The 55063-nt window shown below is 54.5% G+C and carries 63 protein-coding genes, 1 tRNA gene and 2 pseudogenes (2 of these 66 cut by a window edge); 30 read left to right on the top strand and 36 right to left on the bottom strand.

Going from position 1 to position 55063, the window contains the following annotated elements:
- Positions 1-61, bottom strand: the 5' end (the start) of a protein-coding gene (locus tag PT964_RS03070; RefSeq protein ID WP_274361842.1) for an AAC(3) family N-acetyltransferase. Its footprint begins 752 nt before the window's first position; the window shows 61 of its 813 coding nt (coding positions 1-61); its start codon is at positions 59-61; its stop codon lies off the left edge, out of view.
- Between the two features lie 171 nt (positions 62-232).
- Between PT964_RS03070 and PT964_RS03065 the strand changes: the two genes are divergently transcribed.
- From PT964_RS03065 to PT964_RS03055, 3 genes are all read left to right on the top strand, one after another.
- Positions 233-811, top strand: a complete 579-nt coding sequence (locus PT964_RS03065) for a thymidine kinase (RefSeq protein WP_274361841.1) — start codon at positions 233-235, stop codon at positions 809-811.
- 63 nt (positions 812-874) lie between these two features.
- On the top strand, positions 875-1333 hold the full coding sequence (locus PT964_RS03060) for a bactofilin family protein (protein ID WP_274361840.1): 459 nt from the start codon (positions 875-877) through the stop codon (positions 1331-1333).
- 246 nt (positions 1334-1579) lie between these two features.
- Positions 1580-2092: a GerAB/ArcD/ProY family transporter gene (locus tag PT964_RS03055; protein WP_274361839.1), complete on the top strand. Its 513-nt coding sequence runs from the start codon at positions 1580-1582 to the stop codon at positions 2090-2092.
- Positions 2093-2846: 754 nt separating this feature from the next.
- Here PT964_RS03055 and PT964_RS03050 read toward each other — a convergent pair.
- From PT964_RS03050 to PT964_RS03040, 3 genes are read right to left on the bottom strand one after another with little or no spacing between them, the layout of a single operon-like run.
- Positions 2847-3620, bottom strand: a complete 774-nt coding sequence (locus tag PT964_RS03050; RefSeq protein ID WP_274361838.1) for an SDR family NAD(P)-dependent oxidoreductase — start codon at positions 3618-3620, stop codon at positions 2847-2849.
- Positions 3617-4591, bottom strand: coding sequence for an alpha/beta hydrolase family protein (locus PT964_RS03045; RefSeq protein ID WP_274361837.1), 975 nt, complete (start codon positions 4589-4591; stop codon positions 3617-3619). The genes PT964_RS03050 and PT964_RS03045 overlap by 4 nt, the downstream gene beginning before the upstream one ends.
- A gap of 17 nt (positions 4592-4608) precedes the next feature.
- Positions 4609-5154, bottom strand: coding sequence for a helix-turn-helix domain-containing protein (locus tag PT964_RS03040; RefSeq protein WP_274361836.1), 546 nt, complete (start codon positions 5152-5154; stop codon positions 4609-4611).
- Positions 5155-5314: 160 nt separating this feature from the next.
- On the opposite strand from PT964_RS03040, the gene PT964_RS03035 reads away from it, so the two are divergent.
- Complete coding sequence (locus PT964_RS03035; protein ID WP_274361835.1) at positions 5315-6265, top strand: DMT family transporter; 951 nt, start codon at positions 5315-5317, stop codon at positions 6263-6265.
- Positions 6266-6316: 51 nt separating this feature from the next.
- On the opposite strand, the gene PT964_RS03030 is transcribed toward PT964_RS03035, so the two are convergent.
- On the bottom strand, positions 6317-6505 hold the full coding sequence (locus PT964_RS03030; protein WP_274361834.1) for a dimerization/docking domain-containing protein: 189 nt from the start codon (positions 6503-6505) through the stop codon (positions 6317-6319).
- Positions 6506-6833: 328 nt separating this feature from the next.
- Here PT964_RS03030 and PT964_RS03025 point away from each other — a divergent pair, with 328 nt between their 5' ends.
- The 4 genes from PT964_RS03025 (at position 6834) to PT964_RS03010 (ending at position 10548) form a co-directional block, all read left to right on the top strand.
- Complete coding sequence (locus PT964_RS03025; protein ID WP_274361950.1) at positions 6834-8003, top strand: MGDG synthase family glycosyltransferase; 1170 nt, start codon at positions 6834-6836, stop codon at positions 8001-8003.
- Positions 7987-9153 carry an MFS transporter gene (locus tag PT964_RS03020; RefSeq protein ID WP_274361833.1) on the top strand — a complete coding sequence of 389 codons (1167 nt, stop codon included), beginning with the start codon at positions 7987-7989 and terminating at the stop codon, positions 9151-9153. The genes PT964_RS03025 and PT964_RS03020 overlap by 17 nt, the downstream gene beginning before the upstream one ends.
- A 166-nt stretch (positions 9154-9319) precedes the next feature.
- Entirely contained in the window at positions 9320-10165 is an 846-nt protein-coding gene (locus tag PT964_RS03015) for a MerR family transcriptional regulator (RefSeq protein WP_274361832.1), read from the top strand.
- Between the two features lie 77 nt (positions 10166-10242).
- A complete protein-coding gene (locus PT964_RS03010; protein WP_274361831.1) occupies positions 10243-10548 on the top strand; it encodes a hypothetical protein in 306 nt (101 codons plus the stop codon).
- A gap of 62 nt (positions 10549-10610) precedes the next feature.
- On the opposite strand, the gene PT964_RS03005 is transcribed toward PT964_RS03010, so the two are convergent.
- Complete coding sequence (locus PT964_RS03005; RefSeq protein ID WP_274361830.1) at positions 10611-11639, bottom strand: FUSC family protein; 1029 nt, start codon at positions 11637-11639, stop codon at positions 10611-10613.
- A gap of 444 nt (positions 11640-12083) precedes the next feature.
- On the opposite strand from PT964_RS03005, the gene PT964_RS03000 reads away from it, so the two are divergent.
- The 3 genes and pseudogenes from PT964_RS03000 (at position 12084) to PT964_RS02995 (ending at position 15324) form a co-directional block, all read left to right on the top strand.
- Positions 12084-13829, top strand: coding sequence for an ABC transporter ATP-binding protein (locus PT964_RS03000; protein ID WP_274361829.1), 1746 nt, complete (start codon positions 12084-12086; stop codon positions 13827-13829).
- A 649-nt stretch (positions 13830-14478) separates the two neighbouring features.
- Positions 14479-14643 (top strand): annotated as a pseudogene (locus PT964_RS26485) (transposase); the annotation flags it as partial.
- A gap of 36 nt (positions 14644-14679) precedes the next feature.
- Positions 14680-15324, top strand: coding sequence for a hypothetical protein (locus PT964_RS02995; RefSeq protein WP_274361828.1), 645 nt, complete (start codon positions 14680-14682; stop codon positions 15322-15324).
- A 633-nt stretch (positions 15325-15957) separates the two neighbouring features.
- On the opposite strand, the gene PT964_RS02990 is transcribed toward PT964_RS02995, so the two are convergent.
- From PT964_RS02990 to PT964_RS02975, 4 genes are all read right to left on the bottom strand, one after another.
- A complete protein-coding gene (locus PT964_RS02990; RefSeq protein WP_274361827.1) occupies positions 15958-16737 on the bottom strand; it encodes a sporulation protein in 780 nt (259 codons plus the stop codon).
- Between the two features lie 74 nt (positions 16738-16811).
- The gene (locus PT964_RS02985) at positions 16812-17489 is read right to left on the bottom strand and encodes a GNAT family N-acetyltransferase (protein WP_274361826.1); all 678 of its coding nucleotides are present in this window, start codon (positions 17487-17489) and stop codon (positions 16812-16814) included.
- Between the two features lie 3 nt (positions 17490-17492).
- Positions 17493-18182, bottom strand: a complete 690-nt coding sequence (locus tag PT964_RS02980; protein ID WP_274361825.1) for a GNAT family N-acetyltransferase — start codon at positions 18180-18182, stop codon at positions 17493-17495.
- 12 nt (positions 18183-18194) lie between these two features.
- Positions 18195-19052 (bottom strand): carbon-nitrogen hydrolase family protein, encoded by an 858-nt coding sequence (locus PT964_RS02975; protein WP_274361824.1) that lies wholly within the window; start codon positions 19050-19052, stop codon positions 18195-18197.
- 123 nt (positions 19053-19175) lie between these two features.
- On the opposite strand from PT964_RS02975, the gene PT964_RS02970 reads away from it, so the two are divergent.
- Positions 19176-19610, top strand: coding sequence for a hypothetical protein (locus tag PT964_RS02970; protein ID WP_274361823.1), 435 nt, complete (start codon positions 19176-19178; stop codon positions 19608-19610).
- A 50-nt stretch (positions 19611-19660) separates the two neighbouring features.
- Positions 19661-20572: an SPL family radical SAM protein gene (locus PT964_RS02965; RefSeq protein WP_274361822.1), complete on the top strand. Its 912-nt coding sequence runs from the start codon at positions 19661-19663 to the stop codon at positions 20570-20572.
- On the opposite strand, the gene PT964_RS02960 is transcribed toward PT964_RS02965, so the two are convergent.
- Both PT964_RS02960 and PT964_RS02955 read right to left on the bottom strand, forming a co-directional pair.
- A complete protein-coding gene (locus PT964_RS02960; RefSeq protein WP_274361821.1) occupies positions 20569-21246 on the bottom strand; it encodes a uracil-DNA glycosylase in 678 nt (225 codons plus the stop codon). The genes PT964_RS02965 and PT964_RS02960 overlap by 4 nt on opposite strands.
- Positions 21247-21250: 4 nt before the next feature.
- The gene (locus PT964_RS02955) at positions 21251-21391 is read right to left on the bottom strand and encodes a hypothetical protein (RefSeq protein ID WP_274361820.1); all 141 of its coding nucleotides are present in this window, start codon (positions 21389-21391) and stop codon (positions 21251-21253) included.
- 115 nt (positions 21392-21506) lie between these two features.
- Between PT964_RS02955 and PT964_RS02950 the strand changes: the two genes are divergently transcribed.
- The 3 genes from PT964_RS02950 (at position 21507) to PT964_RS02940 (ending at position 22811) form a co-directional block, all read left to right on the top strand.
- Positions 21507-22154: an HAD family hydrolase gene (locus PT964_RS02950; RefSeq protein WP_274361949.1), complete on the top strand. Its 648-nt coding sequence runs from the start codon at positions 21507-21509 to the stop codon at positions 22152-22154.
- An 81-nt stretch (positions 22155-22235) separates the two neighbouring features.
- On the top strand, positions 22236-22436 hold the full coding sequence (locus PT964_RS02945) for a hypothetical protein (protein WP_274361819.1): 201 nt from the start codon (positions 22236-22238) through the stop codon (positions 22434-22436).
- 111 nt (positions 22437-22547) lie between these two features.
- Positions 22548-22811, top strand: coding sequence for a glycine zipper 2TM domain-containing protein (locus PT964_RS02940; protein ID WP_274361818.1), 264 nt, complete (start codon positions 22548-22550; stop codon positions 22809-22811).
- Positions 22812-22873: 62 nt separating this feature from the next.
- Here the strand turns inward: PT964_RS02940 and PT964_RS02935 are convergent.
- From PT964_RS02935 to PT964_RS02920, 4 genes are all read right to left on the bottom strand, one after another.
- Positions 22874-22946, bottom strand: a tRNA-Thr gene (locus tag PT964_RS02935).
- A 146-nt stretch (positions 22947-23092) separates the two neighbouring features.
- Entirely contained in the window at positions 23093-23887 is a 795-nt protein-coding gene (locus tag PT964_RS02930) for an ABC transporter ATP-binding protein (RefSeq protein WP_274361817.1), read from the bottom strand.
- A 15-nt stretch (positions 23888-23902) separates the two neighbouring features.
- Entirely contained in the window at positions 23903-24667 is a 765-nt protein-coding gene (locus tag PT964_RS02925; protein WP_274361816.1) for an ABC transporter permease, read from the bottom strand.
- 28 nt (positions 24668-24695) lie between these two features.
- Positions 24696-25691, bottom strand: coding sequence for an ABC transporter substrate-binding protein (locus PT964_RS02920; protein WP_274361948.1), 996 nt, complete (start codon positions 25689-25691; stop codon positions 24696-24698).
- A gap of 432 nt (positions 25692-26123) precedes the next feature.
- Here PT964_RS02920 and PT964_RS02915 point away from each other — a divergent pair, with 432 nt between their 5' ends.
- Positions 26124-26735: a DUF975 family protein gene (locus PT964_RS02915; protein ID WP_274361815.1), complete on the top strand. Its 612-nt coding sequence runs from the start codon at positions 26124-26126 to the stop codon at positions 26733-26735.
- 122 nt (positions 26736-26857) lie between these two features.
- Here PT964_RS02915 and PT964_RS02910 read toward each other — a convergent pair whose 3' ends face one another.
- Entirely contained in the window at positions 26858-29917 is a 3060-nt protein-coding gene (locus tag PT964_RS02910; RefSeq protein ID WP_274361814.1) for an efflux RND transporter permease subunit, read from the bottom strand.
- Between the two features lie 216 nt (positions 29918-30133).
- Here PT964_RS02910 and PT964_RS02905 point away from each other — a divergent pair, with 216 nt between their 5' ends.
- Positions 30134-30493, top strand: a complete 360-nt coding sequence (locus PT964_RS02905) for a hypothetical protein (RefSeq protein WP_274361813.1) — start codon at positions 30134-30136, stop codon at positions 30491-30493.
- A gap of 130 nt (positions 30494-30623) precedes the next feature.
- Positions 30624-31250: a hypothetical protein gene (locus tag PT964_RS02900; protein WP_274361812.1), complete on the top strand. Its 627-nt coding sequence runs from the start codon at positions 30624-30626 to the stop codon at positions 31248-31250.
- Here the strand turns inward: PT964_RS02900 and PT964_RS02895 are convergent.
- A complete protein-coding gene (locus PT964_RS02895) occupies positions 31244-31828 on the bottom strand; it encodes a uracil-DNA glycosylase (RefSeq protein WP_274361811.1) in 585 nt (194 codons plus the stop codon). The genes PT964_RS02900 and PT964_RS02895 overlap by 7 nt on opposite strands.
- A gap of 98 nt (positions 31829-31926) precedes the next feature.
- Here PT964_RS02895 and PT964_RS02890 point away from each other — a divergent pair, with 98 nt between their 5' ends.
- Positions 31927-32313, top strand: a complete 387-nt coding sequence (locus PT964_RS02890; RefSeq protein ID WP_274361810.1) for a hypothetical protein — start codon at positions 31927-31929, stop codon at positions 32311-32313.
- Positions 32314-32373: 60 nt separating this feature from the next.
- Here the strand turns inward: PT964_RS02890 and PT964_RS02885 are convergent, their stop codons facing one another.
- From PT964_RS02885 to PT964_RS02875, 3 genes are all read right to left on the bottom strand, one after another.
- Positions 32374-33648 (bottom strand): DNA recombination protein RmuC, encoded by a 1275-nt coding sequence (locus PT964_RS02885; RefSeq protein ID WP_274361809.1) that lies wholly within the window; start codon positions 33646-33648, stop codon positions 32374-32376.
- A gap of 127 nt (positions 33649-33775) precedes the next feature.
- A complete protein-coding gene (locus PT964_RS02880; RefSeq protein WP_274361808.1) occupies positions 33776-34699 on the bottom strand; it encodes an alpha/beta hydrolase in 924 nt (307 codons plus the stop codon).
- A gap of 80 nt (positions 34700-34779) precedes the next feature.
- A complete protein-coding gene (locus PT964_RS02875) occupies positions 34780-35559 on the bottom strand; it encodes a metallophosphoesterase (RefSeq protein WP_274361807.1) in 780 nt (259 codons plus the stop codon).
- A 130-nt stretch (positions 35560-35689) separates the two neighbouring features.
- Between PT964_RS02875 and PT964_RS02870 the strand changes: the two genes are divergently transcribed.
- Together PT964_RS02870 and PT964_RS02865 are read left to right on the top strand one after the other, a co-directional pair.
- Entirely contained in the window at positions 35690-36550 is an 861-nt protein-coding gene (locus PT964_RS02870) for a DegV family protein (protein WP_274361806.1), read from the top strand.
- Positions 36551-36666: 116 nt separating this feature from the next.
- Positions 36667-37167, top strand: coding sequence for a superoxide dismutase family protein (locus tag PT964_RS02865; protein WP_425262666.1), 501 nt, complete (start codon positions 36667-36669; stop codon positions 37165-37167).
- Positions 37168-37215: 48 nt separating this feature from the next.
- Here the strand turns inward: PT964_RS02865 and PT964_RS02860 are convergent, their stop codons facing one another.
- The 3 genes from PT964_RS02860 to PT964_RS02850 all read right to left on the bottom strand — a co-directional run bounded on the left by PT964_RS02860 (position 37216) and on the right by PT964_RS02850 (position 38386).
- Complete coding sequence (locus PT964_RS02860) at positions 37216-37899, bottom strand: TerC family protein (RefSeq protein WP_274361947.1); 684 nt, start codon at positions 37897-37899, stop codon at positions 37216-37218.
- Positions 37900-37918: 19 nt separating this feature from the next.
- Positions 37919-38119, bottom strand: coding sequence for a cold-shock protein (locus PT964_RS02855; RefSeq protein ID WP_274361804.1), 201 nt, complete (start codon positions 38117-38119; stop codon positions 37919-37921).
- A 69-nt stretch (positions 38120-38188) separates the two neighbouring features.
- Complete coding sequence (locus PT964_RS02850; RefSeq protein ID WP_274361803.1) at positions 38189-38386, bottom strand: cold shock domain-containing protein; 198 nt, start codon at positions 38384-38386, stop codon at positions 38189-38191.
- Positions 38387-38563: 177 nt separating this feature from the next.
- Between PT964_RS02850 and PT964_RS02845 the strand changes: the two genes are divergently transcribed.
- The 6 genes from PT964_RS02845 to PT964_RS02820 all read left to right on the top strand — a co-directional run bounded on the left by PT964_RS02845 (position 38564) and on the right by PT964_RS02820 (position 40954).
- Positions 38564-38770: a hypothetical protein gene (locus PT964_RS02845; protein ID WP_274361802.1), complete on the top strand. Its 207-nt coding sequence runs from the start codon at positions 38564-38566 to the stop codon at positions 38768-38770.
- Positions 38771-38799: 29 nt separating this feature from the next.
- On the top strand, positions 38800-39663 hold the full coding sequence (locus PT964_RS02840; protein WP_274361801.1) for an aldose epimerase family protein: 864 nt from the start codon (positions 38800-38802) through the stop codon (positions 39661-39663).
- A 98-nt stretch (positions 39664-39761) separates the two neighbouring features.
- Positions 39762-39914: a hypothetical protein gene (locus PT964_RS02835; protein WP_274361800.1), complete on the top strand. Its 153-nt coding sequence runs from the start codon at positions 39762-39764 to the stop codon at positions 39912-39914.
- 62 nt (positions 39915-39976) lie between these two features.
- The gene (locus tag PT964_RS02830) at positions 39977-40240 is read left to right on the top strand and encodes a hypothetical protein (protein ID WP_274361799.1); all 264 of its coding nucleotides are present in this window, start codon (positions 39977-39979) and stop codon (positions 40238-40240) included.
- Positions 40241-40592: 352 nt separating this feature from the next.
- Entirely contained in the window at positions 40593-40739 is a 147-nt protein-coding gene (locus PT964_RS02825) for a hypothetical protein (protein WP_274361798.1), read from the top strand.
- Positions 40740-40783: 44 nt separating this feature from the next.
- Entirely contained in the window at positions 40784-40954 is a 171-nt protein-coding gene (locus PT964_RS02820) for a hypothetical protein (RefSeq protein ID WP_274361797.1), read from the top strand.
- Between the two features lie 8 nt (positions 40955-40962).
- On the opposite strand, the gene PT964_RS02815 is transcribed toward PT964_RS02820, so the two are convergent.
- Genes PT964_RS02815 through PT964_RS02805 form a run of 3 tightly spaced genes read right to left on the bottom strand, consistent with a single transcriptional unit; the run spans position 40963 to position 43376 of the window.
- Positions 40963-42060 carry a PQQ-dependent sugar dehydrogenase gene (locus PT964_RS02815; protein ID WP_274361796.1) on the bottom strand — a complete coding sequence of 366 codons (1098 nt, stop codon included), beginning with the start codon at positions 42058-42060 and terminating at the stop codon, positions 40963-40965.
- Between the two features lie 34 nt (positions 42061-42094).
- Positions 42095-42424: an antibiotic biosynthesis monooxygenase family protein gene (locus tag PT964_RS02810; protein WP_274361795.1), complete on the bottom strand. Its 330-nt coding sequence runs from the start codon at positions 42422-42424 to the stop codon at positions 42095-42097.
- 49 nt (positions 42425-42473) lie between these two features.
- Entirely contained in the window at positions 42474-43376 is a 903-nt protein-coding gene (locus PT964_RS02805; RefSeq protein WP_274361794.1) for a LysR family transcriptional regulator, read from the bottom strand.
- 134 nt (positions 43377-43510) lie between these two features.
- On the opposite strand from PT964_RS02805, the pseudogene PT964_RS02800 reads away from it, so the two are divergent.
- Positions 43511-44035 (top strand): annotated as a pseudogene (locus PT964_RS02800) (acyl-CoA thioesterase); the annotation flags it as partial.
- A gap of 166 nt (positions 44036-44201) precedes the next feature.
- On the opposite strand, the gene PT964_RS02795 reads toward PT964_RS02800, so the two are convergent.
- Positions 44202-45203, bottom strand: coding sequence for an oxidoreductase (locus PT964_RS02795; RefSeq protein WP_274361793.1), 1002 nt, complete (start codon positions 45201-45203; stop codon positions 44202-44204).
- Positions 45204-45224: 21 nt separating this feature from the next.
- Positions 45225-45794: a YkoP family protein gene (locus PT964_RS02790; RefSeq protein WP_274361792.1), complete on the bottom strand. Its 570-nt coding sequence runs from the start codon at positions 45792-45794 to the stop codon at positions 45225-45227.
- A gap of 255 nt (positions 45795-46049) precedes the next feature.
- Here PT964_RS02790 and PT964_RS02785 point away from each other — a divergent pair, with 255 nt between their 5' ends.
- A complete protein-coding gene (locus PT964_RS02785) occupies positions 46050-46868 on the top strand; it encodes a hypothetical protein (protein WP_274361791.1) in 819 nt (272 codons plus the stop codon).
- 1 nt (position 46869) lies between these two features.
- On the opposite strand, the gene PT964_RS02780 is transcribed toward PT964_RS02785, so the two are convergent.
- The 7 genes from PT964_RS02780 to PT964_RS02750 all read right to left on the bottom strand — a co-directional run.
- Positions 46870-47175, bottom strand: coding sequence for an MGMT family protein (locus PT964_RS02780; RefSeq protein WP_274361790.1), 306 nt, complete (start codon positions 47173-47175; stop codon positions 46870-46872).
- Positions 47176-47246: 71 nt separating this feature from the next.
- A complete protein-coding gene (locus tag PT964_RS02775; protein WP_274361789.1) occupies positions 47247-47834 on the bottom strand; it encodes an RNA polymerase sigma factor in 588 nt (195 codons plus the stop codon).
- 31 nt (positions 47835-47865) lie between these two features.
- A complete protein-coding gene (locus tag PT964_RS02770) occupies positions 47866-49038 on the bottom strand; it encodes an ABC transporter permease (protein WP_274361788.1) in 1173 nt (390 codons plus the stop codon).
- Entirely contained in the window at positions 49035-49733 is a 699-nt protein-coding gene (locus PT964_RS02765; RefSeq protein WP_274361787.1) for an ABC transporter ATP-binding protein, read from the bottom strand. Before PT964_RS02765 ends, PT964_RS02770 begins: the two co-directional genes overlap by 4 nt.
- On the bottom strand, positions 49733-51070 hold the full coding sequence (locus tag PT964_RS02760) for an efflux RND transporter periplasmic adaptor subunit (RefSeq protein WP_274361786.1): 1338 nt from the start codon (positions 51068-51070) through the stop codon (positions 49733-49735). The genes PT964_RS02765 and PT964_RS02760 overlap by 1 nt, the downstream gene beginning before the upstream one ends.
- 2133 nt (positions 51071-53203) lie before the next feature.
- The gene (locus PT964_RS02755) at positions 53204-54064 is read right to left on the bottom strand and encodes an aldo/keto reductase (protein ID WP_274361785.1); all 861 of its coding nucleotides are present in this window, start codon (positions 54062-54064) and stop codon (positions 53204-53206) included.
- A gap of 90 nt (positions 54065-54154) precedes the next feature.
- On the bottom strand, positions 54155-55063 hold the 3' portion of the coding sequence (locus tag PT964_RS02750; RefSeq protein ID WP_274361784.1) for an MFS transporter. 357 nt of this gene lie beyond the right edge of the window; the window shows 909 of its 1266 coding nt (coding positions 358-1266); its start codon lies beyond the right edge, outside the window; the stop codon is at positions 54155-54157.

The following is a 55063-nucleotide window of genomic DNA, read 5'->3' as shown; positions in this document are numbered from 1 at the left end:
TCATTCCTTCGCGGACGCCCAGCTCCTTCAGTTCGCGGACGAGCGAAGACACTGTCGGCATGATGCCTAGCGCCTCAAAGGTTTGTTCTATCAGGAGCCTCTCTCTACCCATACATTTTCTTCCTTTCCTATACTACGTTCTTTCTAGTCTAAACTTACGGCAAACTTGGGACAAGCCCCCGCCGGTTTGATATAATGGGTCGTATTGCAAGGAAAGGAAGAATACCGACTTATGGCCAAACTGTATTTCCGTTACGGCACGATGAACAGCGGCAAATCGATCGAGGTGCTGCGCGTCGCCCATAACTACGAGGAGCAAGGCAAGAAAGTGCTGCTATTCACACCGTCCATCGATTCCAGGTACGGAGTCGGGCACGTCACATCCAGAATCGGGATTCAGAAGGAAGCCGTAGTCGTTAAAGACGGCACCGATATGGCCGCGATGACCCGCGAGCATATGCCGGATTGCGTCATGGTGGATGAGGCGCAATTTTTAACCGAACCCCAAGTCATTCAATTGACCGATATCGCCGACGATCTGGACATTCCGGTGCTTGCTTACGGTCTAAGAGCGGACTTTATGGGCAAGCTGTTCCCCGGGAGCGAGGCATTGTTTTCTTGGGCCGACAAAATCGAGGAAATCAAGACGATTTGCTGGTACTGCAACCGCAAGGCGACGATGAATATGCGTTATAAAGACGGCATTCCGGTATTTGCCGGCGAGCAAATCCAGATCGGCGGCAACGAGTCGTACCTTCCGGTTTGCAGACGCTGCTATAAGGAAGCGCGGGAGCGTTTCTCCCCGAAATGATTCTTTTTTATGCTTATCCCTCATACATTAGGACTAACATCCGGACCGTGAGGGAGGTTGATCATGATGTTTGGCAAACAGAAACACCGGACCAACGTCAATGCAACGGACACGCTCGTCGGAGAAGGCACGACAGTCGAAGGTAAAATCATTACGAACGCCAGTCTCAGAATCGAAGGCAAAGTGATCGGCGACATCGAGTGCACGGGAGACGTTACGATCGGTGAAAAGGGTCACGTGCATTCGATCATTAACGCCAGGAACGTGTTCAATGCCGGCAGGATCGATGGGAGCGTCATCACCAAAGGGAAGTTGACCATTACCAGCAAAGGCATAGTGAACGGAAGCATTAGCGTCGGATCGCTTCATGTGTCGGAGGGCGGAGTGTTTCGCGGAGATTGCGCCATGGAATCCGGGGAACGCAAAGAGCCTCAACGTCCCTCCCCGTCAAAGCACGACCGCCATCACAACCACGGCGGCAAAGGTAAACACGAAGATAAAGCATCGTCGGCGAGCGCATAAACGAACAGCCTCCTATGCACAGGGGGCTGTTTTTTTATCGGTATAACCTTCCCTGATTTTGGAAACCTATATTCATCTCCAAAAGAGGGTGGTATTGGTTGTTCAGGCTTCATGAGGGGCTGGACGGAAGCGGCAGGGATGAAAAACCGCTCAATCGTATTTTCGGGGGAGCCTTGAAAGATCAACGGCTTTAATATCATGAAGGGAACCCTCCGCCCGCTTTCTTTTTTCGGGGAATCCGCGTAAATGCTAATGGTGCTTACGTTCGCTTCCGACTCCAAGAATGGACCTGCCTGGGCGGCGGGCGGATTCGCATTGTCGGCGGCTTTGGTGTGCATGATTGTCGCCAGTGTCGTAATGACGCTTGGTCCTGAGATTACGGCCAAGGAAAATTACCCCGCTTTCGACGCCATCAGCTTCATCAACGTCATGAATTTTATTCAGAACCTTGAGATTGTCGCCATATTGACTTGGATCCTCAGCGTTTTCATCAAAATATCTCTGTATGTTTTCCTCGCTGGCTACGGCACCGCAAAGCTGTTCCGTATCAAGAATTGGCGAAAAACGATCTGGTTTACGGTCGCTTTCGTATTTGCGGAGGCTATGATCATGAATAAACTAAACGTTTACGACGCCTTTTATCATAATAATTATTGGATTCCGATCGCTCTGCCCGTGAATATGGCGGCCATTCCTTTGTTGTTATGGATTGTCGGAAAATTAAAACAACGAAATACAAAAGCTCATTATAAGGTATAAACAATAAATCAAACTCAACAGCAGCATCGGCGTTCCTCCTCTCCGGATTTGAAACCATCATACAAGACCGCCGAAGCCCTCAAACCGCAAAAAATCACCGCACGCCGCGCAAGGATTTGCGCTGTCCGCGCAATAATTTGTAATTCTCTGCGCTTACTCTGCCCGTCTCTGCGCTTACTCTGCATGTTCTTTGCACTTACTCTGCTCGTTCTCTGCATGTGTTCTCCGCACACTCTCTATATGTTCTCTGTACGTTCTCTGTACGTTCTCTGTACGTTCTCTGTACGTTCTCTGTACGTTCTCTGTACGTCCTACACGTTCTATGTACGTCCTCTGTACGTTCACGTTCCCTGCACATTCCTTGCACTTTCCCTACACGCTCTACACCCTTCATTCCCCACTCTTTTCTTCCATCCCCTTCCTAACTACTTTTCCCGGCGATACCAACACCTCCTTCGCTCTCCTTTTTACCGCTATCCCTTTCACTCAGAAATTATTCCATGGTGCCAGTCACTCACTTATCGAAGGATTCGGTCCCTTCGACATCACCCGAACGATTTATCTGAGAGAAGGGAAGAGTGGTCAAAAGGACGCCATGAACGTATATCCTTCCGGCCGACCTCGACCGCACGCGACCGCCGCCGTATTGCGCGACCACATGCGCGACCGCCACCTCAACGCAACCGTCACTACACACGCCGCCGCGCACGCAATTCCGACGAAAAAAAAATCGTCCCGCCAAGGGGACGATTCGCTATTGCGTAAAGTCGCGAATATCCGCTACCGGCTCTTCGCCGAATTCCGAATGCTCCAAAAACTTTATTAGCCGTTCCGCCGCCTCGCCGGGCGACGACAAGGCGCCCGACTCGTGCATCTCCACGAACCGCGCGCGGGTCGGAAACTGCTCTTCTCCGGACGAGCGGATCAACGCCTGCATCGCGGTATCGACGACGCCGGGGGCCACCGAAGCGACCTTCGCCCCGCACCGCAAAGCATCCTGCTCCAGCTTCACGCAGCGCGTGAAATGATCGAGCCCGGCTTTGGCCGCGCAATAGGCGCTCCACCCCGCATACGGCTTGCGGCCGGCCCCGGAGGAGATTTGCATGACGCGCTTGTCCGCGTCCAGACTCTCCGTGAGCCGGAGAAACGCGGAGGTCAATCCAATCGGCGCCGTCAGGTTGACGGCGATATGCCGCGCCACGGCGCTCGCATCGTTGCGGTGAGCCGGCCCGATCGGTTCGAGAACGCCGGCGTTGTTGATCAGCCGAAGCGCCGGCGTCGAGCCGGATTCGGCGATTCCGCCGAGCAGCTCCCGCATTAGCGCGTCAGCAGCGTCCCCCTGGGCAAGCTCTTCCAAGTCGCGCTCGAACCAATCGAGACCGACTCCAGCAGCCGCAGCCCTTTGCTGCAGCGCCTCGTTGCGCGTACGGGAAATGCAGAACAGCCGGTTCCCAGGCGTCAGCAGGTACTCCGCGATCGCTTCGCCAAGGCCGCGTGAAGCGCCGGTCACAATATATACGGCACTCATTGCAAAGCTTCCCCGTTCAACGGAAAGTGCCGGTTCAGCCAATCTTCCAATGTCTTCGTAAACTCCTTATGCAGCGGCTTCGGGCCGACAAGAGGCAACTCCTTCCGGTAATTCAGCATGTCCGTCTTTCCTACCTTCAGCTTCAAGCCGTGGTCCATATCGTCGATAGCGGCGATTTCGGCTGCGCCTCGCGCAAGCTCGGTCACCCTGCTCAGCTTTTCCGTATCCGCTTGAACGTCATTCTTGCCGGTGACTGCCAGCACCGGACATTCGATTTTCTCCAAATCCTTGACCACATCGTAAAAAAAATGCTCCCGCATCCACTTGGCATTCACCGGAACCATACTAACTTTAATAACGTCTTCCTCTGACTTCTTAATCCTGTCCGTAAACTTCCGAGCATTGCGTTCGGATTTCTCGGCCGCTTTCAGTACCCGGAGCAGCCAGCCCTTAAACCCGCCTAACTGAGCCATATCTTCGTACGCAAGATTTCTTTGGCGCTGCAGCGCCTCTTCGAGCCTTTCTCCCCCGCCGGAAAGCAAGACCAACCCGTTCACCGGCCTCACCGCATTCAGAGCGGTTGCCAGCGTAGCTCCTTCGCTGTGGCCGAGAACGATGATCCGGTTCGGATCCACCTCCGGACGACTCGCCAAAAACTGCACCGCCCGCTTGGCGTCGTCTACAAGATCCCACATGCCTGTCCGCAAATATTCGCCTTCGCTGCCGCCTACCCCGCGCTTGTCATAACGCAGTGTAATGTAGCCTAATCCGGTAATGAACTCTGCCAGCTGCTTATACAAACGAAGATCTATTTTCGGCTTATCGACGACACCGTTCCTGTCGATCTTTCCCGATCCTACGATCATCAGCACGGCCGGCAACCGTTCATTCGTCTCCCCGGGTAACGCCAACGTCCCCTTCAGTAACGGCGTCCCTGTAATCTCGATTTCCTTCTCCAAGATAGCTGTCATGTTTCTGCTCCCCTAAGTTATTCTAACGGTTCCTCTTCTACGGTCGGCATTACGATCGTTGCAAACATTCTGCGCTTTCTTCCGGGCTCTTCGGATAGCGTCGCATAGTCCGCCAACACTTCCCGGAGCCGCACCATCATTTCCTGAAACTCTTCGTCTGTAAGCCATAGCGGGGCTTGTCTGTAGCCGACTCCGTCTTTCAAGAAATCAGGCTCCTTCTTCGAATGGATATAGCTTTCGAAATCTCTAAGCAGGTTGATCAAAAAGGTGGCGAAATGCTGAACGTGCTCCTCTTTTCCGATATGCTTCATGTCTTCCGCCGTAAGCACATAATTCGCGCCCTTAGGAAGCGAGTATGTTTTCTCGGTTGCCCCTCGAATCTGCTGCGTCCCGATCACTTCAATCAGGCCGTTCTCCACCAGCTTGCTTAGATGCCGATAAAGCGTCGCTTGCGGAACGTCCGGCATTGCGCCGGCAATTCCTTGCGTGGTCAATTGGCGGCCTCCGGCTAGAGCCGATAATATTCTCATTCGTACCGGATGCAATATTAAATCGGCTTTCATCGTTTTCCCCCAAACATTATTGTTATCGATAATGATAATATTATATTTTAAACGTTCCGTCAAGCACATATTATGGTGCGTTTCCGCAAGATGCTGTATACTATCTCAAGTCACGCGCATCTAAGAAATACTATCATGAACCTATGGAGTGAACGCTTCTATGCCGCAACCGTCCGATCGCCCTCCTTCTTTGCGCAAGGCGTATCTTTACGGCTTTCTTACTATCGGAATGATCGCTATTTCTTTCTCGGCCATATTTATCCGCTGGTCGAGCGCTCCCGTCTCTGTCGTCGGCATGCACAGGCTTCTGCTTACCGTTCTGGCAATGACGCCGTTTCTGTATAAATACCGCCGCCAGTTTACCGCTCTTTCCATCCGCGATTATTTGCTGTTGTCCGGATCGGGAGTGTTTTTGGCGCTGCATTTTTTACTGTGGATGGGTTCGTTGAATTATACGACCGTTGCCAGCTCGACCGTACTGCTCACGCTGGAGCCGATCCTCGTTATGCTAGGTTCGCTTTGGGTGTTTAAAGAGAAGATCAGCCGCGGGTCTGCCGTGAGCATGGCCGTGGCCGTCACCGGAGCGGTGATGATCGGCTGGGGAGATTTGCGGTTGTCAGGGACGGCGCTTTATGGAGATTTGCTTTCCATTCTCGGCACGCTTGCCGTCGTCGTTCATATGCTGCTTGGTCAAGCGCTCCGCAGCCGAGTACCTAACTTCTTGTACAATTATATTGTATTTGCGTCGGCTTCCCTCTCCTTCGCGATCTATAACGCGGCGTTCGGGTATTCGTTCTTCGCTTATCCGCCGAAGGAATGGATTTTGTTCGCGCTGACGGCCCTTGTTCCTACCGTATTCGGGCATATGCTGTTCAATTGGCTTCTAAAATTTGTCGGTGCCACGACGGTTTCGATGGCCACTCTAGGAGAGCCGGTCGGCGCAACACTGCTCGCGTGGCTGCTGCTGGGCGAACGTCTCGGACCGCTGCAGGCCGGCGCCGGAGCGCTTCTTATTGCGGGCGTTTGGATGTTTTTGCGTTATATCGGCGACCGCCATACCGCTCAGACGGCCACGAAAGACGACAACACCGCCGCCCTGCAACATGTATAAATTTTATAGCATTAAAAAAGGACCGTTCCGACGGTCCTTTTTCTTTATATTTTAGGAGACAGAGTCTCCGAGCTTCGCCATCTCATTCTCTACAAGACGTGTCAGCACGTCCTCATATCCTCCCGGTATCCGATATTTCTTTACGTAATCCCTAACGAATTTCCGCGGGTTGGACGGCCTGTAAATTCGAGCCATCTCCTTTACGCTTTCCTTTACTTCATTACTTCCTTTTGCAGCCATAAGCTAGCTCCTCTCCGTAAAGTAATTTCATTCGGCAGATGGGTTAGGCAGTAATGCTCTCTTATTACATTCATAATACATCAATGAATTGATTATGTCCCTATTTTCTTGTCTGAAAATTCTTAATTGGGTAAACTTTCTTACGATTTAACCCGACTTAAGTCTTGGCTGCGCCAAATCGTAGGTCGTGTGCATTCGACCGGTTTTTCCGCTACAATGAATAAGCCTCTATACGCAGCATGTGGTTAAATACTGATAATTCCACAGGAATAAGTTAAAATATGAGCAGGAGCAGATCCGCAAGGAGTTGAGCGGCCATTTGAATGTCGTGACGAAAAAAATATTGATACTATACGCAAGCTACGGTGACGGCCATATCCAAGTATCGCGGGCGCTGAAAGAGCAGATCGAACGCAGCGAAGGGACCGAAGCGGTGCTGGTCGACCTGTTTGCGGAAGCCTACCCGATGCTCAATGCATTCACCAAGCTTTTATACATTAAAAGCTACACGATGTTTCCGAAGCTATACGGCTGGACATACTATAGAACTCGCCATATGCCGAACGATACGCTTTTCTCCAGCTGGTTCAACGGCTGGGGCATGTCGAAGCTGAAGCAGGTCATTAAGGAGCACCGGCCCGACGCCGTCGTCAACACGTTCCCGATGATGGTCATGCCGGAGCTTCGCAAGAAAACCGGCGTCGGCATCCCGATTTATAATGTCATTACCGATTTCGTGCTGCACTGCCGCTGGATTCACCCGCAAGTGGACAAGTACTACGTCGCCACGGATGACTTGAAGAAGGAAATCATTAATGCCGGAATACCGGCGGACAAGGTCCGGACGACGGGCATTCCGCTGAAGAAGGAGTTCCAGATTACCGAGCGTACGACCGAGCTGTTCGAGAAATATAAGCTTGACCCTGCGAAACGAACGGTATTGATCATGGCAGGCTCTTACGGCGTCTTATCGGGCTTGAAGGAGGTTTGCCAGTCGGTTGCCTCTCTCCCCGGAATGCAGCTGCTGGTCGTTTGCGGCAAAAACAAACAGCTTCACGATTCTATGCAAGAGTGCTTCGCCGGCCATCCCTCCATCCGCGTCTTCAGTTTCGTAACCGAAATGAACGAGCTGATGGCGGTTTCGGACACGATCGTCACGAAGCCGGGCGGCATTACGCTGACCGAATCGATCCAGAGCGAGCTGCCGATCGTGCTATTCCGGCCCGTTCCGGGACAGGAGCGAGACAACGCCGAATATCTTTCGTCGAAAGGCGCCGCCTTTATCGCAAACGATTTTCACGAATTAACCCGGCAAATCAGAGAGCTTCTGGAGGATGAACGGAAGCTGTCCGAGGCCAGAGAACGAATTTCTCTGCTGCGCATGCGGCATTCGGCCGAAACGATCGTGCAGGATATGTTGGCCGACATGAGCTCGCGCCGATTCGATCAGCGGGCGACTCCAGAAATAAGGAGAGTATCTAGTGAGCGCATTTCGTAGTCTATACGTACCCGCAAGCCTCGTTCGATTGGCAACCGTCTTTTTCTTTATTGAATTCGTACGCGGAGCCGTACTGATCTCATATATTCCTAAATACGCAGTAGATGAGTTGTATTTAACCGTAACAACGATCGGATTTGCCGTTACCGTTCACTACATCGCCGATACGGCCGCCAAGCTGGGCATCGGGGTGCTGCTCGACCGGCTTCCGAAGCAATGGGTGCTTCAACCGAGCTTTGCCGTTTCCATTATCGGATTAATCATGCTCCAATATTCGGTTCAGGCATGGATGCTCATCGTAGGGGCGGCAATTTTCGGAATCGGCGCCTCCCCCATTTGGATCATCGGGATGAGCAGCGTTTCCGAGAACGACCGCGGCCATCAAATGGGCGTGCTGTACATGGCATGGCTGCTCGGATTGGGACTCGGGCCGGTGCTGATGAATTTTTTCCTTGATTGGTTCGGTTACGGAATTTCGTTTATCGTACTGTTAGCGCTTGCCGCCGCGGCATGGGCCGTTTCGTGGCTCATGCCGAATACGCGGGTACATACCCATAGCGCTCCCGTTAAAGAGCAATTTACCGAACTGAAGGGACGTTTGCGCGCCATGCGTCCGCTCCTTCCGGGAATGATTCTGCAGACGCTTGGAGCGAGCATGCTTCTCCCGATTTTGCCGATTTTCGCGGAGGACCGGCTCCAGCTTACAAATTCCCAGTACTCGTTCTTTCTGCTGACCGGGGGTGCGTTCGCCGTTCTAGGACTTGTCCCGCTAGGCCGCCTTAGCGACAAGCTCGGCAAAAAGTGGTTCCTCGTTCTCGGCTTCGCCTGCTTCTCATTCGGCTTATATTCATTAACGACCACGGAAACCCTCTGGATTTGCCTTATCTGGGCCATCGTGCTCGGCTTATCCTACGCTGCCGTTCTGCCTGCCTGGAATGCGCTTCTCGCCGCTTTCGTACCGCCGCAGCAAAAAGGCGTCGGCTGGGGCATCTTCTCTACCGTGGAAGGCATCGGCGTCATGATCGGGCCGGCGCTTGGAGGCGCAATGGCGGACAGCTTCGGGCTGCAGGTCCCGTTCCTCATCGCCGCATCTCTGTTTCTGTTTATCGGCCTGTTTTACGTCTGGTTCCCTTTCAGATTGTTCAAGTAGCACTAACGGCAGCGGAAACTCCTCAGGGCGACGGAAATCGCTCATGATGGAGTTTTTTCATTTATTTTACGAGAGCCCCTTGACCTTTCCCTTGGGGAAATGTTGTATTGTTACTCATGGAAAGGGCGAGCATTCAGCAAACACGTTCTAAGGAGGCAGCAAGCCAATGACCACCCTGCTTACCGTCGGGCAAATCGCGCGGTTGTTCGGCGTTACCGCAAAGACGCTTCGCCATTACGATACGATCGGATTGTTTTCCCCGTCCCAAACGGGACCGGAAAATCAATACCGCTACTATGCGCCGGAGCAAATAAAAGATCTCAGCAGAATCATCTTTCTGCGGGAACTGGGCGTAGGCTTGGAGGTCATTCGCGAGCTGAAGGAAGCCGGTGCGCTTAAGGATCCGAACCGGCTGACCGCCATTCTTCGCGAGCATACGGAGGAGCTTCGAGCTTCCATCCTGGAGCGGCAAAAGCTGCTGCATCGCGTGGAGCATGAGCTGAAGCTTCTGCTTGGCCCTGAATTACCGAAGAACGATTGGGGAGGAACGAAGATGGAACCGAGAATCGAGCATAAGGAAGCGTTCATCGTAGCAGGAATGGCCGTCAGGGGAGCCGGCGGATCGCCGAAATTTGCGGAAATATGGGAGCGTTTCGTCCCGGAAATGGGCAGTGTGCCGAACCGGATCAATCCGCATGAAACGTACGGTCTTTGCTGCGATTTTGACGGAAGCACGGTGAATTATTTGGCAGGCGTACAGGTCGGATCGACGGAAGGGCTGCCTGCGGGTATGACCTTCGTAGAGGTGCCTGCCCAAACCTACGCGGTCTTTACGCACACGGGAAAGCCGAGCGGTCTATTCCACACGTTCCGGCGCATTTACGAGGAGTGGCTGCCGGCGAACAACTTTCAGCCGCTGGAAAGCTATGAATTTGAGTTTTACGGGGAACGTTTCTTCGGCCCGGACAACGAAAAGTCGGAAACGGATATTTACGTGCCGATCAAGTCATAATTTACATGAAACGGCGCAACGTTGGGAAAAGTAACTCCGATGCACGCACTTTTGGCGCATAGAGGAGGTTGCAGCCCATGTCAAACGACAAGTCGATGAACCCGCTGTCGGGCGATATTGTGGAAACCGACGGCGTATACCAGGACATGAACGGGCACGAGGTTGAGCTTAAGGCCGGCGAGGAATTTCCGATGGACCCGCAGCTAGGCAAGATGGAATACGAGATGGTCGGCTTCTCGCTCGGAGACAAGCGTGAGGACATGCATACGGATGAAGGCGCCGCGGCGCAAGCGAACATTCCGGTGTCCGCCGTCAATTCGAAGGATCCGGAAGCCCGCCAAGCCGCACAGCTTCATCACCGCCGTCACGGCGGAGAGCGGTAAGCATTTGCAAGGGGGTAGACCAATGAGCATATAAAGCTCATTGATCCGCCCCCTTTCCCTTTTTACTCCGACGCGTTCATATGGCTGATCATCCGGTCCAATCTCCGAAGCTGATGGCCGTACTCGTACATCGCAGAGGCGATCACAACGAGCATAAGCTGCGAATCGGCGTTTTCCGCCGCGTATTCTATGTTTCGTCGAAGGAGTGTTTCCAAATCCTCCTCCACTTTATCGTTCATCTGGTCGCTTTGCTTCATTTTCCCTTCGTACTTTAACAGCGTAAATTCATGAAACTTAATCATCTCTTCGAGGCACGCATCGAACGTCTGGTCGGCGTTGCCGCGGTTCCGCTGGGAAAAATAGTGCTCCTCCACCGTATCCAGCGCCTCGACCCCGATCATGATCGTCTTCAGCATTTGCTTCTGCACCACAAGCTGTCTGCTCGGCTGGGGGCGGAACCGGCTCCATTTTCTCCACTCTTCTTCCAGCATTCCGTACCATTCGTTCAGTTTTCTCACCGTATTGTTCAGCTGCTCTCGAAGCGCCTTTGCTTCCGTTTCCTTCAATTCGTCGGAGATGGCGGTGCGCAGAAGCAGCGACAGCGACTGCACGGCGGAACGATAGCCGTCCAGAAACTGCTTCACATTATTAGGGGGCAAAATGACCGCGTTCACCGCAAACGCAACCCCGATTCCGAGCAGGATCAGCAAAAACCGGTGAAGCGCATATTCCCAATCGCTGCCGGCTAGCAAAACGACAATGACGGTGACGAGCGTAAGCGATACTGCGCTTTCCATCCGCAACGCAAGCGTGATCAATATCACAATAATACAGGTTAACCCGATCACCAGCTCGTTGACGGGCAGCAGGTAGCCGATGCCTACGGCGAGAACGGCGCCCAAGGTGTTCGATTGAACCTGTTCCAACAGATGCTGCCACGACCGGTAAACGGACGGCTGCAAAGTAAAAAGAGCCGCAACGCAGGCGATGATGCGGTCGCCGGGCTGGAAGCCGAACAATTCGGTAAAGTATAAGGCCAATGCAACGGCAATTCCCGTCTTGATCACTCGGGCGCCGATGGTAACATTCATGAAAAGAGCCCCCTCAATCGGCAATAACTGAAATCATACCCCATAATAACTCATTCCGCCATTGACTGGCAAAATAGCCTCAGGTTATAATTGGAAACGGCAGCACCGATTAAGTAAACGAAGGATGTCATCATATGGCACAGGGTGTTCTTAACTAACGACAATCGAACCGCATGCGACGGATGCGAGTAAGCTTGCACATGCGAATGTGCAGGTTTGATTTGCTTTGCTTTGCAAATCTGCTCCTCCGCCCGTGCTTTGAATCGTTATAAGAACCGTTCGCCGGCCATACGCTCATCCTTATCCTTTCCGCATGGGTGCACTTTTTTTTGTGCGCTTCGTTTGCTGCCTGCGGAACATATTTGGATTTGCGCTAATCCGCGATGAACTTAGGTTCATTCGCGGTTTTTTGTTTTTATTCACTTACATGGAGCGTGAAACTGTTTGATTTTGATTCGTAAATTTGTTGCTTACTATAGGCCTCATATCGCTTTGCTGTCGCTCGATTTATTTGCGGCACTAATGGTCACCGTGCTGGGGCTCGCGGTGCCTTTTCTCATTCGGGATTTCCTTAATAACGGGATTGTAAATGCAACATTGGAAAGCGTTCTATGGTTCGGCGGTGAACTGCTCGCAATTTATCTCGGAATTACCGTCTGCACCTACATTGTCGGTTATTACGGTCATGTCATCGCCATCCGGATGGAGATGACGATGCGCAGGCAAATATTCGCCCACCTGCAGAAGCTCTCTTACTCGTTCTATGATAATACGAAGAAAGGGCACATTATTTCTCGCGTCATGAGGGACATTGAGGAGATCCCGGAAATCGCGCATCACGCGCCGGAAGATTTCTTGTTGTCGGCAGTACGGATTGTCGGGGCATTCGCTTTGCTGTGCATCATTAACTGGAAACTGACGCTCGTCGTGTTCGGGCTTGTTCCTTTTATCTTTTGGTTCATGCGGGCCTACAGCGGAATGATGTCGAAATCGGTCGTTAAAATCAACGAATCTCTCGCGGATGTGACTGCCCATTTGGAAGATAACATTTCGGGTATGAAGGTTGTTCAGTCGTTTGCCAACGAGGAGCACGAAACGCAGAAATTCGAGCAAGGCAACCAAAGGTGGCAAACCGCTTGGACCGGATATATCCGGCATATCGGCGGCTTTGATGCAGGCGTGACGTTCTTGACGAATGCCGCGACACTAATCACGATTGTGGCTGGCGGCGTATTTATTACGATGTCGGAGATTACGATGGGCGATCTTGTCGCGTATTTGCTGTATATTTCGCTGCTGACCCAGCCGCTCCAGACGCTGCAGCGCTTTATGGAGCAGTACCAGCGCGGCATGACCGGCTTCCGCCGTTTTATCGAGCTGCTGGAAACGCCGCCGGACATCGTCGATCGCCCGAACGCGGTGTCGCTGAACGGCGTTACCGGGGCCATCGAATTCGACCGGGTATCGTTCCGGTATTCGGAGAATGCGGACGCCGTCCTGCAAAATATATCGCTGTCCGTCCTTCCCGGCGAGACGGTAGCCGTTGTCGGCCCTTCGGGCGCGGGGAAATCGACGCTCTGCTCCCTCATCCCCCGATACTATGAGATTGAGGACGGAGCGATCCGTGTGGACGACAGAGACATTCGCGAGTTTACGCTGCAGTCGCTTCGCCGGCATATCGGCGTCGTTCAGCAGGACGTATTCCTGTTCTCGGGGACCGTCCGTGAAAACATCGCATACGGGCGGCTGGACGCCTCATTCGATGAAATCGTGGAGGCGGCGCAGGCGGCGAATGCGCATGATTTCATTATGTCGCTCCCTGACGGTTACGACACTTACATCGGCGAGCGCGGGGCGAAGCTGTCCGGCGGGCAAAAGCAGCGTTTGTCGATCGCGCGCATGTTTTTGAAAAATCCGCCGGTGCTGATCCTCGACGAAGCGACGTCCTCGCTCGATAACGAGAGCGAAGCCATCGTGCAGGCGTCGATCGAGCGGCACGCGAAAGGACGCACAACGTTCGTGATCGCCCATCGTCTTGCCACCATACGTCATGCTAAACGGATTATCGTGCTTACGGCAAGAGGCATCGAGGAGGAGGGCACTCATGAGGAGCTTCTAGCTCTCCGCGGCGCCTACTATCGGTTGTATCATGCTCAACATGAAACGGCCTCGTCGGTACCTTCGACTTGATCGTTTATGAAGCCCTTGCGTTCTTTGCCGGCATTCTCTTTTGGGAATGCCGGCGGAGATTGCGCACGCTTGTCCGCTCTGTTTTTCCAGTTTTGCCTGTCTTGCCGGCCCCGTCACCTCTCTCTCTCTTGCGCGCACTCCCTTTTGACCGCTATCCCCTTCGTTCAGAAACACTTTCATCGATTTGCTTTTCGATTCCCCTTACTCCTTCCAACGTTTCGCAACCTTGTTCCTCTTCCCTTTTCCAATCCGCGATCTTGCTACCCTTCTCTCCTCCGATCCTTGACCTTGTTTCCCTTTTCACTTCCGTTCCGCGACCTTGTTTCCATTTTCTCTTCCGTTCCGCAACCTTGTTCCTCTTCCCTTTTCCAATCCGCGATCTTCTACCCTTCTCTCCTCCGATCCGTGACCTTGTTTCCCTTTTCTCTTCCGTTCCGCGACCTTGTTTCCCTTTTCTCTTCCGTTCCGCGACTTTGTTCCCCTATCTTATCCGACCCGTAACTTTGTTTCCCTTTCTTTCTTATTGAATAACCTATTCCCAATTGTGGCGCACCTCCGAATATACCCCATAATTTGGTTTAAATGAGTTTACATACGAACATTTGTTTGGTATAATTTGATTACAAGTATTGCCCGGAAGGAGTTGTCGATGACGATGGTTTCTATTGATGGCGGAGCTCGCCTTACGGAAAATCGTTGGATCGCTTATTTTATTGGTATAAGATGGCCGAAAGGCTTTAACTGTCGGAATTGCGGGTACAACCGAGCTTATGTTTTCCATACCCGGAGACTGCCTCTGTTTCAATGCCGGTCTTGCCGCCATCAAACCTCGCTTACAGCGGGCACCGTCATGGAAGGAAGCCGCACCCCGCTGGCGAAATGGGCGGCCGCTTTGCAATTTCTTACTCAAGAGAACAGCATTAATGCCGTGCAGCTGGCCAAAGTAATTCAGGTTACCTATAAAACGGCTTGGGCTATGCTCAAGAAAATTCGGCATGCCATCTCGCAATTTGACCATCGGGAACTTCTCTCCGGCAAAGTTAGGGCGGGCCTATCTTTCTATGGGCGCGACTACTTGCATCAACCGTTCGTCGCGCATCCCTCGGAGCATCCCGTTATGGTCGGTGCAGCATTCCGGGCAAACGGCGAACCGACTTATGTCAAAATCAAGCAAGTTTCCAAAGAGCATATGTATGGAAAACATATGGACCGCTCAGGAGAGAAGGCTTTCGTGGAAGATCATGTTGTACAAGGAAACTACGACACCATGATTCTCAAGCGATTTCGGATCCATGAAGAGAACTTGCTCCCCCAACTGATCAAAGAAGCTAGAACTTGGTTAAATCGAACTTTCCATGGCATCGGGGCTAAATACTTGCAGTTTTATATGGATGAGTTTTGTTACCGGATCAATCTTTCCCTTCAGACAGCCGCTAACGCCCTAGACTCGCTTTCGGAGGTCTGCTTGTCCGCCCCTTCCCGATCCCGTCAATAACCCTCCCCCTTGCTATTGGTTTTACCGGCACTGTCCCGAGATGGATTGGGAAAGTGACGATACTTTTTCATACCCTAAAATACAACTGCCCGATCGCAATACGCCTTCAAAAAAGCAAATTCTATAAAGCTGAGCCAATGGGATAGCGGTCAAAAGGGCTTGCTAAAGCATACTCATACTCATACTCATACTCATACTCATACTCATACTCATACTCATACTCATACTCATACTCATACTCATACTCATACTCATACTTCAACCCATACTCCAACTCCCACTTCAACCCCAACCCCTAACTCATACTCCAACCCCAATCCCTAACTCTAAACCTAATCCATAACTCTAATCCCAATCCCTAACTTCAACCCCAACCCCAACTCCAACTCCAACTCCAACCCCAACCCCTACTCTTTCCCCTTCTCGGAACCAACAAACTAGAACGACGAAAAACATATGAGTATAATCAGTCATATTTGGATGACGCATCTTCGTTTCTGAGTAAAGGGGATAGCGGTCAAAAGGGACCTCGAGCACGATAGTCCCCCCAACACGCCCGTGTCTTCACTCAAACCCATAAATAAAAAATATCCCCCGAGTCCAAAGACCCGAGGGACATCCATCGTTGGAAGGTTAAGCGTACCGGCGTATTACGGACTCCAGCTCACCGGCAACCGCACGGGCACCGCCCGAGAGAAGAGCGGCATCAAGACGAACGCGAACGAACGATTCGTCCAAATCCATAGCCTCCGAGAACAGGCTCGCCAGCCCGCGCACACGGCGGTCGATCTGCAGTAGCACCTCCAGCGGCCCGCCCGAACGGTTCGGTACGAAAATCACCTCAAGCTCGTCCAGCTTGCCGCGGAACGGTCCCGACACCGGGTAATACTCGAGCTCCTGGGCAAACGCTCCGTATCCGAGACGCGGCGCATACTCGCAGTCCGCCTTACGCAGCTGAAAACCGAGCTCGGACACCGCGTCCAATACCGTTCTCATCTCCGCGCTCGGAGAAACCTCGATCCGGTCATCGTCCGTCGGATCGACCGAGCTCGAAATATCGAGACCGGTCTTGAGCCATATCGGAGTGCGGCCTACGGACAGCGGCGTACCGGACGGAAGCAGGAAGGAGAATGGGATTTCCTTGACCTCTCCTGCAGCGAGCGTAAACGGATCGGTAACGAGAAACCGCCCGACTTCTCCGGTATTGTACACTTTCCGGTCATCGATTTCTTTCGCGTATTGCGTCATTACCGATATATAAATCGTGTTAATATGCTGGTCGACATTACCGCCGCGCAGCTTGACAATCCCGCGGACCTCTTCCCCGATCGCATACCGCTGCTTATCAAGAAGGGTATCCACCTGAGCGGCCCCGATCCCGATACTAGCCAGCATTCGATTAAAGAACGACATTTCCCCAGCTCCCAACGTAGAAGATGACATCTCCTCTTCTTACGCAAATATCGCCAAAACGGTTTCAAATGCCCTTATAGCGGCAATAAGGCGATATCGCTTTGAGCCTGGGACTCAAGTCGGTCCACCATGTCCATCCATTGCCGTGGCTTCGGCTCAAGCGCGGCATAATACGTCTTTAAGAACTGAACCACAAGAGAAGCAGGGACCGATGCCCTTTCCTCATCGGCAGGAAGAAATCCGAGGTCAAGCCCTCCGACCGCCTCGCCGTCCTGCTGCCAAGACGGGTGCACATAATCCATATCCAGCCGCTTGTAACCAAGGTGCGAAAGCACTTCTCTTCGAACGTACGGGTTCATGGAAGCAACGCCGCCAAAGTTAAGGTCCGCCGCTTCGCCCGGTCTGTAAATCTCAGCGAACATCCCCAGCATCGGGCCTTCCGTCCGGCTAACCCACTCTGCCAAATCGCGCGCCCGATGTCTTGCCAGGAACGGTCCGATTCCGAGTCCGTCCTTGCCGATAATCGTGAAATCGGTCATCGCTACCCGCATGTCCGGATAGTAGCGATACTCCGTCGCTCCGACCACCTTTCCGTCCTGCACCGCAACATACACGCGCAGCCCTTCGTCTTTCAGCGGCTCCGCCCATGCGGAAAACTCCAATACCTCTTCCGGAGGAAAAATGCTCCCCATCAACTCATGCATCTGCTTAAACAACGGATCTTCCACATTTTGAATACGAATGTAATCCATTCTCTACCCGTCCCCTTCGATAAAAGGATTTTTCCATTCCATCAATGCCGCATAATTGCGGGACTCTTCGTCTTCCAAATAGTTCTCGGCAATCCCTACAGGCGTTCGTCCGCAGCGCATGAGAAAAGTAATCACCGGATCGTTCCGTTTTCCATCCAACACCTCGCTGAGGTACTGCTCCGCGCTCATCTCGCCGGCCGCCGAATGATAGCCCGACATGCGCCCCCCGCCAAGCAGCCGCTTGAGCCGCTTTTGCACGACAACATGGTACATGGCGTGCATCATCGCTTTGCCGAAGCCGTACGAGCGGTATGAAGGGCGTACGCTGATATCGACGATATACAGCGTATTCCCTTGCGGATTATGGTTACGAATATACCCTTCGTCGGTAATTTCCGCCCAGCTGTGGGGAGGATCTCCCGGCTCCCAATCGACGATCAGACCCGTCATTGAGCCGATAAGCTCCCCGTCCGCCTCTACGCACAACGCTCCCTCGGGAAATCGCGACACGTGGGACGCCAGCTGTTCGCGGTTCCACCACAGCTCGGGCGGAAACGGCGGCGGAAAGCATTCCCGCTGAATGTCGATCAGCCGGTCGAAATCGGCTTCCGTATACGTGCGGATCAGCGATTTCAGCGGCCGCTCCGCTCCGCATCGAAACGCATAGTACTCGGATCGATACAAGCTGTTCATCGACCGGTACCTCTAAGTCCAATCCGTGTACAAATCGGTTCTGCGGTCGCGCCACGTCGTAACGCTGCCCCGCTCCCGCACTTCGTACAGCAACGCCAAATCAAGGTCGGCTACGATGATCATGTCCTGATTGATCTCGCCCTCCGCTTGAATGCCTCGCGGCGGGAACGGTACGTCGTTCGGCGTAATGACCGCCGCCTGCCCGTAATTCCCACGCATGAAATCGACCGTGGGGAGGCTGCCGACCGTACCGGTCGTTACGACATACACTTGGTTCTCGATCGTCCGCGCGTGGCTCGAATAACGAACCCGGTAAAACCCGTGGCGATCATCGGTGCAGGACGGGCAGAAGATGACGTCCGCCCCTTTAGCCTTCGCCATTCGCACGATCTCCGGGAACTCGATATCGTAGCATGTAAGCATCGCTACGGTCCCTTTCGCGGTCGGAAATACTTGCAGCCCTTCGCCCGCACTCATCCGCCACTCCTTCACTTCCGTAGGCGTGATGTGCAGCTTAGGCTGCTCGACGACCGTCCCGTCAGGGTAAAACATATGGGCGACGTTGTACAGACGCCCTCCCCGCTCGATCACATGCGTGCCGGCAATGATGTGCATGCCGGTCTCGCCCGCCAGCTCGCGGAACAAAGCCAGATACGCTTCCGTATATTTAGGAAGCTCCTCGATGCCGGCTGCCTTACCGTCAGACGTCGGAATCGACAGAAGCTGTGTCGTAAAAAACTCCGGGAACAACAAAAATTCCGTTTCGAACTCTTGAGCGGTCTTTACATAATGCTCCACTCTCGCCCGAAAATCCTCGAAGCTGTTGATAGAATGCAAATGATATTGAACTGCGGCAACCCTAAGCTTCATCGCTTAACCCCTTTCCTTCATTCGAGATTACATGCTACATCGTAACAAACAGTCATAATCAGAACAAGCTCCCGATACAATGGTGGTGATACGAGTCACCATTCCCCGGGGGTGCGCCGCGCTATGATCGAATCGCTGTTTCCGTCGATGGACAATTGGCTTATTTGGATTTCCGTGAATAAAACACGTATTTTTCTGTTTGCGGCTTTTATTACGATTGTCACGTTTTATATTTTCAACCATTGGTGGTTCAAGTATCAGCGAATTATGAAGCAAGTATTTGAAAATACCAATCTTTACGTCAAGCCGAAGCACGAAAAGAAATTCCCTCTGCTCCTCTCCTTGTCCAACCGGAAAGACGATGTGTTTCTGGAATTTCATTACAAGCTGCGCCCCGGAATGACGATCTCGCAATTCGAGGAAAAGAAAAAAGCGATCGAATCCGCATTCAACCGGGAAGCGAAAGTGTTCGGTAAAGGCAATCATTTGATCATTAAAGTGAAGAAGACGAAGGAATTGTCCACAGATTATTCCAAATGGACTTTAGATCAAGACTAGGGTAAAATAGGAACTGATGTTCTTATTCTAAAGAAGCGGATGGTGTGAAAATGGTACGCTATGAGACTTTGCAAGCGAAAAATTTACTGAGCCGCGTCACCGCCCCGTCCATGCCCTTTGAATGGTCGCTGAACCCATACCGAGGCTGCCAGCACGGATGCAGCTTCTGTTACGCCCGCTCCACTCATACTTTTTTGGGTGAGGCCGCAGACGACACGTTTCAAAATACGATATATATGAAGTCGAACGCCGCGCAAGCATTGAACGATCAGCTGGCCAAGATGACTCTAGGCGGACGCCGTTCTTTAAACGGAAGCATCGCCATCGGCACGGCTACGGACCCTTACCAGCAGACGGAAGGGAAAGCCGGGTTGACGAGATCGTGCTTGGAGGTGCTCGCCAAATACAAGGCCGATGTAACCATTACGACGCGATCGCCCCTCATATTGCGGGATGTTGACCTGCTGAAGAGGATGAACAGCGTGTCGGTCAATATTAGCGTCAACACGCTGGATAACGGCGTATGGCGCAATCTTGAGCCGTCCACCCCGTCGCCCGCGAAGCGCATCGATACGGTGCGCCAGCTGAACGAGGCCGGTATACGCACCTCCGTCTTTCTCGCGCCGATCGTTCCGTATTTGACGGATGCCGAGGACGACTTGGAGAACGTTATTCGCAGCGCCGCTCAAGCGGGAGCGGCTTATATTATGCCGTCCTTCCTTCGCCTCAGCACGCCGGAGGTGAAATGCTGGTTTTTCAAATGCATCGGCGAACGATACCCTCACCTGTCGGCCAAGCTGGCGCGGCTGTATGAACGGTCCGCATACGTCTCTCGGGAATATAAACAATCGGTAACGAAAATCGTTCAAGTGTATTTCGAACGTTACGGCGTATCCGAATGGGATATGTCCCGCAAAGCGGAGACGGTAGCCGCGCCTGAGCAGCTGACGTTCCATTTTTAATCGGTTTCGGGTATGCCCCAATCGATTTCTTGCATGCCCGAAGCTACAAGCCACTCGTTCGTTCTGGAAAAAGGACGGCTGCCGAAAAAGCCTCTTCGGGCCGACAACGGACTCGGATGCGCGGAGGCGATGACAAGATGGCGCGACTCGTCGATGAGCGCCCGTTTCTCTCCCGCATGCGCCCCCCAGAGTATGAACGCAAGCGGAGCAGGCCGGGCGTTCAATCGTTCGATGATGCCGTCGGTGAACGTCTCCCAACCGCGGCCCCGGTGCGAGCCCGCTTCTCCGTCCCGCACCGTTAACACCGTATTCAGCAGCAGAACGCCCTGTTTCGCCCACGCTTCCAAATTGCCGTGCGCGGGAATCGCAACTCCCAGGTCCGAATGCAGCTCTTTGAATATATTGCGGAGCGACCGGGGAACGGCGACGCCCGGCCTGACCGAGAAGCTTAGCCCATGCGCCTGACCGGGACCGTGATACGGATCCTGCCCCAAAATTACCGCTTTAACTTCCCTAAACGGGGTCATGCGCAAAGACGCGTATAGCTGAGACTGCTCGGGATAAACGGTACTTCTTCGGTACTCCTCCTCCAGAAAATCGACGAGCTTCAAGAAATACGGCTTTGTAAACTCCTCCGACAACAATTCATCCCAATCGTTTCCAAGGCAAAGCACAAGCTTACCCTCCCGTCCAATGCCACAGCCAAACGATCAGCGCTCCTGTTCCGAGCGTCCAGCCTGCGACGGAAAACACTTTTTTGATTTTTTGCCGACGGTTCAAACGAATTTGGTTTCTTTCTTCCGCACGCGACAATGTCACGGGCCTCTCCCCTTTTTCTCTCTGTTACACAAGCAATATATGATAAAATGCGGTATACGCTTGTTTTGATTATGTACTAAAAAGAAAAAGAGAACAACGGGAGTGGTTGCGAATGATTAAAGCGGTTATTTTTGACTTTGACGGCACGATTCTCGATACGGAGACGGTCTGGTACGATTCGTTTCGCGAGGTGCTGGCGGAGCACGGCATCGACCTGCCGCTTGAGGTGTTTGCGGAAGGCATCGGAACGTACGACGATTCGCTGTTCCGTTACATTACCCGTCAGATGGGTACGGACCGGTTGCTTAAAGACATCCAAGAGAGAGCTCTGGCAAGACATAAAGCAAAGACCGCCGCGCTCCCGCTGCGCGAAGGCGTCGAGGAGTGCCTTCGCGATGCGAAACGGCTTGGGCTCCGCATCGCGCTGGCAACCAGCTCACCGAAAGCTTGGGTGGAACCGTTTTTGCAGTCGCACGGCTTGCTGCATTATTTCGAAACGCTTTGCACCAAGGATGATGTGGCAAAAGTGAAGCCGGATCCCGAGCTGTATTCTCTCGCAGTTGCCCGATTGGGTGTCGCTCCCGGGGAAGCCGTCGCCTTTGAGGATTCCGCCAACGGCGCGAAATCCGCAGCCGCAGCCGGACTCAAAATCGTTATTGTGCCGAACCCGATGACGGAAGCGCTGTATTTTGAACGGTACGATTTGCGTATTTCTTCCATGTCCGAGCACACTCTCGAGGAAATGCTGCATCGCCTTGCGTAACACGGATAATCATCCTCCATATGAAGAATGCTACTAACGAAAAAAAACGAGCTATGCGGTCAGAGAGGATGATTAGTAAAGATGAGCAATCGGATTGATGCAATAAAAGCGGATCAGCAAAATTTTCTCGACAAAACGGAAGACGAAGTAAAAACCGTTCCATCAAACATCTCTTCATCCGCCATGGAGGCCAATCCCGATCTTGAAGCGGTTGCAGCGATAACCAATCACATCAACAAGTACGATGTGCTTGAGGAAGACGAAAAATCGGCCAATGATTAAACTTTGTTGTTTTCATTAGAATTCAATCCATCCGGATGGAGCAAACTATGTTCCGGGACTTAGGGGCGCGCAATCGGCAACAGGTCCTAAATCAAATGAGGAGTGAATTCAATGGCTGAAAATAACAAACGGAATCAAAACAATGCCGGCAACAATATGACCAACAATGCCGGAGAAGCGGTTGGAACGGTAGGAGGCGGCGTTGCCGGAGCCGTTGTCGGTTCCGCATTCGGACCTGTCGGGACCGTAGTAGGCGGATTGGCTGGCGGAGCGCTGGGCAATCAGGCGGGCGAAGGCGCTGGCAATCTCACCAACGCTAACACAAACGCCAACGCAAACAACAACGAGGAAGAAGCTCAAAACAATAACCAGTAATAAGCGGTTCTAAACGAAAAAAGCGCGGTTTCCGGATTCCGGAAACCGCGCTTTCTTTACGATGCTGATGAAGGGATTCGAACCCCCGACCTACGCATTACGAATGCGTTGCTCTACCAGCTGAGCTACATCAGCAAAATTTGAAGTCAACGATGTTCATTATATTGCTTTCCGCACTCGCCGTCAATAGTTTCATTACAGGTAATATTACCCATTCGCATGATTTCTTGCGCTTTGCCGGAGCTTTCGGTACATAATCTAAGCCCCGGCTGCCAACTTATTTACAAACGCAGCGAACCGTAAATTCGCCGCTTCAGCTCCAAAAACTCGCTTTGCGAGGTGATCGACTCATCGCGCGGACGGCCGAACGGCACGACGATTGCCTCGGACACCGACGCCGGTTTGCCCGTCAGCACGTACACGCGATCGGAAAGGAGCAGCGCCTCTTCTATGCTGTGGGTTACAAACAGCACCGATCGGCGCGTGTCCTCCCATATGCGGAGAAGCCACTGCTGCATGTCCATCCGAGTCAACGCGTCCAGCGCGCCGAACGGCTCATCCAAGCACATCAGCTCCCTCGGACTGAGCAGCGCCCTCAGAAAAGAAGCGCGCTGCTTCATTCCGCCGGACAGCTGGTGAGGATACGCGCGCTCGTACCCTTTCAAGCCGACGCGTTCGAGCGATTTCTCCGCCTGCTCCTTCGCCCGCGCCTTAGGGATGCCGGCAAGCTCCTGCGACAGGATGACGTTGTCGAGAATCGTCCTCCAGGGAAGCAGGCTGTCGTGCTGCGGCATGTAGCTGATCAGTCCGCGCTCCCCGTTCGTCCGTCTGCCGTCCAGCACGATGTCGCCCTCTGAAGGCTCCGTCAGCCCGCCGATCATATGGAACAAGGTGCTTTTCCCGCTTCCGGACGGCCCGACGATGGATACGAACTCCCCCTCCGCTACCGTAAGCGAAACATCTTTAAGCACCTGTACAGTTCCTTTGCCGATCGCATACGTTTTCCCGACGGACCGAAGCTCCAATTTCACGGACTTCCCGGCGGGATTCGTTTCTATTGTATGTTTCAACGACACGGTTCAGCCCTCCCCCTACGTCCGATTGCGGCGCCACCCGGTCAACGATCGCTCCAGCAGCACCATCAGCCCATACAGCAAAATGCTCAGCCCGACAATGACGAAAACCGCCGCGAACATGCCGTCCACTTGAAAGCCCGCTTTTTTCAGCTGTAAATAATAGCCGATGCCGCTCTTGGAGCCGACCCATTCCGCAAATACGGAAGAGAGAACGCTGTAAGCGGCCGATATTTTCAAACCGGAAAACAACGACGGCACCGCCCACGGAAGCTCCAGCTTGAAAAACATTTGGCGGCGGTCGGCCCCCGCCATCAGCATGTAATTGCGCATCGTCCGGTCGGCCGACAGCAGCCCGTCCATCATTGCAATGGCGACCGGAAAAAAGCAAACGATCGTCAACAAAATAAGCTTCGGAAGGACGCCGAACCCGAACCAGGAAACAAGAATCGGCGCAAGCACGACGATCGGCACGTTCTGGGTTAAAATAAGCAGCGGCCACAGGCCGGACTTGGCGAGTGAGGAAAAATGCAGCAAGGTTGCCGCCAGCATGCCCACTGCGCTCCCGATCAATAGTCCGACCACGGCGATGCCGAGCGTTGAGCCCGCATGCCGCAAAATAATCGGAGCCTCCCGGGCGGCAGCGTCCGCGATGGCTGCCGGACCCGGAAGTATATATTTCGGTATGCTCCATAGCCATACCGCTCCTTGCCAAAGAATGAGAAACAACAGCACCGTCACGACCGGCGGCCACCAGCTTGAAATTCGTTTCATTCGTTCCATGAACGGGACCGCTCCTTCCAGTTCGGCGTTATTGCGGCAAAAACTCGTTCGTAAACGCGTCCTCCGCTTTAAATTCCCCATCGAGCAAACCGTGCTCCTTCATCCACCCGGCGTAGTTTTCCCACACCTCCGTCTTCTGTTCGCCCCAGCGCGGCGCATCGTCGATATATTTCGGGCTTAACCACTTCTGGCTCGCGGCAACGAGCTCCTTATTCAGCTCCGGCACCGCCTTCACCAGCAAATCCGCCGCTTCCTCCGGATTTTCGATCGCATATTGATAGCCGCGGGATACCGCCTTCAGAAACTTCTTCACGAGCTCCGGTTTTTGGGAGATCAGCTTCTCGTTCGTCGCAAGGACCGGCGTGTAATAGTCCAGCTTATCGGAGTAATCCGTCAACCAAACCATGTTCAGCGGCTCGTTCCGCAGCTCCGCTTCGACACCCGTCCAGCCGTAGAAAATCCAAGCGAAGTCGATGTTCTGGTTCATCGCGGTAAAGAAATCGGCATTGCCGATGCTCGCGACCGTTACCTTCGAGAAGTCCGCGTTCGTCTCTTTCATCAAGGATTCGATCATCGCGCTCTCTACCGGCGAGCCCCAGCCGCCGTACGTTTTTCCTTCGAAATCTTTCGGCGTTTTGATTCCGTGATCTGCCGGCGAAGCGAAGCCGGAGGTGTTATGCTGAATGAGGGCGGCGATCGATACGAGCGGAACGCCGTTCACTCTCGCCTGCGTCACGCTCTCCTGATTGCTGACGCCGAACTGCACCTCGCCCGACGCTACTACCGCATCCGCGCCGCTCTCGCCCGGCAAAATAATGTCAACATCGAGCCCTTCCTCTTTAAAATAACCCAATTCCTTTGCGGCATATAAACCCGTATGGTTCGTATTCGGCGTCCAATCCAGTACGACCTGCACCTTCTCAAGCTTTCCGTCGTCAGCACCCGCCCGGTCCTTGCCGCAGCCCGCCAACACCGATAACGCCAAGCACAAAATGATTCCGACAACACCCCAACGTTTTGCCATTGCCATGATGATTCTCTCCCTCTGTTTCCTAGTATTTCCGCACAAAAAACGCCCCCGAATCCGGGAGCGTCCGCCGATAGCTGAAGATCACGTTATAATAAAAGTTGGCACAGAAAGCATTGTTTGCGCCAATACGGCATAATCGTCGTGTCTACGCTGGCATTACCCAGATCAGATCCGGTCAGGAACATACGGTTCCTATCTCAGCCGAACTTCATTCAGCTCCCGTTGGTTTATGCGGTTATCTTGTCTTGCCTGAGTATAATGCAACATCTTTTTTTTGACAAGTGCTCATATTTCCAACTTCATCGAGGTATTTATTTGGGTAGGATGACCTTTACTAAATTTTATCTTCTCAAAGCAACTTAACGGTGTTAAAATGATGCACGACATTTGATTAACCAAATGAACAAAAAGGAGATTGATCGATTAATGGTAAGCAATTCGGAGATTCGTGCGATTGCGCGGGCAAATTTGAAAGGGTTCTGGGGCATTTCGATCCTGGTATGCTTCCTGTACGCCGTCATCATGGGTGTACTCGGCTACATCCCGATCGTCGGCGCCATTGCCGCGCTGCTGCTTTCAGGCGCCTTCTCTTACGGTCTTTATTCGTTCTTTCTGCAGCAAACCCGCGGCCAACAGCCGGAGCTGGGCGTCTTGTTCTCGGGATTCCAAAAGTTCGGCGCGACGCTGGTTCTTTACTTGCTGATGGCTATCTTCACCGCTTTATGGAGCTTGCTCCTCATCATTCCCGGCATTATCGCGGCATTCCGGTATTCCATGGCCTACTTCATTATGATCGATAACCCGGGGATCGGCGCAATGGAAGCCATCAATCAGAGCAAGCTAATGATGAAGGGCTACAAAGGCAAGCTGTTCATGCTGTACCTGAGCTTTATCGGCTGGGCGCTCCTTTGCATCGTTACTCTCGGTATCGGCTATTTGTGGCTTATGCCTTACATGCAAGCCTCCCTTGCCGCTTTCTACGAGCAGTTGAAGTCCGCACAAAGCTACGCTGCGCCAAATCCGACATTGTCCGTGTAAATCGAATACAAAAAAATGCGGCGGCCGTAATCGGCCGCCGCATTTTTTACCCCTTGAGACAGGCTGTGGTTGCGAGTTCTTTGTACCGTTATCCCCTTCACTCAGAAGCTCGGCCCGCTCGATTACGCTTCAGGCGAAGCCGGGTTCGGCGACGTCTTGCCGCCGCCGGCAGCCGCAAATGCGCCGCCACCCGCCAAAGCCGCCTTCCGCTGCTTCTTCGACTGTCTGAAGTACAGCATCTCGTAGAACACAGGCACGATCACCAGCGTCAATACCGTAGCCGCCGCAAGTCCGCCGATGACGACAATCGCCAAGCTTTGAGACACGATGTTGATGCCGCCTTCCGTCTTGTGGAATAAGAGCGGCGCCATGGCGCAGATCGTAGCGATCGCCGTCATGAGAATCGGTCTTGCGCGGGTCACGGCCGCTTCCACAACCGCTTCGCGGATCGGCATGATATGTTCGTTCTGCTTCGCCCGATCGATCAATACGATCGCGTTCGTTACTACGACGCCGATCAGCATCAATGCGCCGAACATTGCCGTAAAGTCGGGGTTAATGCCGCTTACGATCAATCCGACCACCGCTCCGATGGCGGCCAGCGGCAGACTGAGCATGATGGCGACCGGAGTGCGGAGCGATTTGAACGTAATGACCATGATCAAGTATACGAGCAGGATCGCCACTACCATCGTCATGTACAAATCGTTGAAGTCGCTCATTTGGTCCGCCGAGGCGCCGCCTACGCTCACTTCGACACCGTCCGGAACCGTAATTTCGGCTACCTTCTTATTCACTTCGAGGCCAATAGTCGATATTTCCTTCGGATCGGCCTGAGCGAAAATGCGGATATAGCTTTCGCCTTCCTGATGATAGAACGTGCTGGCTTCATCCGTCTTCTTCAATTCCGCAACGTCCGCAATCGGGACCGGTCCGCCCGCGGTCATGACCGTGAGGCCGGCGAGGTCCTTCTCGGATTGCGGAACGACAAGCGGTTGAAGCATAACCGGAATGTCGCTGCCTTCATACTTCATCGTCCCGATCGGCATCGGGTTCAGCATGCCTTGAAGCTGCATCGAAATTTCTTGCGCGTTCGCAACCGTCGGATCCACTTCGAAGGTGTAAACCGGCGTCGTTTCCTCTTGGTTGCTCGACACTTTCTGAACGCCCTCGATATCGCGTATGGAAGCCATTACTTTGTCGGCCGTCTCTCCAAGCGCCGCAAGATCTTCTCCTTTAATATCTACCGTAATGGCAGTAGAGGCGCTTCCCATCATGCTCATCGGCGAAACCGCGATATCCGCTTCCGGATAATTCGCTTTCTGCTCCTTCAGACGCTCCATGAACGCATCCGCGTCGACGTCCTTTTTCATGACGATCGTAAAATCCACCAGCGTCGGGGAGACGACCTGGCCCCACTTTGCTCCGTCGGAGCTGTTGCCGTTCGTCATAAGCACATGACCGGCTTCCTTCTGCGCCATAATGAACGCTTCGAACGCTTCGCCGTTCTTCAACACCTCGTCAACCGGCGTGTCGCTCGGGTAATTCATTTGTACCTTTACATATTCCGTGCTGGAAGTGTCAAGCGCCCCTTTCGGCATCGCAACGTAAGCGGACACGGAGCCGACCAGCAGCACGAAACCGATCAGCAGCGGCACGAACTTAAAGCGCAAATTCCAGTTCAAGAACGCTTTAAAGCGTTTGGAGCCTTCATGCTCCTTCATCGTCGTGTTTTTAAGCAGCCAAGAGCTCATGAGCGGAACGACCGTCAACGCCACGATCAACGATGCGAGCAGCGAATAAGTTACCGTCAATGCGAACGGAAGCAGGAACGCCTGCAAACCGCCGCGGAGCAAGCCCATCGGAAGGAACACGGCTACCGTCGTCAGCGTCGAGGACGTGATGGCGCCGGAAACCTCCTTCGTCGCCGATATGATCATATCGCGGGAGAACGGCTCCTTCTGCAGCCGGCGGTAAATATTTTCGATGACCACGATGCTGTCGTCCACCAAGCGGCCCACGGCAACCGCAACGCCGCCGAGCGTAATAATGTTCAACGTAATGCCGGACATATAAAGCAAATACAGCGTAATGCCCAGAGAGAGCGGAATGGACACGACCGTAATCAGCGTCGCCCGAACGTTCCGCAGAAACAGCAGGATGACGACGGTAGCGAACAACGCGCCCATCAATACTTCGCGAAGCATGCCGTTGACCGAGCTTACGATATTTTCAGAGGTGTTCAGGAACACCGTCACGTTCGCATCTTTGTGTTGTTCGTTGAATTTGTTGACGGCCTCTTCCACCGCATTGCCGACTGCGACCGCATTCGCGTTCGCCGCCTTCGTCACGCTGACGACGAGAATGTCTTTTCCGCCCATGCGGGAGACGCTCTCCATTTCGGTGACGACCTCGATATTCGCTACATCGCCAAGCTTAACGCCCGGTACGACCGGAATCGCGCGAAGCTCATCGATATTGCCGATTTCAGCCGATACGTTCACATTGCCGCTTTCGCCGTCAATCGTCCCCTGCGCAACCGCAGCGGACACATTGCGGCCTTGCAGCGCGCCCATTAACGCTTGTGCCGGGATTCCATATTGCGCCAGCTTCGCCTGATCCGCTTCGATATGTACTTGCGGAGTCGTTTTGCCGTAAAGCTGCACGGCGCCGGCGCCGTCGATATCTTGAAGCGCCGCAACGAGCTTCTTTTCCGCGAGCTCCATGTTTTCTTTCGTCAAGCCGCCCTCAAACGAGACGGCCATCTGCACGACAGGGATCATCGACGTATTGAGAAGCAGCACGTAGGGCTTCGATACGTTCGGAGGAAGCTGTACGGCGCCGACCGCCTCTTGCACCTCCGCCTTCGCGTCCTTCATATTCGTCTTCGATTCGAACATCATATCGATTCTTGCAAAGCCGTTCCCCGAGGTGGACAACACCTGGCTCTTGCCCTTTACCGCGGACACGGCCGCTTCGATCGGAGCCGCCACCTTCTGTTCCATCGTCTTTGCGTCGCTACCCGGTCCGATGACCGTGACCGTAATGGCCGGATTGTCAGCCTCGGGCATCAGCTCCATCGGCAGCGACGTATAGCTGAATACGCCGACGATGAGCGACATCAATACAAAAACAATGATTGCCGCCCTGTTTCGAAACGACCATTTCGTTACGTTATCCATGATTTCTTTTTGCTCCTTCCGAATCCGGTTGTTTCTTGTATGTTTTCATGCTTCATTATAATTTGAGGGAGTCACAATGACAGGTGGGAGAAGTCACTTCTTCTGAGTGACTGAAGTCATGTATGACACATGCATAATTGTTCCAATTCGTGCGCACAATACGGTTTAGGTATTTTTTACAAATGCCGCACATTACCCGAACTTCAGGAGGAAGCCATGTTCCAGCAAACGCAAAACATCGCTCAGCAGCTACAGCAAATCGAAACGATCTGCGAGCAAGTCATTCAGCAAACGCAGCAGCACAATCAGATCTACCAGCAAATGTCCCAATTGGAGCAGCAGAACGCGCAGCGCATTCAGATGATGATCCAAGAGCAGCAGCAAATGGCTCAGCTGGAGCAGCAAAACGCGCAAACGGTCGCACACATGCTGCAAGAGCATTACAAAGCGATCAACCAGCTGCAGCAAGCCGTACAAGCATGCCGCCAAATCGAAAACCAAGTTCGCATGACGATGAGCGCTATGGCTCAGCAGCAGCAGCAGCAATTTCAATACAATCAAAACCAATATCAATAAGCGATAGAAAAAAAGCCTCGGGCGATTCGCCTCGAGGCTTTTACTTTTTCTTCCACTCTAAAGTGTCTAATACGCAGGTTAACTTCATAAAAATAGGACAAAGGCGTTCGTTGCAGAAGGATGGGTGTCGATGGAACCGGTAATTTCCGTAATATTAATCGTGCTGATGACTTATTGCGATACGCTGTTGATTATCGGATCCAAGCTGCGCGCGGCAGCCTTGCGGCCGGCCGCGTTGTCCGCCGCCGTATTTATCACTTTGTCCCTTACCCATCCCGTATATTCCTTTATTGCCGACTCGCTCTCCAAAACCCCCGGCTTGAGGGTCGCCTCCGCCGCGATTACGCTGCTGTTCGCCTTCTCGCTGGCCGGCTCCCGCATGGCTTTCCGTTCGTTCGGGGACAAATCGCTGCCGTGGGTCCTATGGACGCTTCTTTGGATGGATCTGATCATGTCCGTAGATACGATTTTGTTGATTTCCCAAAGCTCGCCCAGCATTATCGTTACCGTGCTGGGAAACTCGATCGGCATCGCCGTTCTGCTCCTGTTTACGCCGTATATTCTTCGTTTGCTCTACCGGGCGATCTGGATTCAGGTTGTCGCCGCCGGCAGCATGGCTTATTCCGCCGCCCGCCAGCTCAGCTTCGATCCGTATCTTTCCTCCTTCATCCACGGCCCCGCCGTACATATGACCGGACTCATCTTTATATGCGCCGTCGCTTTTTACGGATGGAACCAAATTCGCCGCTTTTATTGATGCTTCAGCCTGGCTGCGGCCGCCGCCCAATCCTCCGCAAAATTCCGGTACAAATTGGGCCGGCGGTGAACGGCGAGCGGGTGATAGGTCACGATCGCAGGAGCGCCGAACGCTTCGTGCCACCGGCCGCGCAGGTCGGACATCTCCGCTTCGGGCAGCCCTAGAACGTGTTGGGCAACAACGAGTCCGAGCAGCACAACCGCCTTCGGCCGCATCGCTTCCGTCTGCTCCGCAAGCCACCCGCCGCACGATTCGCGCGCCTTCGCCTTGTCATACGCCCGGATCGGTCTGCATTTGAGCAAGTACGTGGCATATACGTCTTCCTTCGTCAGCCCCGCGTCATGAACGGCTTGCTGCAGCTTGGCCCGAGTGGCGCAGACGAACGCCTCTCCGTTCGCGTCCTCCCTGGCGCCCGGATTATCAAGCAGCGCGAGCAGCGGCCCATTCGGGTTCCCCTCGCCCCAAATCACCCGCTTTCGCTGTTTGAACAGCTCGCAGTTTCGGCAATCGGCCGCATGCGGGGGTGCCGGATCCTCCGGCCAAGCCTCCGGCGCAAACGGCGTACGGTTCTCCATCATTATGACTTGTCTCCCCCTCTCGCACGAAAAGCGTCTTTGCATAATTTTCCCCAGACTGAGGAAAATAAAAAATAAATTGGTTACTGGAGGCTAAGATCATGGCGATGCAAGAAAACCAAACTCAGCTGTCTGCAGGCGCGGGCTCCGTGAACGCCGCCGCACTCGGAACGGGACCCGTGGGCACCACCGGCATGTCTTATCAGCAGTATCAAAAGCAAATTCATATGAAGCAAGAGCAGGAAGCGGCTATGGCCCAAAAGGCGATCGTTTCCGCAGGACTGGACTCCTTCTCCCAGCAAGTGTTGAACACGATTCAGCGCTTGCGCCAAATCAGCCAGGATTTGGGCAACGGCCAGAAGCAGCTCGAAGCGCAAATGGCGGCGCAGCAGCGTCAAGTGAAGCAAATGCAGCAAAATATCGAGAATATCTGCAACGAGCTGCAAAATTCGTATAAGCCGGGCCCCGTTCAATCCCGGCTTCAATAACCGAAACCGCAGCGCAAACGGACGAGGCGGCGCAATCGTTGCGCCGCCTCTCGCTTTTGTTTAATCGTTCGCCGCCCGGTCGAGCTCGGGCAATACGGACGGCTCGTCCATCGCCGCCGGGAGCTCCTCCACCCCGCGAAGCTTCCGTTCGATCGCGCGCGTGCGGGTCGCCGCGGAATCGAGCGTATTGGACGCCTCCTGCAGCTTCTTCTGCGTCTTGTCAAGCAGCGCCCCGAATTTGCCGAATTCCGTCTTGACCGCCCCGAGCACCTGCCATACTTCGCCGGAGCGCTTCTGAATCGCCAGCGTGCGGAAGCCCATCTGCAGGCTGTTCAGCAGCGCGGAGAGCGTCGTCGGCCCGGTCACGACGACGCGGTAATCGCGCTGCAGCGTCTCCCATAAGCCCGGCCGGCGCAGCACCTCCGCAAACAGCCCCTCCACCGGCAGGAACAGGATCGCGAATTCCGTCGTGTTCGGCGGATCGATATATTTGTCGCGGATCGACTTCGCCTCCGCCTTGACGCGCGCCTCCAGCAGCTTCATCGCCTCGAGCGCCTGCGCCGCGTCCCCGTTCTCCTGCGCCTCCGTCAGCCGCTGGTAATCCTCCAGCGGAAACTTCGCGTCGATCGGCAGCAGCACGCTTTGCTTGCCGTCGGACTTGTCCGGCAGCTTAACGACAAAATCGACCCTTTCGCTTGCGTTTCTGCGAATGGCGACGTTGCGCTCGAATTGTTCGGGCGACAGCGACTGCTCCAGCAGCGCCTCGAGCTGAATTTCGCCGAGCGTGCCTCTCGTCTTCACGTTGGAGAGCACCTTCTTCAAGTCTCCGACACCGGAGGCGAGCGCCTGCATTTCGCCGAGCCCCTTATGAACCAACTCGAGCCTCTCTCCCACCAGCTTGAACGAATCGCCAAGACGCTGTTCCAAGGTGGCGTGCAGCTTCTCGTCAACGGTGGCGCGCATTTGCTCCAGCTTCGCATTGTTGTCCGCCTGCAGCGCCGACAGCTTCCGCTCGACGCTCTCGCGCAGCGCCTCCAGCTTCGACTCGTTCAGGCGCATCAGCTCGGTCAGCTGCGAAACGACCGCGTGATGCTGCCGGTTTAACGCGCCTGCCAACTCCTCGCGCTGCTGCCCGCCGGAAAGCTGCTGCTCCTGCCTGCTCCGCGCAAATTCGTCGCGAAGCAGCTTGTCCAGCAGCTCCTGCTGCTTGAGAACCGCATCCAGCTTGCGGCCCTCCGCCGCATGTCGCCCGCTTCCCTGCTTCGCAAGCAATACCGCCAGCAATGCCGTGTTGACCGCGCCGATCGCCAGCGCCGCAACGGTGCCGATATCCATCGCCTAACGCCTCGCTTTCACAAACTCTCGTTTTTCCCCATAGTATCATAAAAACGTACGTTCGCATAATCGCACGCAAAAAAAGAGCGGAACGACTCCACGCCGTCCCTCTCTGAAAATTACCTGCTTAAGCGCGCGCCACATCGGCCAAAAACCGGTCGAGCACCCGCTCGTAGTCGTCCTTATGCCGTAAGTACGCCTCTGCGTGCCCCGCTTCCTCCGCAAGATACAGCTCCTTCGGACCGGCTGTGGCCTTATGCAATTCGAGCGTCATCCTCGACGGAACGAAATCGTCCTTATCGCCGTGCACGTACAGGATCGGCGCCCGCGAGCGGGCCACGTCGCGGATCGGCGACACCTGGTGGAAAAAAAAGCCCGAACGTATCCGGCACCAAAGGCTTGTCAGCTGCAGCAGCGGGAATTTCGGCAGCTTGAACTGCTCCTTCAGCCGAAACGCCAGCTGCTCCTTCAGATCGGAATACGGGCAATCCGCTACATAGAAGGCGACGCGGTCGTCGATCGCCGCATGCTGAAGCGCGGTGGCGGCGCCCATCGATTCGCCGAACACGCCGACGACGGGGCTTCGGCCTTGATGCCGTTCAAACACCCAATCGACGCATGCCTTGAGGTCCCATTTTTCATAGAAGCCGTATGTCGTCGTCTTGCCCCCGCTCGCTCCGTGCCGCCGCTGATCGTATACAAGCACATTAAAGCCTCGCCTGCGGAACATGCCGGTATATTTCGACATGCCGTACAAGGAGGAGGTAACTCCGTGAGCGAATACGACCGTCCTGACGTTCTCGCCTCCCTCCGCGGGAATCCACCAAGCGTTCAGCCGGTAGCCGTGCGGCGACGGAATCGTCACCTCCTCCTTCCGGAGCGCGTCGAATTCCTCCTTGGAGATCCGTCCGCCGTTCAATTCGTAATTGATAATGACGTCGTTCGAGTGGGTTCGGATATGGATGACCATAGAAGAAAAGTAATACGCGAGCGCGAAAAGAGCGATAACCGCCGCACATGCTGCCGCAGCCAATATTTCAATCCAATCCATGTTTCTTCACCTGTCAGCAAGATTCGTGTTGCTTACTTTACCCATAATTGGATTGGACCATTCCCCCATAACCGGCCCGGCTACAGCTCGTGAACGGTTACCTCGCTGCGGATGAACAGCCGCAAGTTGACGCCCGCTTGGCCGAGCCCCGTCGAAATATAGAACGTTCCGTTCGCGTCTTTATGCGTGCCTTGCAATATCCCTTTTCGTCCGAGCGGTCCTTTTTGCAGAAAATGGCGCAGGAACGGCAGACGAAACTGCCCGCCGTGAAAATGTCCGCACAGCAAATAGCCGTATGGCCTGCCGATTTTCAGCGTCACGTTCGGATCGTGCGTAATGACGACCGTTGCGTCATCGGGCGCCGTATCCCGGAACGCCTTGCCGATATCGCTTTTGCGGCTGCAATCGTCGTCGATCCCGACGAGACGGAACGGTCCGAGATCGAGCGATTCGTTCCGCAATACCGGAATGCCGTAGTGCCGGAACAGCTGCAGCAGCCTCTCCAGCCGGCCTTTCAGCCGGTAATCGTGATTCCCGAGCACGGCAAAGGCCGGAATTCCCGTAGATGCGATCGCGCGCAAATACACGTCGACCTTGCCGAGGTAACGCGGCTTCTCCGTGTAATCGCCGGTCAAAAAAATATAATCGGGCTTCTCCCGCTCGATGACGGACACGAGCCTTTGCGGGCTCACCCGCAGCCGCTCCACGTGCACGTCGCTGATGTGCAGCGCCTTCTTCCCGAGACCGAGCGGCGACCGCACCCGCCTCACCTTCAGCCACATCGTAGGAACGACGAACAATATGACAAATAAAGCCGCGGCTCCCGCCGCAGCGATTCCCCCGATCGCCAGCGCCGACATTCGGATTCCCCCGTTTCCTTTCGTTCATCGATATGAGAGAATATGGACATATGAAAGATGACACCAAGTGTAACTACTATAGCTTATTCCGGACGATTTGACACGAGAATATGGAAGGAGCGATCCGCACATGGCAGTGAAAATCATTACCGACAGCGCGGCCGATTTGCCGAAGGAAGCGGCGGAGCGGCACTCTATTGCCGTCATCCCGCTGGTGGTTTATTTAGGCGATCAAGAGTTTCAAGACAATGTGACGCTAAAGCCGTCGGAATTGTTCCAAGGCATGCGCGAAGGCCATACATACAAGACGTCCCAGCCGCTGTACGGGGACGTGGAGTCCGCGTTCAAGAGCGGGGTCGAGAACGGCGGCGAGGCGGTGTACATCGCCTTCTCCTCCGAGCTTTCCGGCACGCATCAAACCTCGGTGCTCATCCGGGATCAGCTGAAGGATGAAATGCCGGGGTTCGACCTCGACATTATCGACTCCAAATGCGCCTCCCTCGGGGCGGGCCTTGTGGCGCTCAAAGCTGCGGAATTCGCCGCGCAAGGCGCCTCCAAGGATGAGGTTGCGGCGAAAGCACGGTGGTATGCTCAGCATATGGAGCACATCTTTACGGTGGACAACCTGGAGTATTTGGTGCGCGGCGGACGTGTCAGCCCCGTGGCGGCGTTCATCGGCGTCCTGCTGAACATCAAGCCGATTTTGCATGTGGAAGCGGGCAAGCTCGTTCCGCTGGAGAAGGTGCGCGGCCGGAAGAAGGTTTTCGCCCGGATCGTCGATATTATGGCGGAGCGCGGCGCCGATCTGGCCGACCAGACGATCGGCATCAGCCACGGCGACGATCTCGAGGCGGCCGAAGAGCTGAAAGCGCTGATATCCGAACGGTTCGGCACCAAGAGCTTCTTCATCAGCATGATCGGCGCCGCCGTCGGCGCGCATGCCGGCCCCGGCACGATCGCCGTGTTTTTCTTGAATGCGAAAGAGGATTGATCGACGCTTCGATGAAGCTGTCCGTTTTGTAACGGACAGCTTCTTTTTTCTCACCCTTCTTGGGCGGACGACATATAGTGCAGCAACGACACTAATAAAGTAGGGTGAGACGTATGATGTCGCAGTATGCCCCGCCGTATATTCCGGGTCACGGACGACAGCGGGCGTTCGCCTCCATCCAAGGCGGGCCTTTAGCGCCGAATTTGCGGGGCGTAGTAATCATTCAGAATGTAAGAGGAGGCGCCGAGGTGCACGTCGAAGTGCAGGGACTGCCGCCTTACCGCCCCGCCCGCGACGGGCAGGATCCGGTCGGTCCGCACGGGTTCCACATCCATGAGCACGGCTCCTGCGAAGTCGGCAATCCGGCGAATCCGTTCGAGGCTGCGGGCGGACATTGGAATCCCGCGAACGAACCGCACGGCAACCATCCCGGCGATTTTCCCGTACTGTTCTCGAACGACGGGTACGCCCGAATGAGCTTCTTCACGAACCGGTTCCAAGCGAGAGACGTAATCGGCAAATCGATCGTCATTCACCAAGCTCCGGACGATTACCGGACGCAGCCGGCGGGCGATGCCGGGAAGCGGCTCGCTTGCGGACTGATTCAAGCCTATTGAAAAAGCGGCAAGGGCAGCCCCCGGAAGAGAGCTGCCCTGAATGCTTATTTAAGACGCTGTCGCATGGTTCGCCTTCGATTTTCTCGCAAGCCATCCGAATCCCAATATTCCCGCAATGACGATGACCGTCAGTGCGATTTTCACGGCCGGATTTTGGAGGAAGAAGCCCTTTAGGAACGGTTCGTCGGTAATCATTTTGACGGCGGTCCACCCCAGAACGCCCGCCCCCACGTACGTGATGGCCGGGAAGCGGTCGACCAGCCGCAGTACGATCGTGCTGCCGAAGATGACGATCGGAATGCTGATCACAAGCCCGGTAACGACCAGAAGGAAATCGCCGTGGGCGGCGCCCGCTACCGCAAGCACATTGTCGAGGCTCATCAGCGTATCGGCTATGAGAATCGTACGAATCGCTTCTCCGAAGCTCGCCGCTTGATGCTCGTCGCCGTGCCCCTTCTCCTCTGCCAACAGCTTGTAGGCGATCCAAATGAGCAGCAATCCGCCTGCCAGCATTAAGCCCGGAATTTTCAAGAGCAGCACGGCCGCGATCGTCAGCACCGACCGGATCGCAATTGCCCCTGCGGTCCCCCAGAAGATAACCTTCTTTTGCTGTTGTTTCGGCAGGCGCCTGGCGGCAAGTCCGATGACGATCGCATTATCGCCGGCCAGCACCAAATCAATAATAATAATCGACAACAACGAAGCGGCGAAATTCGCTTCATACATCCCCATCATCAGGCTCAATCAACTCCTAGCGGGATGCGATAAAGTTCACGAGCGAAGGAAGCAATCTCACCTCGCTGTACATCGGAGAGGAGCAAAGCGGACAAATCGGTTCCGTGTCGAAGCGCAGATTGTCCCGCATCCAGCCGTTGCAGCCGTCGCTTGAGCAAGTCCATACCGCCGTGTCTTCTTCGGGAATTTTTTCCTCGACTTTCTTGCGAAAATTCACTTACCATCCCTCCTTCGTTATGGAGAAAGAAAAAACTGCCCAAACTTTCGTTTCGGGCAGCGGTTGTATTTACAGTTTTACGACATTTTCAGCTTGCGGGCCTCGATTGCCTTGCACAACTTCGAACGACACTCGTTGTCCTTCGTCAAGGGATTTGTAGCCCTCGCCCTGAATGGCGCTGAAGTGAACGAAAACATCGTTCCCGTCTTCCGTTTCGATAAAACCGTAACCTTTTTCCGCATTAAACCATTTCACTGTTCCGTTCATTTACCTTGCATCCTCCAAATATTAAAGTGGTTCTTTACCTATGGAGAGGATTGTCCCCCCCATATATAGTAAATGTTGCCCTATTCGGCAGGAATACATACAAAAATATTTTTACGCTATAATGGACATAAGATGTTAACATCGTGAACTGACCCGCAAAAAAGAGGCGAAAGCGAAATGATCGAGGAGCATATCGAAAGGCTGAAGGAAGGAAACACGCTGATCCGCCTGACGGTTGTCAAAGGAAGGGGCGTCAAATTCGAGCTCCCCTGCCGAATAATTGCATACGACCGCGCTACGCAATATTTGACCGTATACCATGTCGATGAAAAGCAGGTATACACCTTTGCAATCAACGAAGTGGAGGAGTTCGCTCCGGCGTGACGTTTGGATATGAAAAGGAGGCCCCATTAATGACCGAATACCGTGTGTCAACTTATACCGATACATACAAGATGTACGAGCTTATGGAATCGTCGACGTCCTCGAAAGTCGCGCTCTGCCCGCAACGCGGCGGCATCGTGACCGGCTGCAGCCTGGGCGGCACCGAGCTGCTTTATCTGGACAAGGCCACCTTCTATGATCCCGAGGCGAACATACGCGGAGGCATTCCGGTATTGTTTCCGATCAGCGGCCAATTAAAGGACGGCTCTTATGAGTGGAACGGACGCACGTACTCAATGAAAAATCACGGCGTGGCCCGGATTCATCCGTGGGAGGTCGTCGCCGCGAACGAGGACGGCGAAGCTTCCGTGACGTTAAAGCTCGCGAGCAGCGACGCGACGAAGGCGATGTTCCCGTTCGATTTCGATCTGCGGTTTACTTACACGCTGAAAGATGCCGCCCTCCGCATCGCGCAGGAATACCGCAACTTGTCCGATGAGGACATGCCGATGTATGCCGGCTTTCATCCGTATTTTGCGGCGGAGATGAAAGACATTGCGTACGAGACGGATGCGACCGTCTACCTCGACTATAACGATAACCGAGTGAAGCCGTATAACGGCTCCGTCAACCTTGAGGGCATGGTCGAATCGGCGGCATTGCTGGACGCCCGGGCGCAGGACATTGCGTTCCGACCGTCGGCCGGCCGGCGAATTCGCATGACTTACAGCGGCCATTTCAAGTACGTCGTGCTTTGGTCCGTGGCGGATAAGCCGTTCGTGTGCGTTGAGCCTTGGATGGCGCTGACGGGGGAGCTGAACCGCAAGGAAGAGCTGACGATGGTGAAGCCGGGCGAGACGCTGCGCGCGGAACTGACGATTTTGCCCGATTAAATTCCGGCATTGGGAGAGCGAAGCCGACAATATTCGCTTCTTTCCCGCATACAAATAATGAAAGCGTTTTATTTGATGCGGTGAGGAGCGTGCTGCGCATGGTAGCTTTTGCGCTGTTGACGATCGGGTTTCTGTTATTCGCCGGGGCCGCGGCCTATTTGCTGGCCAAAGGTATTCGAACGGATACGTGGAGCTACGACGAGCATCATGTGTGGGAAAATCCCGAGGTAAGCAAGTATCGAGATAAATAACGCAAGGAAGTTAATACTAAGGAAGGTGGTGTTATCTTAGAAGGACAAACTGGAGGAGAATCATGACAGCATCGCATAAGAAAAAGTCCGCATTCGCCGTATGTTTCGCGGCCGCCGCTCTCGCCGTCCTCAGTCTCTGTTTAGCCGGCTGCGGCGCCGACGACCGGTCGCAGTACCATCCTTATTACAACCAGCAAGGCCAGCTTCGCAACGACCCTACTACGCACAATCCTGCGCTCCAAGGAAAAGGCCGTCCTAACTATTTGCAGTACGGCTCCGGCAAAAAGACGGACAGAGAGTTTTCCCGCGACCGGCTTCGCCAGTGAAGTACGCAGTACGCCGGATTTCAAGCGATCCCGATATGCGCATCGCCCGCGCAGCTCGGGATTTTTGTTGTGTTTAAGCGAGCATAAGGCGATTGAAATAAGAGAACATTTGTTCTATAATTAACGCGACAAGGAAATAACAACACTACAGAATGCTATTCGACATAAAAACCGGCGCACCGATTTTTTAGCAACACTGTGAGTTATTATTCAACGGAACATCGCCATTTCCGGCCCGGAATCGCACCCATAGCAACTCGTAGTGTTGCTAATTTCCCCAACAGGTTCAAAAACGGGCCGATAGCAACTCGTAGTGTTGCTAATTCGCCCAAACGATAAGGTGTCATTGACGATGACGAATAAACAAACGAAGGAAAACAAACCGGAGTTCAAGCTGCTGCCCTGCGAATGCTGCCAATACCCGATTGCCGTGCCCGCCGACGCTTCCTCCGCCGTATGCATCGCCTGCCCGCAGTGCGGACACCGCTCCTGCATGTAGTATAATGACAGTAACTTGAAGCCAAAAGGAGCGAAATCCCGCACATGCGAACGGAAAACCAGATTAAGCGAAAGCTGAACGAGCTGATGATGCGGAAGGAATCCCTCGTCTCTAAAGAGGATGCGGCAACCGCCGAGCAGATCGACAGGCTTGACGAGCAAATCCTGCTGCTGGAGTGGGTGCTGAACGAACCGACAGGCACCTACCACGGTTAAACATATCGTTAGCGCAGCATCAGCAGCCGGTCGTCCGCTTCCGAAGGCTCTCCTCTTCCGTCGGTATTGTTCGTAATGACGTAAATGTTCCCTTCGTGGAATTTTACGTCTCGAAGTCTTCCTTCGCGCTCGAGCAATACTTCCAGCTTGCCGTTTGCAGGATCGAACCGGAAAAGCCTTTCCCCTCTTAGGGCGGCGACCAACAGCCTGTTTTCCGGATCCGCCGCAATGCCGGAAGGCGCAATCGCGACATCCCCCGTATGGAATATCGGTGCCGCCATCCCTTCGCGCCGCTCGTCGCCGATGATTTCCGGCCAGCCGTAATTGCCTCCCGGCTCGATCGAATTCAGCTCGTCGTGTCCTCCGGGACGGCCCGAGGGGCCGTGCTCCGAGCCGAACATGGCGCCTTCGCTGTCCCATGCGATGCCTTGGGGGTTCCGGTGACCGTACGAGTAAACATACGAGCCCGGGAACGGATTGCTCTCCGGAATGTTGCCGTCCGGCGCCATCCGCAATATTTTGCCTGCCAGGCTGGTTTTCCGCTGCGCAAGCTCCTCTTCTCCCGCATCTCCTGTCGTAATGTAAAGAAGCCGATCCGGTCCGATGGTGAGTCTTCCGCCGTTATGAATGTTTCTCCCCGGAATTTGCTCGAGAAGCGCCTGTACCTCAACCCATTCGTCTTTCTTTTCCTCCAGCAGCACTACCCGATTAAGCACGCGGCCTTTTTCCTCATAGGAATGGTATGCATATGCCCGTCTCGATTCGGAAACATCGGGCGAAAGCACAAACCCGAGAAAACCCGCCTCGCCTTTGTTGAACAGCGTCTTGGCCAGCCGCACCGGCTTTCGGACAAGCGCTTGATCCTTTACGGTAACGATGAAGCCCGGCCTTTCGCTAATGAGCACGGCATCCTCGTCGAAAGCGATCGACCACGGCGCGCGCAGCTTCTCCGCCAACACCGTATATGCGCCCGCAGTTCCCGCTTCACTACCGGAAACCGGCGCCGCTCTCTCACCGGAAGAAGCAGGCTCCGAGTCGATGCAAGAAGGAAGCAGCGAGAATGCGGCGGCGATAAGCGGGATAAACCATGCCGACTTCAGCATCATGAACTCACTCCATTCGTGTCTGTCAAGTTAAAGCTTACATTTCAAAAAAGCTTTGCCGTTCCACCTTGGCTACTCTTAACGCATAGGTGCGATACCACTCAGACTTGCCCTTCTCTTGGGCGGCCATGTGCGCCGTATGCTCCTTCCACGCTTTGACGGCATCGAGCGATTCCCAATACGACACGGTAATACCGAAGCCTTCCGGATCCCGCGCGCTTTCCTCGCCCAAAAAACCGGGCATCGCTGCCGCCAGCTCCACCATTCGCTCCGCCATCGCCGCGTACCCTTTATCCCCTTCGGTTCGTTCCGATGTAAAAATAACCGCGTAATACGGCGGCTGCGGCGTATTAGACAGCTTTGACATCAAGCTTCCCTCCCTATACGTGTACAAACGCTCCATACTTCCTAAATTTCTACGGTTTCTCCGGCGCCGAAAAGCCCTGCGTCTCCATAAACTTTACCCATTCCCTCGCCGCAAACGACATGTATTTATCCTTCGTCCAGATCATCGACAACCGCCATGGAATGGACGGCTGAACGAGAGGAACGGTGCGGAACCTTCTCGAATCCAGTGTCCGGCATATGCCTTCCGGCAGCAGGGCGATTCCGAAGCCGGTGGCCGCGAGCTCGGTCATAAAATCCCATTGCGAGCTCTCGAACACGATTTGGGGGTTGAAGCCGGCGTCCAGGCAAGCGTCCTTAATCAGGTGATGCACGGTGAAATCCTCGTGAAACATAATGAACGATTCGTTCTCAAGCTCGAGCAGCTGCACTTTTTTCCGCTCCCCCAGCGGATGGCCCGCATGTGCGACAAGCATTAAGTTTTCTTCCAGGCACGGCATAATATGAAACTTGCTCTCATCGCCCACCGGCAAAATGACGAGCCCGGCATCCAGCTCGCCGTGAACCACATCCGATTCGATGCGCCTGCCGCCCTTCTCGACCAGCTGCAGCTGAATATGAGGATAAGCTTTATGAAACCGGTCGATGACGGATGAGAAGAAATAGCCGCCGATCATCGGAGGAATGCCGAGCCTGAGCTTCCCCTTCTTGATTTTCATCAAATTGTTCAGCTCCGCGGACAGCTCGTCGAGCGACTTCACGATGTGCTTTGCCGACCGCAGAATGGCCTCCCCCGCATCGGTCAGCTCGACGTGCTTTCCGCTTCTGTCGAACAAAGCGACGCCAAGCTCCTCCTCCATCGTTTTGATCATTTTGGACAGCGTCGGCTGCGTGATGTGCAGATGCTCGGCCGCTTTGGTGAAGCTGAGAAACCTGGCGACCTCGATAAAATACGTTAACTGGCGAATGTCCATGGCAGTCACGGCTCCCTTAACGAATCCCATTGATATAGAGAAAACGAATGAAAACCATTCATATTATGTATTTTACTCATGCACCGAGTTCGTGTACATTTATTTGTGCAACTTTTGAAAGAAGGTATGAAAACATGATTATTAGCAATGAATCGCCGAGATCGGCTGCGAAGCCCGCGAGCGAATCGTATACGATAAAAGCATCCATCGTTCTGCCGCCCGACACGAATCATCACGGCACCATCTTCGGCGGAAAGCTGATGGCCTACATCGACGATGTGGCGACCATCGCCGCAACCAGACATGCGCGACGCCCTGTCGTTACGGCATCGACCGACTCCGTGGACTTTCTGCACCCGGTGAAAAAGGGCGATGCCGTTTGCTTGACCGCATTCGTAACGTGGACGCACAAAACGTCCATGGAAATTTTCGTCCGGGTCGTCACCGAGGATCTGCTGTCCGGCGAGCGCAAAGTATGCGCGACATCGTTCCTGACCTTCGTTGCGCTCGGAGACGACGGGAAGCCGACGGACGTTCCGGCCGTCATTCCGCAAACCGCCCAGGAACGCAAATTGTACGATACGGCTCCGCTGCGCAAAGAGGCACGGAAAATCAGAAGACAAGAAAGCAAAGAATTCGCCGAGGTGTTCGGCACCGATTACCGGCTGACCAGACAGGCAAAGCAACCGGGAAGCAACGTAATCGAGTTCAAGCCGCAGGAGCATAAAATACAAGAACCGGCGGCGCAGCAGCCGAAAATGTCGAGTGCGATGGACGCATTCGCCCAATCGTTCGGCGTTGAATGGTAATGAAACAGCCCGGCCTTTACGGTCCGGGCTGTTTCATTGCCACAACGGTCCTGCCGACGGACTCCCCCCGCAACATCCGCTGCACGGCTTCCGGCACCTGCGCCAGCGATATTTCGCTATGCATATCCTGCAAGCCCGCCGGTTTAAAATCGGAGGAAAGCAGCTCCCATATTTGTTTGCGCTTGTCCATCGGCGTTTGGACGGAGTCGATGCCGATCAGACGAACTCCCCGAAGAATAAAAGGATATACGGTAGCCGACAGCTCGGCTCCTCCCGTCAACCCGCTGGCCGCAACCGCCCCGCCGTAGGCAAGCGACGGCAATATCGCTGACAGCGTTCGCCCGCCGACGCAATCGACCGCCCCGGCCCAAACCTGCTTATCCAAAGCCCGCAGCTTCTCGGGAATGAGCTCTTCCCTTGCGATGACCCGGTTCGCGCCGAGCCCGAGCAAATAAGGCTTCAAGTCCGCCTTTCCGCTGCTCGCAACAACCTCGTAGCCCAGCTTGGCGAGAATCGCCACCGCCGCGCTCCCTACCCCGCCCGTCGCTCCGGTAACAAGCACAGGTCCTTGCTCCGGACGGAGCCCGCTATCCTGAAGCGCTTGAACGGACAGCGCCGCCGTAAACCCGGCGGTTCCGTAAATCATCGCTTCCTTCAGCGTCAGCCCCCGCGGCAGACGGACCGCCCAGCCCGCCGGAACGCGCGCGAAGCCGCTGAAGCCGCCGTAATGCGTGACGCCGAGCTCATACCCGGTCACGAGCACCTCGTCGCCTTCGCGAAAGCCGGCGTCCGCGCTCGCCGCTACGCTGCCTGCCAAATCGATGCCGGGGACAAACGGATAACGCTTTACGATGTTCCCGTTCGGACTGCAAGCCAGCGCGTCTTTAAAATTCACGCTGGAATAAGCGACCCGGATCAACAGCTCCCCCGGAGGTAAATCGTTCACCGTCATTCGGCGGATTTCCGCAGACACCTTCTCTCCGAATTGATCGACTATGAGCGCTTCAAACGGTTCCATCGCTTTCCCCTCGATTCAGTTCTATTGTGTTGAAGGCGAATATCTCTCGAGCAATGTCCGCTTGGACATCATCAAATATCGGATCGACTGCCTTCGAAACGATTTATACGGCTGCGAGACGAAAAGCGCGTAAAGCGCGAACTGCATCAGCCACTTCAATACTTTGTAATAATGGCTGGTCAGCGGATGCGTCTCGAAGCCGAGAAATTGACTGCCCTTGCCCAACATCGAAATGCCCATCACCGCTTTAATGCGATCGGCCTTTGGATGATTGATAACGTACTCGGCGAGCTTCGGCAAGGAAGCTTCCATTCTCCGGTAAATCAGCTTCCCCTTCACGACCTCATTGTTAATATAAAGCATATTGCGGAGAAGCTCGACATTGTGTAGATGAATTTTCACCAAAATGTCGCCCCTGTTGATATCGGTACCGTCGGAAAGCGTAATGTTTTTCCCTCTATATGTAGACAGCCTGACCCGCAAAATGTTCCGGACCGTGCCCGAGTCGCCCACATTCTGAAGCCGGGAGCACCTGAAATAAATCGGATCGATCAAATTCCATATTGCGAGCACCAACGTTTTTGCGTTCATACGAGCGCTCCCTTACCCGTTATTTATGCCGTTATTATTTTTCCTTGGAACGGCGAGGGCTACGATGGCAATTCATTCCGAAAGTCGGGCTGAGCGTCTTGACACTTGGAAGGCTTGTCCTTTATATTGTAATTAATTTGAAACGCATCGGCACTTACGAAGGAAGCACCCGTAAGCAAGGCGTAACCGCCTTACTTGCAGGTGCTTTTTTTGTCGGCTGTCCTTGCGTTTCTTTAATTCCAAAGGGGGGTATTTATGTTTGCCGCAAGAAGAGCCATGTTCCCGACGATCGCCGCCGTCTTAACGTTTCTCATCGTGTTCGCCGGAACGGCCGATGCCGCGGTTACCGTATCGGCGACAACGAAGAAGGCGTTCGACAAGACGGTTGAAGCCGCGGACGGAGAGCTGAAATCCAAGCTAACGAAGCAATACAACGAGTTTGTGAGCTTGCAGGAGCGCGAACGGCAGAGCGATGCGCGCAACAAGTCGCTTCACTACAAGAACCAAGAAGCGGAATCGGCGATCCGAAAACAAATGTACGAAATCGACGCCAAAAAAATCGCCCAGCTCGAAGACCAGCTGAAGAGAACGCGCGACAAGCACCAGCCGTTATTCGATGCGTACAAGTCGATCAACCAACAAAAATCGATCGCTTCCACGCTCGGCAGCAAGGAACTCGTGTCGGCTTTGAAATTGCAGGCGGATGCGATGAAGGTGCCGCTCCAGCTCGCCCGTGACGATATTAAAGCGAAGGACGAGTTATTGAAGGCGGCAAAGAAGGCGCGGACGGACAAGATCGCGAAAATTCGCAAAATACTCTCGGAAATCGACTCGATCGAAACCAAGATGAAGGCGGAGAAAAGCGCGGAAAGCACGTATAAGAAAAAGGTTTCGGGCGAGTGGAGCTACTTTATGCTGCACGCGAAAAATAACGATCAGAAAGCGGTCTCCGCCTCGCTCGGGATTCTTGTATCGTTCTCTGCGAAAATTGTGGAGCAAAAGCAGAAGCAGTATGATCTGGAGCAAAAAATATCGGATATTGTAGCGAAAGCGAAGGGGCAAATGGCCGCTTAGCTTAACCGTTAAACCGGTAAACGTTCAAATTGACGCGATCCGCCGCATCGAGAACGACGCCTTCCCGCTGCAAATATAATTTCTGCACGTAGCGCGCTTCCTCTTCCCGGATCGCGATTTCTCCCTTGGCATTCACGACCCGGTGCCAAGGGAGATCGTATTTGCCGCTTAGCGAATGCAGTATTCGAACGACCTGCCTGGCGCCTCTCGGACTGCCGGCCAGCGCCGCAATTTGTCCGTAGGTCATGACGCTTCCTTCCGGTATGCTTTGAATCGTCTTGACGACCTTCTCAGTAAACGGCTCCATCGTTCTCCTCCGGTAACTCATATAAATCGGCAGTATAGAACATTCTTCGCTTTTCTCTTTTTTCCTGCCGATTACCGAATCCCGCACATCCGTTCCGGCTGCTCCAGCATGACCGCATGCACCCATCTCTCGATTTGAAGCGGTTCCTTCCCCGCTTTCCTGGACCGCCCGGCGCGCCGGCCGGCGGATTCCGCCCGCAGCCATTCTCTGGAGCGGTAAAGCGCGGATTTGACTGAGGAAACGGTCGTGTTCATTCGGTTTGCGATATCCTGCATCGAATAGCCGAAATATTCGGCGAGCAGCCAAATCTCGATATTCCGTTCCGGCAAAAGCTCCGCCAGCCATTCCACGATACTGCGGATTTCCGCGTAGTCCGATTCCGTATACCCTTCCGGTCTCTCCATAACGAATCCGGTTTTCCGCGCTTTGCTTCTGTAATGATCGATCCATATCAGCTTGGCGGCGCCGAACAGGAACGATTTCGTAACCTGCTTTTTTTCCGCGTTTAAGTAATACGTCAAGCTTTTCAGGAGCGCCTCCTGATATAAATCGTCCGCATCCCATTTGGATTTCGTTAAGTAATAGCAAAATCGTTTGAGCTCGGGCAAAAAGGGCGTAACTAACGTTTCGAACGACGGCAGCGCAGCCACCGTTTTCACCCGCCTTTCTTCTGAAGCCGTCATAGCCGCTCTACTCGAACCGAAGCGCCTCGATCGGCTTGAGCTTGGCCGCCTTAGCCGCGGGGAACAAGCCGAAAATAATGCCTATGATCACCGAAAAGCTAAAAGCGATTGCGATAATGTCGGTGGAAAATACGATGTCCATAGCCAGCATCCCAGATGCAAATTGCGCGGCGCCGATGCCGATTCCGATGCCCAGTACACCTCCGAAACCGCTCAGCACCATCGATTCGATCAGAAACTGAAATAATATATCCCGCCTCTTCGCCCCGATCGCCTTGCGGATGCCGATTTCCCGGGTCCGCTCCGACACGGACACCAACATAATGTTCATAATGCCGATGCCGCCCACAAGGAGCGAGATGCCGGCAATGCCGCCGAGCGCCAGCGACAGCGTCGAAGAGATGGAGCTTACCGTCTCCAGCACGTCTTGCTGGTTGAACACCCGGTAGCTGTCGGTGTTTCCGCGGAACAGCTTGCTGAGCGAGCTCTCCAGCTTGGCCGACGCCGCATCGATTTGCTCCTCCGTCCCGACCTGCACATACAAGGTTCGCACGCCTTTGGAGCTGAACAGCCTTTCGGCGGAGGTGAGCGGAATAATGACCGTATCGTCGTTCGAGCCGGTAGAGGAGCTTCCCTTCTCCGCCAGCAGCCCGACGACCTTGAAGCGCGACCCGTTGATGAGAATGGATTCGCCCACCGGATTCGCGAAGCCGAACAGCTCCGAAGCCGTATTCGAGCCGAGCACGGCGACCTTCTGGTAATACTCCAAGTCGATCGAGGCGAGAAAACGGCCGGATGCGACCTCATAGCCGCGAACGACCGAATAATCGGGGTTCGTGCCCACAACGCCGACGCTGGCGCTATCATTGCCGTATTTGATCGAAGCGTTCTGACTGTTTACCGGAGCAATGTAGCTGATTTCTTCAATATCGGCGAGCCCAGCCGCATCCTCATAATCGAGAGCCGAGGCCGACCCCCGTCCCAAAATATTAACCGTAAGCAAATTGGTCCCAAGCCCTTGCACCTGCTCGGTCACTCGCTTCGTGGCGCCCTGCCCGATCGCCACCAGCGCAATGACCGCCGTGACGCCGATAATGATGCCGAGCATCGTCAGAAAAGACCTCAGCTTATTTGAAAATATGCTTTTCATCGCCATCTTGATCCCTTGTCCGACGTTCACGTTTCGCCGCCTCCCTCTGCGATTGTTCCGTCCTGAATGCGAACCGTGCCGGCGGCCTGACCGGCAACGGACAGGTCGTGAGTGATGAGGATGATCGTATGACCGAGCCCGTTAAGCTGTTTGATCAGCTCCATCACCTCCGCGCCGGTCTTGGTGTCCAGCGCGCCCGTCGGTTCGTCCGCGAGCAAGATCGGAGGATGGCCCGCGAGCGCTCTCGCGATGGCGACGCGCTGCTGCTGCCCTCCCGACAGCTCCGCAGGACGATGGTGCATCCGCTCCTCGAGCCCGACCTTGCGCAGCGCCTCCGCCGCTTGCTCTCTTCGCCGCTTCGAAGGAAGGCCGCGGTAAATCAGAGGCAGCTCTACATTTTCCAGCGCGCTCAGCTTGGGCAGCAGATTGAAGCCTTGAAAAATAAAGCCGATTTTTTGATTCCGGATTTCTGCGAGCTTGTTATCGGAAAGCCGGCTGACCTCTTGGCCGTCGAGCCAATATTCGCCGGAGGTCGGAGCGTCCAAGCAGCCGATCACGTTCATCAGCGTCGATTTTCCGGAGCCCGAAGGGCCGATAATGGCCGTAAAATCGCCCTCGCGGACCGTTAACGACACGCCGTCCAGCGCTTTGACGGTCTCGCCTCCCATAACGTATTGCTTGCAAACTCCGCGAATGTCGATCAACGGCCGCTTCTTTAGCGTCATTATCGCCCGCCTCCTCCGAAGCCGGATCCGGTATTGCCGATTCCGCTCGTCGTCCTTCCCGCTCTGCCTTGGGCGCCTCCGCCTAAGCCTCCCGGGACCGCTCCCCCGCCGAAGCCCCCGAAGCCGCCCCCCGGCATCATGAAGCTTCGCGAATTATTCGCGGATGTCGAAGTCACGGTTGGCAGCACGACGGCGTCGCCCTCGCTGAGTCCGGACACGATTTCAATGTAATCCTCATTGTGAATGCCGACCTCGACCTGCACTCTCGTTCCGCTCGCGCCGCCTCCGTTCATGCCGAAGCCGCTTGAGCGGTTTCCGCCGGCCCGCTGCGGGCGATCGGCCGCTTCCCCCCTCTGCTCCGATCCGGAATTCCCCCCTGAACCGTCGGCTTGGCGTCCGGTCCCGGCCTCAGCGTTTTCCGCGGATGCCAGCATGACAAAATATTGGCCGCGAAACGACTGCACCGCCTCAATCGGCACATACAACGCGTCGTCTTTTTTGTCGGTCATGATCGACGCCTCCGCGGACATGCCCGCTTTCAATTGCTCCGGCGCCGTCACCGCAACGGTCACGTCGAAGGATGCGACGCCGTTGCTCTGCGTGCCTTCCTCGGCGACGGAAACCACTTTGCCGGCGTAAGACTTGCCTGCAATCGCTTCAACCGATATTTCCGCCTCTTGTCCGACCTTTACCTTGGAAATGTCCAGCTCGTCGACCCCCACCGCCATCTGCAGGTTTTTGTAATCCACAATATCGGCGAGCACGGTATTCGGATTCACGTTCTGTCCTATCTTCACGTTCAAGGCCGTAATCGTACCGCCCATCGGGGAGACGACAGGCTCGATCGCCGCTTCATTCCGTAAAGATTCCGTATCGGCCTGCAGCTTCTCCATCTCGAGCTTCAGCTTTTCGATCGCGATCTTCTGCTCCGCCGCGTTCGCATCGTTCCCGTCCATTACCGATTGCTTATAACGGCTTTGCAGCTGCTCCAAATCCAGCTGCTTGCTTTTCAAATCCAGCTCGTTCGAGCGGATTTTGTCGGAATTGTCGGTTTGCTCGAATGTAATCAAGACGTCCCCTTTTTTCATCTGGTCCCCTTGTTGAACAAGCACCTCTTCCACGGTTGCCGATGTGTCAGCCGTAATCGATTCTCTCGCGGCCGGTTGAATGCTTCCCGTTCCGCTTACTTTGACCTCAAGCGTGCCTTTGCGCACAGGCGCGGTCGCGACGTTCGCCGCAGCCGGCTGCCGCCCCGCGTTATCCTTCGGCCAAAACCACCATGCGGCGGAGCCTCCTACGATCATAAACCCTAAAACTAACAGCCATATTTTACGCATCCGATTATGATCCACCCTTCTTCGTCGCACGATTTCCCTCTCGAAAAAATTATGGGCGGACAACATGAAATCAAGATGAAGATTGGCTGAAAGTTTACTGAATGTTTCCAATTGAGGAACGGTTCGCTTCCGCAAGATGTGTCCGCTTCCCAAAGATGTGGTCCGCTTCCGTACGCCGCCCCTGCACCGAGCCAAGGTTTGTCAGTCTCATTGACAAAATAGTCAGCGAAGAACGGCAAACTTGTCAGTTTGACTGACAAGCGGCGGCTGTTGTCAGCGAGATTGACAAAAAAGTCAATGGTTACTGACAAACATGTCAAAGTCGCTGACAAAATGCTGCGTGCAACCACCCAGCCTCCGAACCTCCGTTATAACCGCTCGCCATAACCCTGCCATTCCCGACGTACCCTGTATACCTGCCATACCCGCATTCCCGCTATACCCTCGCCATACTCGCTATACTCGCCACACCTGCCATACTCGCAACACCAGCTTTACTCGTCACACCCGCCATACTCGCAACACCAGCTATACTCGCCATAACCGCCATAACCGCCACACCTGCTATACTCGCCACACCCGTCATAACCGCCATAACCGCCACACCTGCTATACTCGCCACACCCGTCATAACCGCCATAACCGCCACACCCGCTATACCCATCCATACCCGCTATACCCTCGCCATACCCGCATACTCACCATACCCTCGCCATACCCGCCATACTCGCTATACTCGCCATACTCGCTATACTCGCTACACTCGCAACACCTGCCATACTCGCAACACCAGCTATACTCGCCACACCCGCCATAACCGCCATAACCGCCACACCCGCTATACCCATCCATACCCGCTATACCCTCGCCATACCCGCATACTCACCATACCCTCGCCATACCCGCCATACTCGCTATACTCGCCATACTCGCTATACTCGCTACACTCGCAACACCAGCCATACTCGCAACACCAGCTATACTCGCCACACCCGCCATAACCGCCATAACCGCCACACCCGCTATACCCGCTATACCCACCATACCCGCCGCATTCCCGCTGTACCCATCCATACCCGCTATACCATCGCCATACTCGTTATACCCGTCATATTCGCAACACCAGCTATACTCGCCACACCCGCCATCCGCAACACCAGCTATACTCGTCACACCCGCCATACTCGCAACACCAGCTATACTCGCCACACCCGCCATACTCGCAACACCAGCTCTACTCGCCACACCCGCCATCCGCAACACCCGCTATACTCGTCACACCCGCCATACTCGCAACACCAGCTCTACTCGCCACACCCGCCATCCGCAACACCCGCTATACTCGTCACACCCGCCATACTCGCAACACCAGCTATACTCGCCACACCCGCCATAACCGCCACACCCGCTATACCCGCTATACCTACCATAACCGCTATACCCACCATACCCGCATTCCCGCTATACCCATCCATTCCCGCTATACCCATCCATACCCGCTATACCCTCGCCATACTCGCCATACCCGCCATACTAACCCCCTCCCCCGCCATTCTCACCATTTCCGATATACCCGCTATACCCCCGCATACCCGACATACTCGCCACCTCCTGCCATAACCGCTATACCCGCCATACGCGCTATACCTGCTACCTTAAGCCGTCCATTCGATTAGAAACCTGATCGCTGCTTCAAGTGCAAAAGTCACTCCTCAAACATATCCCGCACCTGTTCCACTTTAGCGCCTTATCTCACTTATCTGGTGGGTCACTTCTAACGGACATGTATGCAGTTATTCGGCGTTTTGAATGGAGTTTAGAATTTTAACGGACACCACTGCAGTTATTGCCACGAAAAAGCAAGGATCAGCGCCAAAAATCGGGATTTAGCGTCTGTGGTGTCCGTTAGCGGTTTGGGGGTGGGCAAAATGGCCATATAGTGTCCGTGGTGTCCGCTAGCACCGCAGGGGTTAGGAGCGGCGAGAAACCGGTGGGGGAAAACAGGAACCGACCGCGATTACGAGGAAGTGTAACCTTAGTCGTCACTTTAGTACCGATAATAACTTAAAAAAAGCCGCCCCGCTTTCACATCGTGAAAACGAGGCAGCTCCTTTCTTGCAACCATAACCATATTTATGTCCGCCGGACCCACTCTCCGCTCATCCATTCCGTAGCCTTCCAGCGGAGCACGTCGGGCGTCGCCAAATGAATCACTTCTTTAAAAAACTCCAGCTTCTCGATATCGTCCATCGGCTTGAAGTCCTTGACGACCGCGAGATTTTTCTCCAGCTGCTCCATCGACTCCATCCCGATGATCGCCGTCGAAATCGGCAAAGACAGCGTATACCGGAGCGCTTTGTCGTACCAGGGGGCAAGCTTGCCGAGCGCCAGCACCTTCATGCCGATGATGCCGATGCCCTTCTCGTTCGCCTTCGGCAAAAATTCGTGCGCAAAGCTGTATATCAGATGGTCCATGGCCGATAAGGCGACCAGCGCGCTTTCGAACGGAAACCGCTCGAGCGCCTCCAGCTGAATTCTGGGATCGGTATGCCCGCTAATGCTCAGGTGCTTGACGATCCCTTGCTCCTTCGCTTCCAGCAGTGCCTCCAGCGCGCCGCCCTTCGCGAAGCACTTGTCCAGCTCGTCCATGGAAAACACGTTATGCAGGCGCCACTCGTCGATATGGTCGGTCTGCAGCCGCTTCAAGCTTTCCTCCAGCAGCCGCAGGGATCCGTCCCGCGTCCGGTCGTGCGTCTTCGTCGCGATCCACACCTCGCCGCGCCGATGCTTCAGCGCCTTCCCGAGCCGCTCCTCCGATTGCCCCTTCGAGTAGCTCGGAGCCGTGTCGAAATACACGATGCCTTCGTCTATGGCCCGGTTCACGATCGCAATCGCTTCCTCTTCGGTGCAGTTATGCTCGTCAACGATCCGCTGCGCGCCGAAGCTTACAATCGGAAACTCCCGGCCGGTCTGTCCGAACTTCCTTTTTTCCATGGGATCCATCCTTTTCCTAAGGAATGTGACTTCGCCATCAATATACCAAGGATAACGGACGTTGTCGAACGAACCCTTTTGCCGTCAGCGTTATTGATTGGCGGTTACGCCCTCGGACGGCGCAAGCCGATCCCCGCCTCCGGACAGCTTCAGCCGGAAAAGCGCCGCCAACAAGCACATCGCGACGCCCGCTCCCAAAAACACGCCGCCGACCCCAAGCCGCACCGACAAAGCCGCTCCGATCAAAGGAGCTACGAGCATCGAGCCCGACTGAAGCGCATTCGACAAGGCGGCGACCGGACCGATCGTCTCCTCCGTCGTCTCCGTTTGCAGCAAATAGCCGTACGGCACCGCCGTAAAGCCGCCGCATGCGCCAAGCAGGGCAAAAATCGGCACCCAAAGCCACAAGCCCGTAGGAAGCAAGCCATACCCTCCGGCGCCTACGACCGCTATCAGCAAACCCGAGAGAAGCCCGTTCCTGCTCATAAAGGCCAGCGGCTTGGCCTTCCAGAACGTCCATTGCCCCGCGGCTAACGATCCGACGACGCTGCCCGCCCCCACCGCACTCATCAGCAAGCCGCGAGACGACTCGCCCATGCTTAAATTTTTAGTAAATAAAACGAACAGCCCGTCGTACAAAAATACGAGAAACATAGCGGCAGACATAAAAACAATCGCGAAGAGCAGCGGCTTCCGTCCCGCGATGAACGCGAAGGATTGCCGGAGCCCTCCCGCTTGAGCCGGCTTCCGTCCGCTTCCGGAATCGGCTGCCCGCCACCTTGGAAGACCGCAAAAAACCGCAGCCGAAAGCAAATACAGTCCGGAGCCGATCCAGAACGTCAGCGTCGCACCGCCGGCAGCGATACATAAGCCTCCGAGCATGGGAGCGACGATCTTTGTCGCGCTTACCGACAGCTGGCTTAACGAGCTCGCCTCGGCAAGCAGCGACGGGTTCGCCAGCCGTTTGATCCCTTGCTGGCGAACCGGATCGAATACGGA

The sequence above is a fragment of the Paenibacillus thermotolerans genome, from assembly GCF_028745515.1.
GTDB classification, from domain to species: domain Bacteria; phylum Bacillota; class Bacilli; order Paenibacillales; family YIM-B00363; genus Paenibacillus_AE; species Paenibacillus_AE thermotolerans.
The sequence above is the reverse complement of the archived record's forward strand: the minus strand, read 5'-3'. Positions and strand labels throughout refer to the sequence as shown.

Bases quoted from the DNA above. Each gene is read 5' to 3' on its own strand.
- PT964_RS02990 (WP_274361827.1), bottom strand. From the start codon at position 16,737: ATGTCGTTCTTTAATCGAATGCTGGCTAGTATCGGGATCGGGGCCGCT.
- PT964_RS03065 (WP_274361841.1), top strand. From the start codon at position 233: ATGGCCAAACTGTATTTCCGTTACGGCACGATGAACAGCGGCAAATCG.
- PT964_RS02845 (WP_274361802.1), top strand. From the start codon at position 38,564: ATGATCGAGGAGCATATCGAAAGGCTGAAGGAAGGAAACACGCTGATC.
- PT964_RS02780 (WP_274361790.1), bottom strand. From the start codon at position 47,175: ATGGAGCCGTTTACTGAGAAGGTCGTCAAGACGATTCAAAGCATACCG.
- PT964_RS02920 (WP_274361948.1), bottom strand. From the start codon at position 25,691: ATGGCAAAACGTTGGGGTGTTGTCGGAATCATTTTGTGCTTGGCGTTA.
- PT964_RS02945 (WP_274361819.1), top strand. From the start codon at position 22,236: ATGAGCAATCGGATTGATGCAATAAAAGCGGATCAGCAAAATTTTCTC.
- PT964_RS02995 (WP_274361828.1), top strand. From the start codon at position 14,680: ATGGAAGGAAGCCGCACCCCGCTGGCGAAATGGGCGGCCGCTTTGCAA.
- PT964_RS03035 (WP_274361835.1), top strand. From the start codon at position 5,315: ATGCCGCAACCGTCCGATCGCCCTCCTTCTTTGCGCAAGGCGTATCTT.
- PT964_RS02830 (WP_274361799.1), top strand. From the start codon at position 39,977: ATGACAGCATCGCATAAGAAAAAGTCCGCATTCGCCGTATGTTTCGCG.
- PT964_RS02925 (WP_274361816.1), bottom strand. From the start codon at position 24,667: ATGGAACGAATGAAACGAATTTCAAGCTGGTGGCCGCCGGTCGTGACG.
- PT964_RS02860 (WP_274361947.1), bottom strand. From the start codon at position 37,899: ATGGGGATGTATGAAGCGAATTTCGCCGCTTCGTTGTTGTCGATTATT.
- PT964_RS02910 (WP_274361814.1), bottom strand. From the start codon at position 29,917: ATGGATAACGTAACGAAATGGTCGTTTCGAAACAGGGCGGCAATCATT.
- PT964_RS02835 (WP_274361800.1), top strand. From the start codon at position 39,762: ATGGTAGCTTTTGCGCTGTTGACGATCGGGTTTCTGTTATTCGCCGGG.
- PT964_RS03030 (WP_274361834.1), bottom strand. From the start codon at position 6,505: ATGGCTGCAAAAGGAAGTAATGAAGTAAAGGAAAGCGTAAAGGAGATG.
- PT964_RS02865 (WP_425262666.1), top strand. From the start codon at position 36,667: ATGTCGCAGTATGCCCCGCCGTATATTCCGGGTCACGGACGACAGCGG.
- PT964_RS02895 (WP_274361811.1), bottom strand. From the start codon at position 31,828: ATGATGGAGAACCGTACGCCGTTTGCGCCGGAGGCTTGGCCGGAGGAT.
- PT964_RS02805 (WP_274361794.1), bottom strand. From the start codon at position 43,376: ATGGACATTCGCCAGTTAACGTATTTTATCGAGGTCGCCAGGTTTCTC.
- PT964_RS02785 (WP_274361791.1), top strand. From the start codon at position 46,050: ATGTTTGCCGCAAGAAGAGCCATGTTCCCGACGATCGCCGCCGTCTTA.
- PT964_RS02810 (WP_274361795.1), bottom strand. From the start codon at position 42,424: ATGTCAAAGCTGTCTAATACGCCGCAGCCGCCGTATTACGCGGTTATT.
- PT964_RS02765 (WP_274361787.1), bottom strand. From the start codon at position 49,733: ATGACGCTAAAGAAGCGGCCGTTGATCGACATTCGCGGAGTTTGCAAG.
- PT964_RS02900 (WP_274361812.1), top strand. From the start codon at position 30,624: ATGGAACCGGTAATTTCCGTAATATTAATCGTGCTGATGACTTATTGC.
- PT964_RS02915 (WP_274361815.1), top strand. From the start codon at position 26,124: ATGGTAAGCAATTCGGAGATTCGTGCGATTGCGCGGGCAAATTTGAAA.
- PT964_RS03055 (WP_274361839.1), top strand. From the start codon at position 1,580: ATGCTAATGGTGCTTACGTTCGCTTCCGACTCCAAGAATGGACCTGCC.
- PT964_RS02840 (WP_274361801.1), top strand. From the start codon at position 38,800: ATGACCGAATACCGTGTGTCAACTTATACCGATACATACAAGATGTAC.
- PT964_RS02850 (WP_274361803.1), bottom strand. From the start codon at position 38,386: ATGAACGGAACAGTGAAATGGTTTAATGCGGAAAAAGGTTACGGTTTT.
- PT964_RS02890 (WP_274361810.1), top strand. From the start codon at position 31,927: ATGGCGATGCAAGAAAACCAAACTCAGCTGTCTGCAGGCGCGGGCTCC.
- PT964_RS03045 (WP_274361837.1), bottom strand. From the start codon at position 4,591: ATGACAGCTATCTTGGAGAAGGAAATCGAGATTACAGGGACGCCGTTA.
- PT964_RS03060 (WP_274361840.1), top strand. From the start codon at position 875: ATGATGTTTGGCAAACAGAAACACCGGACCAACGTCAATGCAACGGAC.
- PT964_RS02965 (WP_274361822.1), top strand. From the start codon at position 19,661: ATGGTACGCTATGAGACTTTGCAAGCGAAAAATTTACTGAGCCGCGTC.
- PT964_RS02970 (WP_274361823.1), top strand. From the start codon at position 19,176: ATGATCGAATCGCTGTTTCCGTCGATGGACAATTGGCTTATTTGGATT.
- PT964_RS03040 (WP_274361836.1), bottom strand. From the start codon at position 5,154: ATGAAAGCCGATTTAATATTGCATCCGGTACGAATGAGAATATTATCG.
- PT964_RS02790 (WP_274361792.1), bottom strand. From the start codon at position 45,794: ATGAACGCAAAAACGTTGGTGCTCGCAATATGGAATTTGATCGATCCG.
- PT964_RS03005 (WP_274361830.1), bottom strand. From the start codon at position 11,639: ATGAATGTTACCATCGGCGCCCGAGTGATCAAGACGGGAATTGCCGTT.
- PT964_RS02755 (WP_274361785.1), bottom strand. From the start codon at position 54,064: ATGGAAAAAAGGAAGTTCGGACAGACCGGCCGGGAGTTTCCGATTGTA.
- PT964_RS02880 (WP_274361808.1), bottom strand. From the start codon at position 34,699: ATGGATTGGATTGAAATATTGGCTGCGGCAGCATGTGCGGCGGTTATC.
- PT964_RS02985 (WP_274361826.1), bottom strand. From the start codon at position 17,489: ATGGATTACATTCGTATTCAAAATGTGGAAGATCCGTTGTTTAAGCAG.
- PT964_RS02825 (WP_274361798.1), top strand. From the start codon at position 40,593: ATGACGAATAAACAAACGAAGGAAAACAAACCGGAGTTCAAGCTGCTG.
- PT964_RS02815 (WP_274361796.1), bottom strand. From the start codon at position 42,060: ATGATGCTGAAGTCGGCATGGTTTATCCCGCTTATCGCCGCCGCATTC.
- PT964_RS02980 (WP_274361825.1), bottom strand. From the start codon at position 18,182: ATGAACAGCTTGTATCGATCCGAGTACTATGCGTTTCGATGCGGAGCG.
- PT964_RS03010 (WP_274361831.1), top strand. From the start codon at position 10,243: ATGTCAAACGACAAGTCGATGAACCCGCTGTCGGGCGATATTGTGGAA.
- PT964_RS02975 (WP_274361824.1), bottom strand. From the start codon at position 19,052: ATGAAGCTTAGGGTTGCCGCAGTTCAATATCATTTGCATTCTATCAAC.
- PT964_RS03050 (WP_274361838.1), bottom strand. From the start codon at position 3,620: ATGAGTGCCGTATATATTGTGACCGGCGCTTCACGCGGCCTTGGCGAA.
- PT964_RS02795 (WP_274361793.1), bottom strand. From the start codon at position 45,203: ATGGAACCGTTTGAAGCGCTCATAGTCGATCAATTCGGAGAGAAGGTG.
- PT964_RS02940 (WP_274361818.1), top strand. From the start codon at position 22,548: ATGGCTGAAAATAACAAACGGAATCAAAACAATGCCGGCAACAATATG.
- PT964_RS02905 (WP_274361813.1), top strand. From the start codon at position 30,134: ATGTTCCAGCAAACGCAAAACATCGCTCAGCAGCTACAGCAAATCGAA.
- PT964_RS02760 (WP_274361786.1), bottom strand. From the start codon at position 51,070: ATGCGTAAAATATGGCTGTTAGTTTTAGGGTTTATGATCGTAGGAGGC.
- PT964_RS02885 (WP_274361809.1), bottom strand. From the start codon at position 33,648: ATGGATATCGGCACCGTTGCGGCGCTGGCGATCGGCGCGGTCAACACG.
- PT964_RS02875 (WP_274361807.1), bottom strand. From the start codon at position 35,559: ATGTCGGCGCTGGCGATCGGGGGAATCGCTGCGGCGGGAGCCGCGGCT.
- PT964_RS02820 (WP_274361797.1), top strand. From the start codon at position 40,784: ATGCGAACGGAAAACCAGATTAAGCGAAAGCTGAACGAGCTGATGATG.
- PT964_RS02870 (WP_274361806.1), top strand. From the start codon at position 35,690: ATGGCAGTGAAAATCATTACCGACAGCGCGGCCGATTTGCCGAAGGAA.
- PT964_RS03015 (WP_274361832.1), top strand. From the start codon at position 9,320: ATGACCACCCTGCTTACCGTCGGGCAAATCGCGCGGTTGTTCGGCGTT.